A 42,965-nucleotide genomic window follows, 5' to 3' on the forward strand; every position below is an offset into this window, starting at 1 on the left:
CCCGCCGGCTCGGCTCGTCGATCCGCTCCCGGTGGCCCGGGTGGGCCGCGTCGAAGTCGCGCTCGACGATCCGCGCGAGGCTCTCGGCGTAGGCGGCGAGCGGCCCGTCGACCCTGACGTCCGCGCCGCCCACGTTGGGGGTGTATCGCGGGAGGAGCGCGTCGCCGGCGAACAGCTCCTCGGTCGCGTCCGCGCCGGCGACCGGCTCGTGACCCGGCACCTCGCGCGGGTCGAACGCGAACCCGGTGAGCCCGGCGGTGTGGCCCGGGAGGTGCATCGCCTCGAGGGCGACGCCCCCGGCCTCGATCGCCTCGCCGGCGCCGAACGTCGTCACGTCGGCGGGGCGACCGCTGAGGTCGGCGCTCACCGCGTCGAAGAAGCCGGTCAGTCGCTCCCGGTCGGCCGCCGGCATCCCCCACCGATCGAACGTCTCGCGCTGGAGGTCGCGGTCGGCGAACAGCGGCGTCTCGCTGCCGTCGACGAGCGGCGCGTCCGCCTCGTGGACGTACACGTCGGCGCCGCCGTCGGCCTGTATCTCGCCGGCCAGCCCCGCGTGGTCGGGGTGCCAGTGGGTCAGAACGACCGCGTCGACGTCGGCGAACCCGACCCCGTGCTCGGCGAGGCCGACCTCCAACTCCTCGCGCACGGCCGGGAGCGCGACGCCGGTGTCGACGAGCGCGGTCGCCTCGCCGTCGAGCAGGTACACGTCGTTCTCGCCCTCGAAGACGGTGTTGCCGAGCTGGATCCGTTTCACACGGAAGGGTCGTCGGGAACCCTTTTTAGGATTGCCACCGCGGAAAGCGGGGAGACGATTCGGTTCGGGCGACGATCCGGGGCCGCTCAGTCGCGAACGTCGACGCCGGTGAACTCGAACCGAGCGCCGCCGTCCGCGGCGTCGGTGACTCGCACGGTCCAGTCGTGCGCCGCCGCGACGGCCTGGACGATCTCGAGGCCGAACCCGGTCCCGCCCTCGCTCGTCGAGTACCCCGTCTCGAACACCGCTTCGCGGTCGCTCTCGGGGATCCCCGGGCCGTCGTCGGCGAGGTAAAAGCCGCCGTCGACCGCGCCGACCGTCACCGTGACGGCCCCGTCCGCCCGCTCGGTGGGTCCGTTGTCTCCCGACCGACCGTGTTCCACGCTGTTCCGCATGAGGTTCTCGAAGATCTGCTTGAGTCGGCTCCGGTCCGCGCGGATCGCGCGGTCGGTCTCAATCCGGAGCGAGCACGACGCGGTCTCGACGCCCTCCCAGCACGCCTCGGCGACCTCGTGCAGGGGGACCCACTCCGTCTCCTCGACGGCCTCGCCGTCCCGGGCGAGCGTCAGGAGGTCGTCGATGAGCGTCTCCATCCGCTCGTGGGAGCGCGCGACCGCCTCGAGGTGTTCGGAGTCGTGCTCCTCGCGGGCGAGGCCCAGCCGCCCCTGGGCGACGTTGAGGGGGTTCCGGAGGTCGTGCGAGACGATGCTCGCGAACTCCTCGAGCCGTTCGTTTTTGCGGCGGAGCGCCTCCTCGCGCCGCTTCCGCTCGCGGACGTCGCGGATGACGCCGACGCGGTCCAGCTCGTCGCCCTTCTCGCCGGTCAGCCGGGTGAAGCGCATCTCCACCGGAAACCGCTCCCCGTCCGCCGTGAGGAACTCGTACTCGACCGTGCCGGCCTCGCGGTCGTCCGACGCCAGCTCGCGGCGGGCCCGCTTGGCCTCCGCCGCGGTCTCTTCCGTGACCCAGTCGTAGATGTCCGTTCCCAGCAGCTCCTCCCGACTCACCCCCTTCATCTCCGCGTAGCGCCCGTTGACGTACGCGATGGTCCCGTCGGGACGCACGGCGTAGACGGCGTCGTCGAGCGAGTCGAGGACCGTCTCGTACCGTCGTACCTCCCTGTCCCGAGGTGAACCGTCCGTCATGACTCCTCTTGCACGTTCGCTTCAGCCGTTCAGTAATAAATGGGCCGTCGTGGCGGCCGGCCGCGTGTCCCGCTTTCGACGGGCCGTCCCGTCGGACGGAGGATGACGTCCGCGGGGATCCGGTGTGTTTTCGTCGCCGCACGCCATCGTTGACGTATGGAGTATCAACCGGGCGTGTGCAACATCGGACCGGCTCAACAGCGGCGGCGGCTCCTCCTCGGGGTCGGATCGCTGTCGGTCGCGGCGGTCACCGTCGCCCTGATCCTCGCGATGGGGTGGCCGCGGTGGACCCTCATCCTGTCGCTGTTCCCGCTGTACGGCGCCGCGATGGGCTACTTCCAGTACCGCGAGCGGTTCTGCGTCGGGTTCGCCGGGATCGGCATCTTCGACGTCGGCGAGGGGACCGCGCAGGTGCAAGACCAGGAGGCGCTCGCGGCGGACCGCCGGCGCGCCGTGCGGATGAACACGAAGTCGCTGGCCGTCGGCGCGGTCGGATCGCTGGTCGTCTACGGCGTTTCGCTCGTCCTGTTTTAGCCGTCCGTCCGAGCGCGGATGGGCGACGGCGACGCCGCCGGCGACGCCACCGCACGCCACCGCACGCCACCGCACGCCACCGCACGGCACCGCGAGACGCGTCGGCGTCGATGTCGCACGAGACCACCACGAACGTGCACATAGAAAAGCATTAGAACCGGCTCGATAACCACGTAAGTGAATGAGTCTGTCCGAGCCGGACCACGAGCTCGTCGTCGCGGAGCTCGGCCGGGAGCCGACGGCGGCCGAGGCCGCGCTGTTCGAGAACCTCTGGAGCGAGCACTGCGCGTACCGCTCCTCGCGCCCCCTGCTGTCGGCCTTCGAGAGCGAGGGCGACCAGGTCGTCGTCGGCCCCGGCGACGACGCGGCGGTCCTCGCGCTGCCCGAGCCGGACGCCGCAGACGTTCCGGCCGCCGACCGCGACGCCGACGACTACAGCGATCAGTACGTCACCTTCGGCGTCGAGAGCCACAACCACCCCTCCTTCGTCGACCCGTTCGACGGCGCGGCCACCGGCGTCGGCGGCATCGTCCGCGACACCATGTCGATGGGCGCGTACCCCATCGCGCTGCTCGACTCGCTGTACTTCGGCGGCTTCGACCGCGAGCGCTCGCGGTACCTCTTCGAGGGCGTCGTCGAGGGCATCTCCCACTACGGCAACTGCATCGGGGTCCCCACCGTCGGCGGCAGCGTCGCCTTCCACGGCGGCTACGAGGGGAACCCGCTCGTCAACGTCGCCTGCGTCGGCCTCACGAACGAGGACCGGCTCGTGACCGCGACCGCCCAGGAGCCCGGGAACAAGCTCGTGCTCGTCGGGAACGGCACCGGCCGGGACGGGCTCGGCGGCGCCTCCTTCGCGAGCGAGGACCTCGCCGAGGACGCCGAGACCGAGGACCGCCCCGCGGTACAGGTGGGCGACCCCTACGCCGAGAAGCGGCTGATCGAGTGCAACGAGGCGCTCGTCGACGAGGACCTCGTCCGCTCCGCCCGCGACCTCGGCGCGGCCGGCCTCGGCGGTGCCTCCTCCGAGCTGGTCGCGAAGGGCGGGCTCGGCGCCCGGCTCGACCTCGACAGCGTCCACCAGCGCGAGCCGAACATGAACGCGATGGAGATCCTGCTCGCCGAGAGCCAGGAGCGGATGTGCTACGAGGTCGCCCCCGAGGACGTCGACCGCGTCGCGGCGCTCGCCGAGCGGTTCGACCTCGGCTGCTCCGTCATCGGCGAGGTGACCGACGGGAACTACGTCTGCGAGTTCGCGGGCGGCGACGAGGAGTCCGAGGTCGTCGTCGACGTCGACGCCGAGTACCTCGCCGACGGCGCCCCGATGAACGACCTCCCGAGCGAGACCCCCGCCCGGCCTGACCGGGCCCTCCCGGATCCCGAGCCGTCCCTCGAGGAGGCGGTCGAGTCGGTCGTCGCCGCCCCCTCGACCGCGAGCAAGCGCTGGGTGTACCGCCAGTACGACCACGAGGTCGGTGTCCGGACGGCGATGAAACCCGGCGACGACGCCGCGGTCATGGCGATCCGAGAGACGGCGGGAGACGGTGACGCGGACGGCGGCGATCCCGAGGGCGTCGGCCTCGCGCTCTCCTCCGGCGCGAACCCGAACTGGACCGAGGCCGCGCCCTACGAGGGCGCCCGCGCCGTCGCCCTCGAGAACGCGACCAACCTCGCCGCGAAGGGCGCGGTCCCGCTGGCCGCGGTCGACTGCCTCAACGGCGGCAACCCGGAGAAGCCCGCCGTGTACGGCGGCTTCAAGGGAATCGTCGACGGGCTCGCCGACGCCTGCGCCGACCTCGACACGCCGGTGGTCGGCGGCAACGTCTCGCTGTACAACGACAGCGTCGAGGGCCCGATCCCGCCGACGCCGACGCTCGCGCTGATCGGCACCCGGAAGGGGTACGACGCGCCGCCCGCCGCCCTCGACGCCGACCGCGCGAGCGACTCCGAACTCCTCCTCGTCGGCGCCGGCGACGCCGACGGCGGCGCGCTCGGCGGCTCCGAGTACCTCGCGCAGGCCGGCGGAAGCGACCGGTTCCCGACGCTCCCGGACGCGGAGACCGACGGGCTCGCTGACCTCGTCGCGTCGCTCGCGGCGGTCGCCCGCCTCGAGTCGACGCTCGCGACGCACGACGTGAGCGACGGCGGGCTCGCGGTCGCGCTCGCGGAGCTCGTGACCGACGACGCCGGCGCCGACGTGACCCTCCCCGACCGTGTCGCCGCCTTCGAGGAGACGCCCGGGCGCCTCGTCGTCCAGACGACCGACCCCGAGGCGGTCGCCGAGCGCGCCGGCGACGCGCCCGTGCTCCGGCTCGGCGACGTGACGACCGACGGGACGCTCTCCCTCTCGGTCGGCGACGACGGTGTCGCGCTCGACGCCGACGCGCTCCGGGAGCTCCGCGGCGTCATCGAGCGCGAACTCGCCTAAATCGGGCTGCCAGCGACCGGCCGGGCCGCCCCTCGATCACCGTTACCGCGACGAGAGAGCGAGCGATACGCTTTTAGGTTTTCCTAAAATACGTAGTCCCAGTTACGGGACGCCGGCCGGTCCGGCGCCCGACACACCGATGGCTCACACGCAACCAGTCAAACGAACGCAGTCGGCCCGGGACGCGAGCGAGTCGCTCGCGGAAGCGAACGAATCGCGCGCCGACGCGAGCACGTCGACCGCCGACACGTCGGCGGCCCCGGTGTTATCGCTGTCGGACGTGACGAAGGAGTTCGGCCCGGAGACCGCCCTCGACGGCGTCTCCCTCGACGTCGAGCCGGGCGAGCTGCTCACCTTCCTCGGCCCGTCCGGCTGCGGGAAGACGACGACGCTCCGGACCATCGCCGGGCTGGAGGAGCCCACCGAGGGCCGGATCACGCTCGGGGGCGAGACCGTCTCCGGCGACGGCGCGTTCGTCCCCCCGGAGCGGCGCGACGTCGGGATCGTCTTCCAGAACTTCGCGCTGTTCCCCCACCTCACCGTCCGCGAGAACATCGCCTTCGGGCTCTCCGACGCCGACGAGGCGGCGACCGCGGCCCGCGTCGACGAGCTGCTTGACCTCGTCGACCTCCCCGAACACGGCGAGAAGACGCCGGACCAGCTCTCCGGCGGGCAGAAGCAGCGCGTCGCGCTCGCGCGGTCGCTCGCGCCGGAGCCCGACGTGCTCCTCCTCGACGAGCCGTTCTCGAACCTCGACGTGCGGCTCCGCGTCGAGATGCGCGAAGAGGTCCGCCAGATCCTGAAGGAGGCCGGCGTCACCGCCGTCTCCGTCACCCACGACCAGGAGGAGGCGCTCTCTATCTCCGACCGCGTCGCCGTGATGAACGACGGGCAGATCGAGCAGGTCGGGCGCCCCGAATCGGTGTTCGAGCGCCCCGAGTCGAAGTTCGTCGCCTCCTTCCTCGGGCGGGCGTCGTTCCTCGAAGGGAAGCTCCGCGACGGGAAGGTCGAGACCGGGATCGGCCGGTTCGACGCCGTCACGCTGGAGGGGTACGACACCGTCTACGACGGCGCGCCCGTCGACGTCCTCGTGCGCCCGGACGACCTCCGGGCGACGCCCGCGAGCCCCGAGCTGGCCGACGGCGTCATCGTCTCGCGGCAGTACGTCGGCCCGTCGTTCGTCTACCGGGTGGAGCTGGAGTCCGGCGACACGGTCCACTGCCTGCACAACCACGTGGAGGAGTTCGGGCTCGACGAGTCGGTCACCTTAGAGCTCACCGCCGACCACCCGCTGGCCTGGTACCCGCGGTAGGCGCGTCGCTGTCGGCCCTTCTCTGTCGTTTTTAAAAGGCGAGCGCCGGCGCCGCTCAGAACGTGAACAGGAACGGGATGACGTACGCGACGAGCAGGCCGACGAGGGTGACGGCCGCGCCGATGCCGACCTCGCGGCTGCCGAATCCCTGCATGGGGGCGGTCACGCGCTCGTCCGGGTCGGGCTCGTGTGAGTGGTCGTCCATGTCCGACGGTCAGTGCGGGGGACATATAAGCGCATCTGAACAGCGCGCGGCCGAGCGCAAGCCGCGGTGCGGACCCGGAAGCGCTTTCGCGCGACCGACTCGAAACGCGGGTCGAACGACTCGACGTCGAGGAGCGCTATGAGTGACTCACGAACGCCTGAAGAGGGGTCGGCCGAAGCCGACGACGGCCCCGAGCGACCGCCCCGCTACGAGCAAGTGATCCGGTGAGCCGAGTACATAAAAGAACAGCCGACCGAGGTGTGGGGACCACAGCAGAACGCGGTCGTGAACGGCCAGATCGAGAGCGCGCGGGCGGTCGACGTGAGCGCCGAGGACAGAGAGCGAATTCGGGAGTTCGCGGACGAGATCTTGCGGGCGGAAGGTGAGGACAACGAGAACGAAAAAACGGAGTGTAGATCGGTCCACGCCTCGTTCCATAGTACCATCAGGGAACCTCGACAGTCTCTTACACTACAACGCCGGTCGGAGGAGAGCGCTCAATCACTTCCAACAAAATCATCGCCAAATGCCTCTTCTGCGCTCGAAGCTGCGATCTCCGACGCAACTCCATCTTCACCTGCTTGGTCGCGCGTGAACACGCCAACCCCGTCGACTCCGATCCCGACGATTTCGACCCCGTTCTTTCCCCATCCGAAATCTTTCGGACGCAGTTCCTCGCCAGTGGGCCTCTCATCCGATTCAGTCGACTCAATAGATCCCTTCCCACTCTTGCCGGGTCCACGAATATAGGCTCTCGCATCGATGCCGTCCCCGCTTTCTGTCTCTATCTTCACCTTCCCATTATTCAGAAAGATCACCTGAGTTCCCACATCGTCTTCCTCTGCGGCCGTACACCTGAACTCGAACGTGCGTGTTTTGTTGACAGTAGCACCACCGGCGTCCCCTACGAATATGAGTGTAACCGAGGTCGACTTCGTCTTCTCCGTTTCACATGTGACGGCGACGAATGCCTTCTCACCTGGTATGAGATCGATTCGCTTCTCGTCACCGGTTTCGAGTGAGTCACCGATCGCTATTCGCTCAATTACCTCCCCTCTGTCTTCGAGCGTTATCGTCAGGGAGAGTCTGTTAGCAAACTTGTTCGTGATTCGTACGAGTTCCGTTTCCGTGCCACCCTCCACGATCTCGTCGTCTTCCCCTTCGTTTGCTGTGAGATCTTTCAGTCCCAGATACGCGTGCTCGTCCTCGACGACGTTCACCTCCACGCCGCGATCGGCCTCGACGCTGCTGAACGCACCGGTGCCGACGCTCATCGCACCGGAGCTCGCGCCGCCGAGCAGCAGGATCGCGTGTCGTCGTTTCATGTCCACTGGGGTTCGCTCGTCGCTCACTCGCCACAACGCGTTCCGACCCTAAGGTTATGCGGCGCCGGAAACTCGGTACGCGGCGCTTGAAACCCGTTGCCTTACGTCAGTTCCGGTGGCTCTTCCGGTTCGCCGACCTTCATCTCCGCGGTGTAGTACTTGTGCGTGATCGCGGAGAACGAGAACGCCACGACGATCGCGACCATCCACGCCATGTCGGGCAGCAGGACGAACGGCCACGCGTCCAGCGCCACCGCGCCGGTGAGCGCGACGGCGACGCCCGAGAGCCCGAGATAGTACGTGCTCCACGGGATCTCCCTCCCCTCGACGACGTCCATGTACACGTCGATGTCGGTCAGGGCCGGCGTCGGCTCGACCATGCCGCGGTCCTTGTTGAAGTCGATGACGCCCGCCTTGTCCATCTTCGGCAGGTGCGACTGCTGGAGCGCGGTGTACACGCGCTTGCGCTCGTTGCCCGTGATCTCCGCCGTGTCGATCCCGTTCTCCCACGCCGCGATCTGTTCGGCCATGTCGCCGATCGCGACCGCGTCGTCCTCCTCCCGCTTCAGCAGGTGGACCGCGAACCGCCGCCGCTGGTTCGCTAACACGTCGAAGAGCTCGTCCTCGGAGATGTCTGTCGCCGGTTCTGCACCTCCCCCGTCTACCTGTTGCACCGACGCCATTTCTGTCAGACACATATGAGCACGCCAACATAAATCCCGTGGTTATGATACCCAGCTAAACTTTCTCGACGTTCAAACAATGGCTGTCGAAGTCGCGCTAGCTCCCGTTATAAGCCGTCTAAAACCGACAATACGGGGTTCTCGGTGGGTAGCGACGCCGGGATCTCGCTCCCCGTTTCTCAGGTTGTATCAGTTTGACTATCATTGAAACCGCAACGATTGCCGGTTCAGGACGGGCCTGAACGTGTCCCGAGTGGGTCTCAGACCGAGCCTGAAGCGATCGGATCGGGATTCAGGCAGAGGCGGAACCCGCCGGTCGGATCTTCAGCCTCGCCCGGAACTGTTTCTGGAAATTCATAACGATATTGGATAGGCCCCATGGGTGTAGTAGAGCGACCCCGGGTGACGCGGGATGTCCCGCGTCGGCGGCCCGCGGGTCGTGTGCGGACACTGAGACACCTATGACAAACCGACGCAAGTTCATGGCCGGATTGGGTGCATTGGCATCAGGAAGCGCAGCAGCAATAGGTACTGGCGCGTTCTCGAGTGTTGAGGCCGAGCGTGATGTCACCGTTGAGGTTGGCGGAGACAACAGCGCGTACCTCGGACTAGAGGCAGAGCGCGACGACATCATTAGCGACGACGGTGGCGACGGGCAGCTTAGCCTTGATCTCGGTTCACAGACGACAAAGGAAGGTGGTGACGGGTTCAATCAGGACGCCGAGACGGAAATTGATGGTGTGTTCAAGATCATCAACCAGGGAACTGAAACCGTCTTCGCTGGATTCTCCGGAAATCCCGACGACTATCTCCCGTTCGCAGGTATCGAGCCTACTGCGGAACCGATTGCCGGCGTCGAACTTGAGGTTCAGAATTCAACAAACGTTGAGGGAGATATCATCGATGGCGCCGAGCTTGAACCAGGTGACAGCACGCTCGTTGATGTGACAGTCGACACCCTGAACGAAGATCCAGAAGAGGAGAGCGGAGAAGTGGTTATCGGAGCACTCGTGGAGGACTACTAACAATGAACCGACGTAAGTTCATCATCGGTGCGAGTACGGTGGCAACAGGTAGTGCTGCGGCAGTTGGTACGGGAGCATTCTCAAGCGCATCGGCAGATCGAAGCGTTAGTGTCGAAGTCGCTGACGACGCCAGCGCGTACCTCGCGATAGAGTCGGATAGCCAGTACGCTGACGAGAGTGGTGACGCGCTCGAGCTGGACTTCGGTGCGCTGGTTGAGGATGAAGATGGAAACGAACTCGGTTCCAACGTCGGTGAAAATTCAACCATCGTCTTTGGAAGCGGTGCTGCAGATAGAAACGTATTCACCGTTCAGAACCAGGGTACCAAAAATGTCGAACTGACGCCTGGACAGCAAGTGAAATATTTCGATAGTGGTGGGAATGAAGTCGGAGAGGAAAGCGATGATATTGAATTGTTGATTAATATTGTGATTGGTTCCGCAGCTGCCACCCCTAAGTTGGAACCTGGTGACACGGCAGGTTACTTCGTACAAGTTTCTACTGGGGATAGCCCCCCGAGTCAGCTTGAGACCGCGTTCGAAATCAACGCGAACAAAGTCTGAAACTTGTATAAAGCCCCACACCTAAATTATGAAACGACGCACGTTCGTACTCGGTCTGGGCACGACGGCTACTGGTGCCGGTACGCTGATCGGTAGTGGGGCGTTCTCGAGCGCCGAAGCAGAGCGAACGGTTAGCGTCGAGACCGCTGACGATGATGACGCGTACTTAGCGTTGATCAAAGGCGAAGGCGCTACTGATGATAGGGCCTACAGAGACGATGGACAACTGAACTTCACCTTCCCCGGCCTACGGGAGAGAACTGATGGGCCAATCGACACTAATCCAGAGAATCCCGAAGGACTCGGAGAAGACTCAGTTTACCGATTCGGGAGTGAAACTGACGGGGATCCGTTGTTCTTCTCGAGAAACCAGGGAACTCGGACGATCGAACTGTACAGTCGGCAGAATGATACAGAAGGTCTCCCACACGTTCAAATATTCAACGTGAACACGGGGGACCTCCTCACCGGAGACGGTACTAGAGCAGTCCTTGAAACTGGTGACTCGGTGCCACTCGGCCTTCAGATCGATACGACGGGGGTTGACGCACAAGAGAGTGCGTATAGCATATCGCTGACAATTGTTGGCAAAGCAACGGAACAATAGCCAATATAACTCCCCGGGTTGACGAAACGGAAGAACGCGATTCCGTCTTCGCCTTCTCTGTCGACTCTTGAACTATTGATAGCTTCACACCGATCCGACTCCGCTGGTAGGAATTCAGCGAGAGACACTGAAGTGGCGATTCTAATTATTGGAACGTATTCTGAGGGGAATCATGCCGTTCGCCTGGCTGACATCTCGTTACAGGAAATCCCTTCAGTCGTTTCAAGCACCGCGTTATCAAGACCCTACAGGTACAAAGAGGGGTAGACGCAGCCTATGCCCACCGCCCGCCGCACCCTGACCCTCGCCCTACTCCTCGTAGCCGCAGGGTCGCTCGCGTTCGCCACGGGTGCGGCGGTGATCGACGGTCCGGCCGATACCGTCGCAGATGGCGACCTCGCGGTCCAGCCGGCCGACGGCCCGAACGGGAAGTACGCCTACCTGAACGACGACGACGAGATCGCGATCGACGTCTCGGCGTCGAATCCGAACATCAAGGACCCCTCCTTCGAGGGCGTCAACGTCGGAACGACCGGGACGATAGACGACGTGTTCACCGTCACGTACACGGCCGACGAATACGCGCACGTGTGGATCGAGTACGCGAGCGAGAACGTCACCTTCGTCGCCGACGGCGGCTCGATCGAGGGCGAGGCGAACAACGTCACGCTCGCGCCGAACGAGACGGTCACGGTCGGCCTCGCGCTCGACACGCGCGGCGCGACCGCCGGGACGCAGCTGGGCGCCGACGAGTTCTCGATCGAGGCGAAGATCGCTGAGCCCGACGAGATGGAGGGAACGGGCGCGTCGACACAGCAGACCGCCGACGGCGGCCCGACCACGACGGTCACTTCGCCGAGCGCGGACCGCCGTGAGTTCGTCGCGAGCGGCGTTGAGCGCGGCGAGGGGGTCCGGTTCCTCGCCGAGGGGATGGAGATCGCCGGCGACGACGTCACGCTCGAAGGGATCGACCTGGAGGGCGTCCGGAACGAGCGCGTCGAACTGAACGCCGCAGGGAGTCCGGACCCCTTCGCGAACGGGAGCGCGCTGACCGCGCCGACTGAACCCCGGCCGGTCGGGTACCTCTCGCTCGACTACGACTTCGCGCCCGACGCGGTCGACGCGATGACGATCCGGTTCAGCGCGGACCCGGCCTACCTCAACGCGACCGGGACCGACCCCGAGGACGTGACGCTCTACCGGCAGACCGACGCGGGCGACTGGGAGGAGGAGCCCGTCGAGGTCGTCGACGAGGAAGTCGTCCGGATCCTGGGACTTCCCGAGGACCGCATCCACTTCCGCGCAACGACCGAGACGTCGTCGACGTTCGCGGTCGCGGCGCGCGAGCCCCGGTTCGATGTGACCGAAACGACACTCGAGACCCCGGCGATCGACCCCGGCGAGGCGGCGACCGTCCGAGCGACCCTGCGGAACGGCGGCGGCGCGGCCGGCGAGCGGACGGTGACGCTGACCGCCGACGGCGACCCGGTCGCGAACGAGACGGTCGTGCTGGCGCCGAACGAGACCGCCACGGTCGTGCTCTCGAGCGCGTTCGAGACCCCGGGCGAGTACGGTCTCGCGGTCGACGGAACGGACGCCGGGACCCTGCTGGTCGGTGACCCCGCGGACGGCGGCGGCTCCGGGGATGACGCGGGGATCGGAACGGGGTCGGGAACCGCCGGCGACGCGGGGGACGGCGGCGCGCAGGACGGTGACGGCGACGGAGACGACGGAGCGACAGGAGAATCGGGGACCGGACCGACCGAGGAGCCGAGCGCCATTGACCTCCTCGAGCTCGGCGGCCTGCTCGCGCTCGTGGCGATCTCCGCCGCTGGGATCGCGCTCGTCCGCCGACTGCCTCGCTCGTGAGCCCCCCTCATCGACAGGTCTTACTCGCCGCTCCGCGAGGGTCGGAGCGTGACGGTCTCCTCGAAGGCGCGGGGCGACAAGCCCGCGGCGGAATCGGACGCCGACGGCTCCGGGTTCGGTCGCGAACTGGCCGCGCGGGTCCGGCTCGTCGACCTGCTCGCGCTGGCGGCGGTCCCCGCGGTCCTCGCCGCCGTCTTCGCGCTCCCCGAGTCGACCCGCCGGTCGCTCGCGTTCGCGTACGCCGACCCGACGGTACGCACCGCGTTCACGGCCCACTACGTCCACCTCGACACGGGGCACCTCGCCGGCAATGTCGCCGGGTACGGCCTCCTCGCCGGCGTCGGGTACGCGCTCGCGGTGCTGGCGGGGTATCGGCGGTTCTTCGTGGTCGCGTTCGCGACGTTCCTGCTGGCGTTCCCGTTCGCGCTCTCGGCGCTGAACCTCGCCGTCCCCCGGAACGCGATCGGCTTCGGCTTCTCCGGGATCAACATGGCGTTCGCCGGCCTCCTTCCGCTCCTGCTCGGCGTGTACGCCCGCGAGCGGTTCTTCCCGGGGGGCTCGCTCAGCGCGCTCCCCGCGGCGTTCTTCCCGCTCGTCGGCTGGATGGCGCTCTTGGCGCTGCCCGTCTCGCCGGGGTCCCTCGACGGCTCGGGGCTGGCCGGGCTCGCGACGGCCGTCGCCGGGGTCCTTCTCGGACTGCTGTACGCGTCGAGCACCGGGATCCGGGTCCGGAGGGCGCTCCGGGCGTCGAGCCGCGCCGCGGTCTCGAACCCGGGCTACGGCGACCTGTTCGCGGTCGGCGTCGTCGTGGTCGTCGGCTACCCGGTCGTCGGGTTCCCCGGCGATCCGGCGGGACCGGGCAGCGTGGTGAACCTCTACGTTCACCTGCTCGGCTTCTGTCTCGCGTTCATCGGCCCCTTCGGGCTACTCGCCGCCGGGGTGTTCGAGGAGTGACCGCGTCGCGTCCTGCTGCGCCGCGTTGCGTCCCACCGCACCGCGCGTCCCTGGCTGTGTCCCGCCGGCGCGCTGTGCCGAACCACGAATTTATAACGTATCAATGACATTCTCCAGACGCTACTGGTAGGCGACGGATCGACGAACAAGCGACGATCGGGCGACGACTGGCGGCCGAGCGACGACCGACGGCTGGGCGACGACTGGCGGCCGAGCGACGACCGACGGCTGGGCGACGACTGGCGGCCGAGCGACGACCGGCGACCGGGCGACCGCGAACCGCCTCGCTAACCACCGAGACACGACCCATGTCCCTCAAACGCACTCTCTCAGTAACGTTGCAGGTCGCGGCCGTGCTCGTCGTCGCCTCGCTGATCGTGGGGCAGTACCTCGGACAGCCGGTGCTTCTGAGCTACGTCGAGACGGGGAGCATGCAGCCCGTGCTCAATCCGGGCGACGGGTTCATCGCGATCCCGGCGCCGATCGCGGGCGGGATCGGCGTCGGCGACGTGGTGACCTTCGACGCCCAGGAGATCGAGGGCGGCGGGCTGACGACCCACCGCGTCGTCGAGGAGACGGAGCGCGGGTACGTCACGCGCGGGGACAACAACCCCTTCACGGATCAGGACGGCGGAGAGCCGGTCGTGCAGGACGCCGACGTCGTCGCGAAGGCGCTCACGGTCGGGGGGAGCGTGGTCGTCATCCCGCACCTCGGCACCGTCGCGATGGGGTTCCAGTCGGCGCTCGACTCCGCCCAGACGTGGCTGGCGGTCACGTTCGGCGTCCGGTCGTTACAGGGGACGCAGGGGCTCGCGTACATCCTCTTCGGGCTCTCGGCGGTCGCGTACGCGGTCGACTGGTACCTCGACAGCGGGCGCCGCGAGACCCGGACGCGCGACCGTTCCCGCGACGACGGCACCTCGGTGTTCGCGATCGTCGGCGTGCTCGCGCTGGTGCTGATGGCGACCGCGACCGCGGCGATGGTCGTTCCGGCCGGGACGCAGGAGTACGGCGTCGTGAGCGCCGAGTTCGAGTCCGAGAACCCGACCGTCATCGAGCGGGGCACGAGCCAGGAGCTGGAGTACGTCGTCCCCAACGCCGGGCTGGTCCCGGTGTACGCGTACGTCACCCCGCAGAGCCCGGGGGTCGACGTCGACCCGCAGCGCGTCGCCGTCGGCGGGCGGGGCGAGGCGTCGACGACGGTGACGCTCACGGCGCCCGACGAGACGGGGTACTACCGCCTGTTCGTCGCCGAACACCGATACCTCGCGGTGTTGCCGGCTTCGGTAATCGACGAGCTGTACGGGGTCCACCCGTGGGCTCCGCTCGTCGCGATCAACGGGCTTCTCGGCGGCGCGATCGTCGGGCTCGGGGCCCTGTTGCTCCGGGGGGAGCCCGCTCGGATCCGGTCCCGGGAATCGCGCGCCAAACCCCCGCTGTACCGCCGCGTCCTCCGCGAGATCTACAGGTGACCGAATGAGCGAGACACCCCCTAGCGAAACCCGCCTCCGCCTTCGGGCGGTACTGAACGCACAGTTCACCCTGATCCTCGCGATCTGTCTCGTCGCCGCGGCGGTCGGCGGCGGGCTCGTCTACGCGACCCACGTCGACCCGGGAACGACGACCGAGACCCGGACCGTCTCGTCGCTGACCGTCGAGTCGGAGTACGTCCACTCCGCCGAGGTGACCGAGCCGAACTCGCTGTTCGACACCGGAACGGTGCTCGACGATCGGAGCACGTACTTCACGCGGGTCGCGCCCGTGCTCGACGTCGCCGTGGAGACGAGCTACGCGGCCGACGCCGCGAGCGACGTCGACGTCATCTACGAGTCGGTGCTCGTCATCCGCAACGTCGAGAGCGAAGGGGACACCGTCTACTGGGACGAGCGGGAGACGCTGACGACCGAGACGGTCTCCGGGGTCGAGCCCGGCGAGACGGCGGCCGTGTCGTTCGCGCTCAACAGCACCGAGATCGACGCGACGGCGAGCGAGATAGAGTCGGACCTCGGCGCTTCGCCCGGCGAGACGGAGACGTTCGTCGCGACGGACGTGACCGTCGAGGGCGCGATCAACGGCGAGTCGACCTCGAACGCGCGGACGATCGAGATGACGATCGATCACGGCGGCGACACGTACAGCGTCTCGGAGCCGGGGGTCCAGTCGGACACGACTGAACAGACCGAGCAGGTCGCCGTCGAGCGGAGCTACGGACCGCTCCGCTCCGCGGGCGGACCGCTACTGCTCCTCCTCGGGCTCGCCGGGACGGGAGGGCTGGCGTACGCCCGCCGGGAGGCCGGGCTCGCGCTCACGCCGGCCGAGCGCGAGTACCTCTCGTACCGCGACGACCGCGCCGAGTTCGCCGAGTGGATCACGGCGATCCGGCTCCCCGAGTCGGTTCACGAGCGCCCAGAGGCCGAGGCGTCGACCCTCGCTGACCTCGTCGACTTCGCGATCGACAACGACACCGGCGTCGTCGAGGACCCGGCGACGGACGCGTACCACGCCGTGACCGACGAGTTCGTGTACACCTACACCCCGCCGGCGCTCGCCGTCGGACGCGGTGCCGGAGACGAGACGACCGAGGGAGAAGCGGCGGCAGGCGCGGTCGCCCCCGACGACGGGGCGGAGCCGGCCGACGTCGGCGAGGCGGGAACCGGCTCGACGGGGATCGACGACGACGTGACCCTCGCCGGCGCGTGGACGCGGGCCGGACACGACCCGGGGACCGTCCCCAGGGATCGGTTGTCGACTCCGGGGCGGAGGGAGTCGGGGTCGCCGCCGAGAGGCGAGGAAAAGTAACCTACTTGAGTGCGCGCGGGCAATCGACGAGTGCAGTCCCGTGGTGTAGTGGCCAATCATAATGGCCTTTGGAGCCATTGACGGCGGTTCGAATCCGCCCGGGACTACTGTGCGCCGAACACGCCCGTGAGGCGCACATATCCTCAGCGGTTCGAACCCAGAGGACGAGAGGATTCGAGTCCTCGCGGTTCGAATCCGCCCGGGACTACTCTCACCGACGCCGCCGCGAGAAACGCCCGTACGGACGCGTTTAGCCCGCTCCCGTCGATCGGCGGAGTCGGTCGAACGCGGCTCGCGACGCCGATCGAAACGGGGGTGGCACCAGTCGCCGGCATATGTGTTATTTTAATCGTCCGGCTCGTGTGGTTGTGTATGGATCACACGCAGTACCGCGACGCGGTCGCAGAGAACAGACGAAAACACGGCTTCAACACGGTCGAGGGACAGCCGAACGGGTTCGATCCGGTGTGGGAGGCCCGCGACGAGGACGACTCGATCGGAGCGGTCACCGTTCTGGCCACCGTGGTCGACGACGATCCGGATCCCGACCCGGACGAGCTCGTCGCCGCCGCGGACGCGTTTCGAGAGGTGCTCATCGACCGCGTCGACGACCGACGCGAGTCTGTGACGCCCCTCGGCTACATCCTCTTCCCGGTACCGGACCCGGACCCTTCGTTCGTCGACGCGGCGCGGTCGTACACCGTCGCCCGCCGTCGGACCAACGTCTTCCCGATCGTGTACGACTGCGAGGCGGAGACGCTGCACCGACACGAGGTCCCGCGGCTGAAGGGCAGGGGTATCTACCGCCGCCAGGCCGAGGACGCCGAGCGGCTGTTCGACGTTTAAATACGCGTCGAAAAACGGGTCGCCCGATCAGATCAGGCGCTCGGCGATTCGACCGGCGCCCTCCGCGGCGGCGGTCGCGGGGTCGTCGGGGGAGACAACCTCGACGTCGCGGTCGAGCTCGGCCGAGAGCCGCTTCTCGAACTCCTCGGTGAGCCCGGGGATGCAGGCCATCCCGCCGGTCGCCGCGACGGGGCGACCCAGCGCGAGCTGGTACGGCTTCATGTGGTCGTTCGCGAGCTCCGGGAGGAACTCGTTGGCGACGACGTCGACCGCCTCGTCGATGTACCGGTCGACCGGCTCGCGGACGCCGCGGTCGACGGTGAACTCGTGGCTCCCGCCGCCGGGTTGCTGGATCACGTCCGTGAACGGCTCGAAGTCGTACACGTCGGCGTGCTCCTCCTTGTACTCCCGGGCGGTCGTCCGGTCGATGTGGACGCGGCCCTGGCTCTCCTCCTCGACGGCGGCGACGATCCGGCGGTCGACCTCGTTGCCCGTCACCGAGCCGGTCGAGAAGGGCGAGAGCTGCTCACCGCGCCGGTAGGCGCACGCCTCCAGCGTCGTCGACCCCATGTTGATGGAGACGAACACCTCGTCGATGGCGTCGAGGTCGTCGCCGTAGGCGGGGATCGCCCCGCACAGCGACTCGGGGTAGCTCCGCGTCTCGACCTGTCCGATTGAGGAGCCCTCGATCACCGACTTGAGGTTGTTCACGCCCGCCTCGTTGTCGATCGTGGGAACGGCGTAAACGACGGCGCTGTCCTCTGGCACGTCGTGGGCGTCCACGAGCGCCTCGAAGAACCGCTCGGCGTCGGCGACGCTCTCGTCGTCCTCCGGCAGTCCGGAGCGAAGCATGAAGCGCACCGTGTCGGGGTACTCGATCGCGGCCTCGTGGCCGAACAACACCTTCTCGTCGCCCGTGATGGCGTCCTCGTAGGTCGCCAGACACGTCAGCGTCGAGTGTCGTTCGCGGCCGCCCCGCCCGTCGGGGAGGTCGAGCACCGTCCGGGTGCTGCCGAGTTTCACGCCGACCGCTTCGGGGCCGTCTGTACTGTTGATGTTCGTGGAGTCGTCGTCGTCGCTCATGATGTACTCGCACACGAAGCGATCCGGACGATGGAGACGAGGCTGATCCGATGGTCCGCCGGGGTGAAGGGCCGGTCGTACCGGGGGGCGTCGAACCCCTCAAATCGGCGCCGAAGCGCCTCGACCACGCCGTCGTCGACCCAGCCGAGTTCGGCGTAGTACGACAGCACGTCCCGGCTCCGCACGTGGCCGCCGACGTCGACGAGGTAGCCGAGCCACTCGCCGATCTCGCGTTCCGCTTCCGGGGAGGCCGGGATCACCGTCAGGTACGGGCGGTCGCCGGCGTCGGATCGGTCTCCGTCGCCGGACAGCCGCGCCCCCCGCTGACGCTGGAGCAGCTCGGTGAACGCGGCCGAGCGGGCGGCTTGCTCCGCTCGGTTCCGGTTCGGCTGACGAAGCGACCGCTCCCGAGGCGCTTCGTCGGCGCCGTTCCGCGGTGCGTCCGCGATCCGGCGCAGCTCCCGTACGTCGTATCTCCGTGGATTCAGACTCATATTCCGTCCGTCGTTCGCGTCCGTATCGGAACGCTCGCCGGCCGCCTATATGATAGTTGCCACGCAGTTATCAGGTGTGAGAAACTACTCGCCAACCCCCCGACGGCTTCGGCGCGACCGATCGACCTCCGGGGCGGTCCGGCCGGCTCAGGCCATCGACCGTCCGGGGTCGGTCGACCCGTAGTACTGCCCGTGGAACGCGTACGGGAGGCGGTGCGGGAGCGGGGCGCGCGCCCGCTCGGCGAGCGTCGCCGCGTCGAGACAGAGGAGGACGGACCGCTCGGCGCGGGCGTCGAGCGCGAGCGAGAGCAGCACGCCGTCGTCCTCGCCGCTCGGCGCCGGGCCCGGGACGAACAGGGGTTCGCCCGGGTAGAGGTCCGGCTCGGACCACGTCCGGGTCGTCGGCCCGTCGAGGTCGACCTTCGCGACCGCGGTCGGCAGGCTCCCGCGGTCGGTCGCGGCCAGGTAGGCGTACCGATACGGCCGGCCGTTGCGTCGCCCGTAGTTGATCGTCGGGAACTCGACGGGCCCGCGGAGCAGGCGTTCGCGGGACGCGCTCCCGCCGTCGAGCGGGAGCCGGAACCGGACGAAGTCGCCGCGCGGCAGGTCGGGGTCGGCGCTCCGGAGGTTCGACAGCGTCAGGCCGGTGACCGCGGACTCGTCGGCGAACGCCACCGCGTCGACGACGAGCTCGTCGCCGTCCTCGTACGCGTTCGCGAAGTGGTAGACGAAGAACGGGTCCGCCGGGACGGCGGCGACGTGCTCGCCGGTGGCCCTGTCGAGGACGTGGAACGCCGGCTCGGCGTCGCGGGGGCGCATCGCGTCGAGGAACGTCGCCCCCCGAGCAAGCCCCCGGGCGAGCCGACCGAAGTCAACGCCGACGGTCGACGCCGGGACGACGGCGTACCGCTCCGTCAGCGCGAACGCGTGCACGTACGGCGGGTGCGAGCCGAAGACGAGTCGGCTCACCGGCGTCGGCGAACCGCCGGCGTCTCGACGGAACAGAGTGTACGCGCTCCGCCGGCCGAAGTCGGCGGCCAACCCCCACTGCGTCCCGTCGTCGACGTGCGTGTGACCGAGCGTGACGTCGGCGTCAACTCCGGCGGTCAGGTCGCGCCGACCGAGCGTCTCGAGCGTCTCGGGGTCGATCTCGATCCCGACCGGGCTCTCGGTGACGGCATAGAGGCTCCCGTCGAGCCGCACCACGCCGATCGAGGGGTTGTCCTGAAACGCACCGGTCAGCGCCCGGTACGTCCGGGCTATCACCCCGGCGTCGGCGGGGGTCCCGGGGAGCGAGCGTCGGATCCGCCCGCGCTCGCGAGCGACGCGGAAGTCCTCGCTCCGGACGAAGCGGTTCGTGTAGCGGACGGCCCCGTCGTCGAACCGGAACCCGCGGAGCATCGCCAGGGGGTCGAACCAGTGGGTGAGCGCCGTGTCGCCGACCTCGAACTCTCCCGGCCCGTTGCAGACGAGCGTCCCGTCGAGCCACTCCGGAAACGGTGCCGTCGCGTCGAGGTCGACGTTCCGGACCTCCTCTCGCTGCGTCTCGAAGCCGAGCCGCCATCCGGGCTGCATGCGCCTCGTTGGGCATCCACACGGATACGTCCACGGGGGGTCCCGCGAGAGCGACGCGGGTCGGCGACCACACGCGGTCCGGGGCGACACGGATCCGCGACCGAACGCGATCTGTGGCCGTCCTCGAACGGTACATGCTAACTCTTGGCAGGATTTATGTCACAGTGCGTGTATACGGGGCGTATGGACTCGGAGCTCCGACCGTTGTTGGGCATAGAGATGGAGGAGTCCGCGATCGACGACGTGCTGACCGACATGGGCGTCGGCGTCCTGTCGATGAGCGCCGACGGGGTGCCGTACGGCGTTCCACTGTCGTTCGGGTACGACGGCGACGCCAGGCTGTACTTCGTGTTTCTCGGTGCGACCGCCGATCTGCGGAAAGAGACGTACGCCGACCAGTCGGACGTGGCGAGCTTCACCACGTTCGCCGTCGATCCTGATGGATCGTGGCGGAGCGTGGTCGTCTCCGGGTCGCTCGACCGGATTTCCCCCGGTGACTGGGACGCCGCCCGCGAGGCGATGCTCGATAACGCCTACCGATCGAAGCTCCTCGCCGAGCGCGAACTCCGAGAGAACCCGAACGTCTGGGTGCTCGACGTCGCGGAGCGCTCCGGGCGCGCGGTCGGTCAGTGAGTCTCCGGCTCTCGCCGCCGCGCGCACTCGAACCGCGCTGCCTCCGTCAGAGCGCCTCGGAGGGACCCGCGACCGCGACGTTCGGCGCTTCCGTGCCGCCTGCGTGTGGAGCGCGACTTATTCGACTGTCTCCCTCCCAGTGACGCGCTCCATCTCCAGCTCGTACAAGGTGAACCCGACGTTCTCGATCGCTTCGTCGAACAGTCGAAACGGGGGGAACCACTCGTTGAGCGTCTGCTCGTCCGCGTCCCCCTGCCACTCGCGGAGCGGGCCGCGAACGTGGACGCTCCACGACTCCGTCGCCGACGCCTCGTAGCACACGAACGTGGCGGTCTCGGTCGCCTCGATGAACCGCCCCTTCTCGCTGTCGTCGTCGTGTTCGCTCACCCGGAGCAGGAGCCGTTCGCCGTCGTAGTGATAGCTCAGCGGGACGGTGTACGCGTCGTCGCCGTCCGCCAGTCCGAGGACGCCGTGCTCGCCCGCCCGCAGGTGCTCGTCGACGTCCGACTCGGACATTCCGCTGGTGTACACGTACTCTGCGTGTTCCATACGGTCCACACGTGACGGAGGAGCAAATAGACTCGTCTCCTGTCAGACAGTACTCACGACCGAACGCGCGGACCCGCCGGTGCTGTTCCCCCTACTCGGTCTCGCTCCACGGGAGCGGCTCGGTACACCAGTGGCAGAAGTCGAGGTCGGCGTCGGTCTCCTTGCCGCAGTGCGGGCACTCGATCTCCGCCGGCCCCGCGTCGCTCTCGGCGGCGGCCGAGGGCGCTGAGTTCGCGCCGGTGAGGCCGTCAGAACGGTCGGCCGCGCCGTCGTCGCCGCTCGCGGCACGGCGGCGGACCGCCTCGGCGGTCGCGTCGGCCTGCCGCCGCTCGGCCACGTCCGCCCGCCCGACGAGGTAGGCGTCGACAGCGGAGAGGACGTACAGGATCGCGATCGGGAGCGTCACGTCCGTCGGGAGCGCCGCGGCCGTCTCCGCGGCCTCCGCCGGTGAAACCGTCGAGCCGACGGGCACGTCGTAGAGGGCGAACAGCGCCACGCCGCCGCCCACGATCGTCAGGTGCCACAGCAACGCCCGCCCCCACCGGCGTAGCGTGAGGTGGCCGAGGCCCGGCAGCGCCATCGCCAGCAGCGCGGCGAGCAGGGGACGGAACTGGTCTCGCATGTCTCGCCGGTTCGACCGGCCGGTATTTATGCCTGCGGTGTCGACCTCGCCGACCGGCGCCGGGTCGCGCCCTTTCCCGCGTCGCGGCCGCCGCCCGCCGCCGCGGATAACAACCGTTAATCGACGCCCGCTCCTCCGCCTCGCCATGAGCAGGCAGCGGGCGACCGCGTTCGTTCCCGGTCACGTCACCGCCTTCTTCAGCGCGCACCCGGCCGAGCGCCCCGCGGCCGCCGGCTCGCGCGGCGCCGGGGTGACGCTCACGGACGGGGTCACGGTCCGGGTGGCGGCGGACGAAGCGGCCCCGGGAACCGCGCCCGCCGGGTCCCGCACCATCGACGGCGAGTCGGGGACCGTCGGCGCGGTCGAGGACGTGCTCGCGGCGCTCGGGCTGGGCCGGGACGCCGGCGACCGCCCGGCGGTCGACGTCGCGGTCGAGACGGACCTCCCGATCGGCGCCGGCTTCGGCGTCTCGGGGGCGGCCGCGCTCGGCGCGGCGCTCGCCGCGAACGACGCCTTCGACCGCGGCCGCTCCGAGAACGAGCTGGTCCGGATCGCCCACGAGGCGGAGGTAGGCCGCGGCACCGGCCTCGGCGACGTGGTCGCGCAGGCGCGCGGCGGCGTCCCGATCCGGCTGGAGCCCGGCGCGCCGGGGGTCGGGGAACTCGACGGGATCCCCGCGGACGCGCGCGTCGAGTACGTCACGTTCGGCGAGCTGTCGACCGAGCGGGTGTTGGGCGGCGACACCGCCGCGCTCTCGGCCGCGGGGGAGGACGCGCTCGCCCGCCTCCGCGCCGACCCGCGGCTCCAGACCCTGATGGACGCGGCCCGGGCGTTCGCCCGCGAGGCGGACCTCCTCGTTCCCGAGGTCGCCGAGGCGATCGCGGCGGTCGAGGAGTCGGAAGGTGATTCACCCGAGAACTCCGACGACTGCGGCGCCGCCATGGCGATGCTCGGCCGCACCGTCTTCGCGCTCGGCACCGGCCTCTCCGACGCGGGCTACGACCCCGAGGTCTGCCGGGTCGACGCCGCGGGCGCGCGGCTCGTCGAGCAGCAGTGAGGTTCTTGTGCGGTGGCGTGTGCCTCCGAGTGGCCGATAAGCCACGAGGAGCACAGCGAGCGTGCGCGCTCCTCACGGCTGGGGCTTTGGAAGTGTTCGCAGGCGACCTCCCGTCGATCACTTATAAAAACCTGCCGAGCCGACGCGTGTAATCGCGACCGCTCCGCCGTCCGCGACGTATCCCTCGGCGACGCCGACGAACAAAGCTTTACCGCGTCGACCGCCTATCTCCGGCAAATGGTACTCGACGACCTCGGCACGTCCCTCCGGAGCAGCCTCGACAAGCTCCAGGGGAAGTCCCGACTCTCCGAGAGCGACGTCGAGGAGATCGTCAAGGAGATCCAGCGCTCGCTCCTCTCCGCCGACGTCGACGTCTCCCTCGTCATGGAGCTGTCGGACTCGATCAAGTCCCGCGCCCTCGACGAGGAGCCGCCGGGCGGCACGACCGCGAAGGACCACGTCCTCAAGATCGTCTACGAGGAGATGGTCGAGCTGGTCGGGGACTCCACCGAGCTCCCCTTAGAGAACCAGACGATCCTCCTCGCCGGCCTCCAGGGGTCGGGGAAGACCACCTCCGCCGCCAAGATGGCGTGGTGGTTCTCGAAGAAGGGGCTCCGCCCCGCCGTCATTCAGACGGACACCTTCCGGCCCGGCGCGTACGACCAGGCCAAGCAGATGTGCGAGCGCGCGGAGGTCGAGTTCTACGGCGACCCCGACAACGACGACCCCGTCGACATCGCGCGGACGGGACTCGAGGAGACCGAGGACGCCGACGTGCACATCGTGGACACGGCCGGGCGCCACGCGCTCGAAGACGACCTCATCGCAGAGATCGAGGAGATCGAGGGCGCCGTCGACCCCGACCGCTCCCTCCTCGTCCTCGACGCCGCGATCGGGCAGGGCGCCAAGGAGCAGGCCCGCCAGTTCGAGGAGTCGATCGGCATCGAGGGCGTGATGATCACCAAGCTCGACGGGACCGCGAAGGGCGGGGGCGCGCTGACGGCCGTCAACGAGACGGACTCCTCCATCGCCTTCCTCGGGACCGGCGAGACGGTCCAGGACATCGAGCGGTTCGAGCCCTCCGGGTTCATCTCGCGGCTGCTCGGGATGGGCGACCTCAAGCAGCTCTCCGAGCGCGTCGAGCGCGCCATGCAGGAGACCCAGGAGGAGGACGAGGACTGGGACCCCGAGGACATGCTGAAAGGGGAGTTCACCCTGAAGGACATGAAAAAGCAGATGGACGCGATGAACCGGATGGGGCCCCTCGATCAGGTGATGGACATGATCCCCGGGCTCGGCGGCGGGATGATGGACCAGCTCCCGGACGACGCGATGGACGTCACCCAAGACCGGATGCGCAAGTTCGAGCGGATCATGGACTCGATGACCGACGAGGAGCTGACGAACCCCCGCGTCGTCGGCCAGTCGCGCACGGAGCGGATCGCGCGCGGCTCCGGCACCGACGAGGAGACGGTACAGCAGCTGTTAGAGCAGCACTCGATGATGGAACAGACGATCAGCCAGTTCCAGGGGATGGGCGAGGGCGACATGCAGCGCATGATGAAGAAGATGGGCGGCGGCGAGGGCGGCGGTCTCGGCGACATGATGGGCGGCGGCAAAGGGCCGTTTTAAACGGGTGAGCGAGAGTAGCGTTTGACCGTGGCCGGTCGATATACTATTCGGGACGCAAGGCTCGACACGGTCGCCGTCGACGCTTCAGCCGATCACTTATAAATAGATGCCGCCGTCAGCGGATCGACGACGAACACCGCCAAAGCCCCAGCCGCGAGGCGGGCGCACACTCGTTGCGCTCCTCGCTCGTTCGCTCCGCTCACTCGCTGCGGTGCTTACGTCGTCTGCGCCCGACTCGCGGCTGCCCCTTTGAGTCCCGCCCCGCACAGCAACCGCACCTCACGCCTCCCCAGCCTCGCGGCTCCCGCCGCTTCGCTTCGGTCGCCGCGTCCCTCGCGCGTGCTGCTCGGCCGCGAGGCGGCCTCACAGGCACGCGCCACCGCACACGTTTTATAACTTCGTGTCCGTCTCCATGTCCTCGGTCGCCGCTTCGAGGCCGTCGTTGCGCGCGGTCTCGGCGTGCGAGCCCTCGATCTCCGCGTCGGTGAGGAGGTCGCGGAGCTCGTCGCGGAACCGGTCGTTCGTGCGGGTGGAAGTCAGGTCCACGCGGGCGATCCGGGCGTACTTCGCGACGACGTCGGGGTCGACGTCGAGGGCGTCCGCGCACTCGACGATCGAGCGCCCCTCGGCCGTCAGCTGCTTCAGGTCGTCGTAGTCGAACGCGGCGTCGTCGACCTCCCTGTCGGCCTCGCGGACGAGGTGGAGGTCGAGCCGCGCGTCGCGGACCGTGGCTGGCTCGACGACGGGCGCCCCCGCCGACTCGGTCCCCGCTTCGGAACGCTCGCCGTCCTCGTCCGCCTCCCGCTCCTCGACGAGCGCGGCCGCGACCGCCTCGTCGTCGTCCGCCTCGAAGCGCCCGCGAGCGATCCGTGCGTAAGTCGCGTCGTCGAGGTCGGTCGAGAAGTCGTACCGCTCGCGCATCGCGGCGACCACCTCCCGGACCCGCTCGTCGACCGCCGCCTCGTCGCGGTCGGTGAGCGTCCCGCGGGACTCCGCCTGCCGCTCGGTGACCGTCTCCGACCCGGTGGTCTCGACGAAGATGTCGCGGAGCTCGGAGGTCTTCTCGTCCATGGACGGTGGCGTACGCCCCGGCGATAAATAAGCCTCGCGTCCGGTCCGAGCCGCCTCCGGCGGTCTCTGCTCTCGCCGTCGGCGCCCTCCCCACCGTCAACCAACATCTTCAAGTCGGTTTACGAGGGTGTCGGAGACATGGCAACCAGCACGGAGTCCGTGGATCTCGTCGGCGACGAGGCCGCGACGAACCTCGCCCGCGCGGCGCTGTTCGCCGCGCTCGTCGGCGCGTTCGCGTACGTGACGTTCCCGAATCCCGTCTCGCCCGTCTCGGTGACGCTCCAGGTCCTCGGCGTGTTCCTCGCCGGGGTCTACCTCGGCCCGGTGTGGGGGGCCGCGTCGCTCGTCCTCTACCTCGCCGCCGGCGCGGTCGGCGCGCCGGTGTTCGAGGGGGGCTCCGCCGGCGTCGGCGCGCTCGTCGGACAGTCGGCGGGCTACCTCTGGTCGTACCCGCTCGCCGCCGGCGCGGTCGGCGCGGTCGTCCACCGGGGCGCGGCGCTCCGCGACCTCGATACCGTCGGGCTCCCGACGCTCGTTGGCGCGATGGCCCTCGGTACCGTCATTATCTACGCGCTCGGCGTCGCCGGGCTCGCGTACGTGCTCTCGCTCGGTCCCGTCGAGGCGGTGACCGTCGGCGCCGTCGCGTTCCTCCCCGCGGAGGCGCTGAAGATCGCCGCGGCGGTCGGCATCGTGCGCTCCGACGCGGTCGCGGCCGCGTGAGTCGCCACGTGACTTGCCCCGCGGCCCCCGAGGTGGCGCCGTGATCGGCGTCGAGGGCGTCACCCGTCGGTTCGACGGCGGGGCCACCGGGAACGCGGGCGGCGTCGTCGCGGTCGACGACGTGACCCTCTCGATCCCGGACGGCGAGTTCCTGATCGTCGCCGGCGCGAACGGCTCCGGGAAGACGACGCTCGTCCGGACGTTCAACGGGCTCGTGACCCCGGACTCGGGGACGGTCACCGTCAACGGGACGCCCGTGCGCGACGACCTCGTCGCCGCGCGGTCGGCGGTCGGAATGGTGTTTCAGGACCCCCGCGACCAGCTCGTCGCCGCCACCGTCGGCGCGGACGTGGCGTTCGGGCCGGAGAACCTCGGCTGCTCGCACGCCGAGATCGACCGGCGGGTCGACGACGCGCTCGCGGCGGTAAACATGGCCGACCGCGAGGACGAGCGGATCGCGAGCCTTTCCGGCGGCGAGCGCGAGCGCGTCGCGATCGCCGGCGCGCTCGCGATGGAACCCGACCACCTCGTCCTGGACGAGCCGTTCACCGGGCTGGACGAACCGGCTCGGCGGTCGGTGCTCGACCGCCTGCGCGACCTCCGCGCCGCCGGTACGAGCGTGATCGTCGTGACTCACGACCTCCGCGACGTGCTCGGACTCGCCGATCGGGTGGTGGGACTGTCCGCGGGTCGGGTCGCGGTCGACGACGCGCCGCGGGGGGCGGCCGCGGAACTGCCGGGGCTGGACGTGCGGGTCCCCGCGGGATTCGACGGTCGGTCCGCGGACGCCGCCGATACCTCGTCCAGTCCGTGACCCTCTCGTACGTCCCCGACGACTCGCTCGCTCACCGGCTCGACCCCCGGTCGAAGCTCCTCGTGCAGGCCGGGTTCGCGGCGGCCGCGTACGCGTACACGACGCCCCGCGGGCTCGGGGCGCTCACCCTCTTCGCGGTCGCCTGGCTCGCCCTCTCGGGAGGGGGTCCCCGCGATCTGTGGGCTTACCGGTTCGCGCTTCCGGTGCTCGCCCTCGCGCCGCTCGTCGCCGGCGCGACCCTCGGCGCGCCGTGGTTCCGCGTCGAGCGCGCCGCGACCACGGGGCTCGCGAGCTACCGCGTCCTGCTGATCCTCGTCGTCGCGGCCGGCTACGTCAGGTCGACGCCGGTCCGGGAGTCGCGAGCGGCGATCCAGCGGTCGGTGCCGGGGAAGCCCGGACAGTTCCTCGGCGTCGGCGTCGCGCTCGTCTTCCGATTCCTTCCACTTTTGAAGCGGGACCTGCTGACGGCGCGGGAGGCGATCCGCGCCCGCGGCGGCGACGCGCTTCCGGTCCGCGACCGCATGCGGCTCGTCGCCGTCGCGGGGATCAACCGGGCGTTCGGGCGGGCCGACCGGCTGGGGACCGCGCTGAACGCCCGGTGTTTCGCGTGGAACCCGACGCTCCCGCGGCTGGCGCTCGGCCCCGCGGACTACCCGGCGCTCGCGGTCGGCGCGGGGCTGCTGGCGGCGGCCGTCGTTCCCCTCGTGTAGCCGGCCGGGAAACGCCGGAGGACGTGCCCCGCGTTGTGGCAAGTTTTAACCCCGCCGTATCCGCCTGATCGATCATGACTCCCCTGCAGGCGGCCACCCGGGAGACGTTCTGGACGATCGGTCCGGTCGGGAAGGTCGCGTTCTACTGGCTCGCTGCTGTCGCGATCCTCGTATTCCTGTACGGGGTGTACGCCCGGTTCGCGGCGTACGCCCGCGGGAGCGAGGACCCCCGCGACCGGCTGTCGGACCTCCCCGCCCGGACCGTCGCGGCGACGAAGACGGTCATGTCGAACGAGAACCAGTTCGACAGAGACCTGTACGCCGGCGTGATGCACACGTTCGTGCTGTGGGGCTTCCTCACCCTGCTCGTCGCGACGACCATCCTCGGCTTCGACATCGACGTGTACCGCCCGCTCGCGGGCGAGTCGTTCTGGGTGGGCGACTTCTACTTAGCCTACCAGTTCACCGTCGACGCCTTCGGGCTGCTGTTCGTCGTCGGCGTCGGCATGGCGATGTACCGCCGGTACCGGAACCGCGAGGGGCGGCTGTGGGGCAAACACACCTCGCTCGAGGACGACGCGTTCGTCTGGACCCTCTTCGCGCTCGGGGTCGGCGGGTTCGTCGTGCAGGCGCTCGGCATCGTCGGCCAACCGGCGCGGGCGGACGAGACGGTGAGCTTCATCGGCATGGCGATGGCGGCCGGCTTCCGGTGGCTGGGACTGACGGCCGGCGGCGCCGAGGCGATCTACGGTGTCGTCTGGTGGAGCCACTCGCTGCTGGCGTTCGCCTTCATCGCGTGGATCCCGTACGCGAAGCCGTTCCACATGATCTCCTCGTTCGCGAACGTCGTCGCCCGCGACGAGAAGGCGGGCGCGCGGCTCCCGAACGTCCCGGCCGACCTCGACCACACCAACGCCGAGTCGATCGAGGACTTCACCTGGAAGGAGCTGATGGACGGCGACGCCTGCACGAAGTGCGGGCGGTGTACCGACGCCTGCCCCGCTGACACGGTCGGTCGGAACCTCGACCCGCGGGACGTAATCTTAGATCTGAAGGCGTACCGCGAGTCCGTGAGCGACGACCCGGTGGCGGGCGGCGGGAGCGCGGTCGCGACCGACGGCGGCGTGGCCAGCTCCGCCGCCGCCTCCGACGGCGGCACCGTCCCCATCGTCGCCGACGAGGGCGGGGTCATCGCCAGCGAGTCGATGGAGTCGTGCATGTCGTGTATGGCCTGCATGGACGCCTGCCCCGTCGACATCGAGCACCTCACCTCCTTCACCAAGCTGAACCGCCAGCTCGTCGACGAGGGGGCGGTCGACTCCAACCTCCAGGGCGTGTTCCAGGACGTGATGCAGAAGGGGAACACCTTCGGCGAGTCGCAGTCGGCCCGCGGCGACTGGGCGGACGAGCTGGACGACGTCGAGGTCCCGGACGCCCGCGAGCGCGAGGTGGAGTACCTCTGGTACGTCGGCGACTACCCGAGCTTCGACGACCGGAACAAGAAGGTCGCCCGCGCGCTCGCTCGCCTGTTCGACGAGGCGGGCGTCGAGTTCGGGATCCTCTTCGACGACGAGAAGACCGACGGCAACGACATCCGGCGGATCGGCGAGGAGTTCCTCTACCTCGAGCTCGCGGGCCACCACGTCGAGACGTTCGCGGACTGCGAGTTCGACACGATCGTCTGTACGGACCCACACTCGTACAACACCATCAAAAACGAGTACCCCGAGGTGGACTTCGCGGAGTTCGCGGACGACCCGATGATGCCGTTCGACCGCGAGGAGCCGTGGAACGCCGACGGGGAGATCGACGTGTTGCACTGGACGCAAGTGGTCGAGCGGCTGGTCGACGAGGGGCGGCTGAGCCTCGCGGGCGACGAGCTCGACTACACCGTCACCTACCACGACCCCTGTCACCTCGGGCGGTACAACGACGAGTACGAGGCGCCCCGCGAGCTGATCCGGGCGACCGGCGCCGACCTCTACGAGATGCCGCGCTCGCGGAACGACTCGTTCTGCTGCGGCGGCGGCGGCGGCGGGCTCTGGACCGAGCACGAGGAGGACGTCAAGCCGAGCGAAGAGCGCCTCCGCGAGGCGGTGGAGGACACCGACGCCGGCGACGCTATCGAGAAGTTCGTCGTCGCCTGCCCGATGTGCACGACGATGTTCGAGGACGGGCGGAAGACGGGGGACTTCGAGGACGACGTGGAGGTCGTCGACGTCGCGGAGCTGCTGATCGAGGCGGTGGAGGCGGGGTCATAGCCGGAGCGAATCGGAGCGCCGGTCCGGCTCAGGCGTTCGAGTCGGCGGGCGACGCCGACCGATCGGCGTCGACCGCGTCGTCGATCCGCCGCAGCAGCGCCCGTCCCGGCGCCCGGTCGCGCACGGGCGCGTCGCCGAGGTAGTCGATCAGCGCGTCGCGGAGGAGCGCGGCGCCGTCCGGCGTGAGCGCGCGGTCGCGCTCGATGCGCCGGATCGGTCGGCACTGCGGGGGCGCGTCGTCGCCGTCGTCGACGGCGGCCGCGCCCGCGTCGAGGAGCGCCGCGTGGGCGACCCACGCCTCCTCGCGGGACAGCGAGAGCGGGATCGGGTTCCCGGTCGTCGGTGGGACCATGGTCCGGGTCTTCGCACGGAGGGTCTTAAAAATACGGTCGAATCGGACGTCGGTGGCCACACCGCAGGAGACGGTCGCCGAGCGATCTATATAGAGTATATATCACCGGGGAGCGGTACTGCGTCGGTCGTACCCCTCATAGCATACTACTTATATAGAAAACGCTCTCATTCAGGTGATGGCATCAAGCCACGACGCGGATACCGAGGGGATCACGCGGCGGAAATCGCTCGCGGCGCTCGGCGGTGTGGGGGCGCTGGCGCTCGCGGGATGTACGGAGACCGAGGGGAGCGACGGGTCCGACGGCTCTGACGGGTCCGACGGCTCTGACGGGTCCGACGGCTCCGACTCGCTGTCGGGTGCGATCAACATCGCCGGTTCCTCGACCGTCTTCCCGCTGATGAGCGCGGTCATGGAGGACTTCGCCGAGCAGCACCCCGACGTCGATCCCGACATCAGTTCGACGGGCTCCGGCGGCGGGTTCTCGAACTTCTTCTGCGTCGGCGAGACCGACTTCAACAACGCGAGCCGGCCGATCCAGCCGGAAGAGGAGGAGCTGTGCGCGGACAACGGCGTCGAGTACGTCGAGCTGATCGCCGCGACGGACGCGCTCACGGTCGTGATCAACAACGACAACGACTTCGCGACGGAGATGACCGTCGACGAGCTCTCGCAGATCTGGCAGTCCGACGCCGCGGAGCTGTGGAGCGACGTGCGCGACGAGTGGCCCGACGAGGAGATCGAGCGGTTCGGCGCCGCCGACACCTCGGGGACGTACGACTACTTCATCGAGAACGTCATGGGCGAGGACGGCCACACCGACGACTACCAGGCGACCGAGCAGGACAACACCATCGCCTCGGGCGTCGAGGGCAGCGAGTACGCGATCGGCTACTTCGGGTTCGCGTACTGGTTCCAGAACCAGGACCAGGTTACGCCGGTCGCCATCGACAACGGCAACGGTCCGGTCGAGCCCAGCCTCGAAACCGCGTCCTCCGGCGAGTACGCCCCGCTCTCGCGGCCGCTGTTCACCTACCCGTCGATCGAGTCGCTCGGCGAGGAACACATCGCGGAGTTCGCCCGGTACTTCGTCGAGCAGACCACCAACGAGGACCTCGTCGCCGGCGACGTCGGGTACGTCCCCGCGACCGAGGAGACGCAGGAAGAGCAGATGCAGACCCTCGAAGACGCAATCGAGCAGGCGCAGGGCTGAGCCTCGCGCCATGAACCGGTGTATTGATTTACGACAGCGTTCGATCTCCGACCGTCCGTGACAGATAGCACCGAGAGTCCCGATCTCCAGCGACGGAGCGGGCTCACACGACTGAAAGAGGGAACATACGGAGGCTTCTTCGCCGTGTGTGCGGCGATCACCCTGCTCACGACGGTCGCCATTATCGCGACCCTGCTGTCGGACGCAGTGGTGTTTTTCTCCCAGGTACCGATCACCGAGTTCCTGACAAGCACCAGTTGGAGCCCGAACCCGCGCGGAGGCGGACAGACGTTCGGCATCGTCGCGTTGGTCATCGGAACGCTCACCGTGACGATCACGGCGGGATTCGTCGCGCTTCCGGTCGGGACGTTGACCGCGATATATCTCAGCGAGTACGCGACACCGAACGCGCGCTCGATACTGAAACCCATGTTGGAGATCCTCGCGGGCATCCCGACGGTCGTCTACGGGTACTTCGCGCTGGTGTACATCACCCCGGCGCTGAAGGCGACGCTGTTCCCGGGGATGAGCACGTTCAACGCACTGTCGGCGTCGCTGATGGTGGGGATCATGACGATCCCGATGGTGTCGTCGATCTCCGAGGACGCGATGAGCTCCGTGCCGGACGACCTGCGCCAGGCCGGCTACGGGCTCGGTGCGACCAAGTTCGAGGTGTCGACGGGGATCGTCGTCCCCGCGTCGATCTCGGGGATCGCCTCGTCGTACATCCTCGCGGTCTCGCGGGCCATCGGTGAGACGATGATCGTCGTCGTCGCGATGGGCGCGCAGGCGCGGATGCCCGCGGTCCGAGACGGTCTCCTCGGGATCCCGTACATCAACCCCGCCGACACCCTCCTCGAGTCCGGGATGACGATCACCGTCGCGATGGTACAGATCGCCGGCGGCGACCTGACGGGCGGGACGATCCCGTACGACGCGATGTTCGCGCTCGGCCTCACGCTGTTCGTGGTGACCCTCGTAATGAACGTTCTCAGTGACATTATCGCGGAACGCTACCGGGAGGAGTACTGATGGCGACCGACACCGACACCGCCCGCGGCGAGGGGTTCGGGGAGGTGAGCCGCGTCCGCGGCATCGTCTTCGAGTACCTCTCGCTCGGGGCGAGCGTCCTGGGGATCTTCGCGCTCGCGGTGCTGCTCATCTACGTCACGATCGACGCCTTCGATCTGGCGAACGCGGACCCCCTGTGGCTGTTGACGTACTTCCTCACGCTCGTCGTTCCGTTCCTCGGATTCTGCCTGTACAGCGCCCGCGACCCGGCGTTGACGCGCCGCGCGGTCGCCGTGGCCGGTGGCGGACTCGTCGCGGTCGCCGCGGTTTTCACCGCAATCGAGGCGTTCGTCGGCGAGGTCCCGAGGCTCAACTGGCAGCTCACGTATCTCTTCGTCGCCGTCATTCCGCTCACCGGATACCTCACGTACATGGGAGCCCGCGGCCGACCCGGGTCGGTCGGATTCGGGCTCATCGGACGGTTGATCGGCGGGACCGCCATCGGGCTGGCGTTCACCGTCCTCTTTCTGGTGTTCGACGAGCGACTGTGGTTCCTCGCGTACACGCTCGGGATCGTCCCGGCGCTGCTCGCGTACGCGTACGGTCAACTCCGAGACACGCCGGCCGCCGTGACGGCCGCCCTCCCAGTGAGTATCCTCGGGGTGTTGCTCGCCGTGTTCGCCCGGGAAGCCCTCCGGACGTACCCGACGACGGCGTTCATCTACCTCTGGACGCTGGCGATCCCCATCGCGGCGGCCGGCGCCGTCGTGGTGAACGGTCGAGGGAGCCGGACTGCGGCGCTGACCGCGGGGGGCGTTCCGCTCGCGCTCGCGGCCGCGGTCGGACTGTTCGGACGGGCCGCGGGGCTCGGCGTCGGCGGCCCGAACGCGCTGGTAGTCATCGCCGTGACGGGCGTGCCGGTCGCCGTGTACCTCCATCGCGTGTTCGACGCCGGCGACGGGTTGACGGGACTGGGACTCCCGGTCCTGCTCGCCGCCGGCGCGCTCGCCGGCGCGCTCGTCGTCGAGACGTTTGGGATCCCGACGCCGAGCCCCTGGGTCAGCGAGACGTTCCTCACTGAGGCGCCGTCCAGAACCGCCTCCGAGGCGGGGCTCTACCCGGCGATCGTCGGCTCGGTGATCATCATCGCGATGGTCGCCGTGCTGTCGTTCGTCTTGGGTGTCGCGACGTCGGTGTTCTTAGAGGAGTACACCGCGGACAGCGGCGTCGTCGGCGGGTTAACGCGGCTGCTCCAGATCAACATCGCGAACCTGGCGGCGATCCCGTCCGTCGTCTACGGGCTGCTCGGACTGGGGCTGTTCGCGAACTTCCTCGGACTCGGGTTCGGGACCGCAGTGACGGTGTCGCTGACGCTGTCGCTGCTCATCCTCCCCATCACGATCATCTCCGCACAGGAGGCGATCCGGTCGGTGCCGGACGACCTGCGCCGGGGGTCGGACGCGATGGGTGCGACCCGCTGGCAGACGACAAAGAACGTCGTCCTCCCGGAGGCGTTCCCCGGAATCCTCACCGGGACGATCCTCGCGCTCGGCCGGGCCATCGGCGAGACCGCGCCGCTCATCATGGTCGGTGCGGCGACGACGGTGTTCAGCCCGCCGAGTAGCCTGTTCAGCAAGTTCAGCGCGATGCCGATGCAGATCTACGCGTGGGCGAACTTCCCGCAGGCGGAGTTCCGGTACGGCGTCGTCGCCGCAGGCGTTATCACGCTGTTGATCATCCTCATCGGTATGAACGGGACGGCGATACTGCTGCGGAACCGTGCGGAGGAGGGACACTGACATGAGCAACACCGAAACCAAGACCGAATCGAGCGACTCGCTCATCACGACGGACGTAGAGACCGGATCGAACGACCGAACGGCGCCCTCGAATCGGACCGCGGTCGCCGCGCGCGACCTGAACGTCTACTACGGGGACGAACAGGCGATCGACGACGTGTCGATGGAGATCCCCGAAAAACGAGTGACCGCGCTGATCGGTCCCTCGGGCTGCGGGAAGTCGACGTTCCTCCGGTGTATCAACCGGATGAACGACATGATCGACGTCTGTCGCGTCGAGGGCGACGTGGAGTTCGGCGGCAAGAACGTGTACGACGGCGACGTCGACCCGGTCGCCCTGCGCCGGAAGATCGGGATGGTGTTCCAGAAGCCGAACCCGTTCCCGAAGTCGATCCGCGACAACGTCGCGTACGGCCTGAAGATCCAGGGGTTCGACGGCGACGTCGACGAGCGCGTCGAGGAGTCGCTGAAGGGCGCCGCGCTGTGGGACGAGGTCAAAGACCAGCTCGACTCCTCCGGGCTCGAACTGTCGGGCGGCCAGCAGCAGCGGCTCTGTATCGCTCGGGCGATCGCGCCGGACCCGGAGGTGGTCCTGATGGACGAGCCGACCTCCGCGCTCGACCCCGTCGCGGCCTCGAAGATCGAGGACCTCATCGACGATCTGGCGGAGCAGTACACCGTCATCATCGTCACGCACAACATGCAGCAGGCGGCCCGCATCTCCGACCGGACCGCCGTGTTCCTCACCGGCGGGCGGCTCGTCGAGTACGACGACACGACGAAGATCTTCGAGGACCCGGAGGAGCAGCGCGTCGAGGACTACATCACGGGGAAGTTCGGATAGATGCCCCGAGAGAACTACCAGGAGAAGCTCGACCAGCTCCGGGACGACGTCGTCGCGATGGGCGAGCTGGTGGGCGAGCGGTACGACGCGGCGATCGAGGCGGCGGCGACCGGCGACGACGAGCTCGCGCGGGAGGTGATCGAGGGCGACCACGAGGTGAACGAGACGTACCTCGGCCTCGAGGACGACTGCACCGAGCTGCTCGCGCTCCAACAGCCCGTCGCGGGCGACCTCCGGTTGGTGACCGCCTCGTTCAAGGTGATCACCGACCTCGAGCGCGTCGCCGACCTCGCGACCAACCTCGCGGGGTACGGCGGTCCGGACGGGGGCGTCCACCCCGCCGTGGAGTTCCGCGAGCTTGGCGAGGAGGCCGCCGAGATGGTCGCCGACGCGGTCGCGGCCTACGAGGCGGGTGACGCCGACGCCTGCCGCGAGATCGCGGCCCGCGACGACGAGTTCGACGAGCGGTGCCGGCGGGCGAGCGAGGCGGTCGTCCGCGAGCTGCTGGAGGCCGACCGCGCCCGCAACGAGGCGGCCGCGGAGGGCGGGGCCGACGCCGACGCGGAGGCGCTGGAGGCCTCGCTCGACGAGGTGTCCCGCGCGCTGCTCGCGGTGCGCGACCTCGAACGCGTCGCCGACCACGCGGTCAACGTGGCGGCGCGCACCCTCTACATGGTCGAGAACGACGACGAGCTGATCTACTGATGCGGACCACCCTCACCTTCATGTGCGTCCGCAACGCCGGCCGGAGCCAGATGGCGACCGCCTTCGCGGAGCGCGAGCGCGACCGGCGCGGCCTCGGCGACGCGGTCGAGATCGTGACGGGCGGTACGATGCCCGCCGACAGCGTCCACGACGTGGTCGTCGAGGCGCTCGCGGAGGTCGGCCTCGACGTGAACGGCCGCGAGCCGCGACACGTCTCCGACGAGACGCTCGCCGCGTCCGACTTCGTCGCGACGATGGGCTGTTCGACGCTCGAACTGGACGGCGTCGACACCGACGACTGGGACCTCGACGACCCGGGCGAGCGCCCGATCGAGGAGGTCCGCCCGATCCGCGACGAGATCGAGCGCCGCGTGGTCGCCCTCTTCGACGAGCGGTTCGGCGAGCACGACGGCGAGTAGGCTGTTCGCCTCCGGAACCCATAATCGCGTCCGGGCTCATGGTCCGGACGTGACCGTACTGCAGGAGCTCATCGGAGACCAGTCGCTCGCCGTTTGGATCGTGTTCGGCGCGATCGGGTTCCTGCTGACCTGGAAGGGCGCGAACGTCATCGAGTCGACGACCTCGAAGATCAGCGACCACTTCGGCGTCTCACAGGCTATCCAAGGCGGACTCATCGTCGCGGCCGCGACGTCGTTCCCCGAACTCGCCATCATCCTCATCTCGGTGGTCTTCCTCGGCGACTTCGGCGTCGGCGCCGGCGCGCTCATCGGGACGGCTGTGTTCAACATACTCGTCATCCCGGCAGCCGTCTCCATCACGAGCGGCGACACGACGACGACGCAGGGGATCGTCTACCGCGACGCCATCTTCTACATGGTCGCCGTCCTCGCACTCTTCGGCGTGATCGCGCTCGGCGTCCTCGGGACCGACGGGCGGGAGCTGGCGCGGATCTCCCCGCAGATGGGCGTCGGCCTGCTGGTGTTGTACGGCGTGTACGTCATCTTACTCGCCGGCGGGAAGAGCGGCGCGTCGGACCTGAAGCGGGCCGAGTCGACGAACGTCCCCAAACAGGCCGGGCTGTTCGCGGCCGGGCTGGTCGTCGTGCTCGTCGGCGTCGAGTCGATGGTCACCATGACGGTACAGATCTCGGAGGCGCTCGACGCGCCGTCGTTCCTCGTCTCCGTGACGGTGTTGTCGGCGCTGAGCTCCTTCCCCGATCTGCTCGTCGGCGTGAAGATGGGCAAGGCCGGCGACAAGCGGGCGGCGATCGCGAACGTCTTCGGGACGAACACGTTCAACCTCGTCGCGGCGCTGCCGATCGGCGTCATCCTCGCCGGCGGCGTTTCCATCGGCTTCCTCACCTCTGTGCCGCTCCTGCTGTTCCTGTTTTACACAACTCTCGTCGTGGTGGTGATGGCCGCGACGGACTTCGAGATCACCACCGAGGAGGGGTACGTCTTCCTCGCGATGTACGTCGCCTTCCTCGGCTGGATGACGACCGAGGCGCTCGGGGTCACCACGCTCCTGACGGAGTCGACGCTCCGGACGATCGTCGGGTAAGCGGGCCGTGAGGCGACTCGGGTCACGATCGCATGCGGGCCGCTCGGCTACGGCGTCCGGACCCGGACCTCATTCCCGTCGGCGTCGGTGACGGCGACCCCGTCCGCTCGCTCTTCGACCGCGAACTCGACGTCGCCGTCGGCCGCGACCGCCTCGAGCCGGTCTCGCACCGCTCTGACGGCGGCCGCGCCCGGGACCACGACCTCGAACCACGCCAGCCCGCGCCCCGCCGCGGGGGTCGTCCGCCCCCGCCACGTGTTCGCGCCGAGGTGGTGGTGGTAGCCGCCGGCCGCGACGAACCGGATGTCCGGGCCGGTCATCCCGACCTCGAAGCCGAGGCCGTCGACGTAGACGGTCTCAAACGCCGACAGCGAAGTGACTTCGAGATGCACGTGACCCACGTCGGTGCCGGACGGCGCGCGGTCGACGACGTGGCCTTCGGAGGCCCCCTCGCCCGCCGCCGCGGCGACGCCCTGCGCGTCGAGCGGATCGGTCGTCATCCGCACCGTCCCGTCGTCGGCGACCGGCCACTCTTCGCGGGGGCGGTCGCGGTAGATCTCCACGCCGTTCCCCTCGGGGTCCTCGAGGTACAGCGCCTCGCTGACGAGGTGGTCGGAGGCGCCGTCGAGCCGCCACCGGTCCCGCACGCGGGCCAGCGCCTCGCCGAGCGCGGCGCGAGAGGGGACCCGGAACGCTGTGTGGAAGAGGCCGGCGTCGGTCCGGCCACGCTCCGGGCGGTCGGGGTCGCGTTCCAAGACGAGCAGGGGCGCCCCGTCGACGCCGAGGGTCGTCCGCTCGTCGCCGGGGTCGAGGACGGCGAGACCGACGGCGTCGCGGTAGAACGCGGTCGTTTCGTCGAGGTCGGCGACCCGAAGCGCAGCGCGGCCGACCCGCGTCTCCGGGGGGAGCCGGTCGGCGGGGGCGTCGCCCGCGGCGTCGGTGTCCATGCCGGTCGGTAGCGGCGCCGGTGCGTTCAACGCGTCGGTCGCGGAGGGGCGGGCGGCGCCGGAACCGAACTCTCCTGAACTTCCGTTAGAATCAAACGGTCACGCGACGGAGAGTCGGGTATGAGCGCCGAACAGGAGACGCGAGCCGTCCGCTGTCTGGTCGCGAAGGTCGGACTCGACGGCCACGATCGGGGTGCACACGTGATCGCGCGGGCGTTCCGGGACGCCGGGTTCGAGGTCGTCTACTCAGGGCTCCACCGCGCGCCCGAGGAGATCGTGCAGGCGGCGGTCCAGGAGGACGTGGACGTGCTCGGCATCTCCATCCTCTCGGGGGCGCACAACACCCTCGTCCCGAAGGTGATCGAGGGGCTCAAAGAGTACGACGCGTTCGAGGACACCCTCGTGTTGGTCGGCGGGATCATCCCCGACGACGACGAGACCGAGCTCAAGGAGCTCGGCGTCGCCGAGGTGTTCGGCCCCGGGACCCCGATGGAGGAGACGATCGAGTTCATCCGGAACAACCTCCCGGAGCGAGCGTAGATGGGCCGGTCGGACGCAACCGCGCTCGGCGACGGCGACGCCGAGCTCGTCGAGGACCTCCTCGCCGGGAGCCACCGGGCGCTCGCGCGCGTCATCACGCGGATCGAGAACCGCGCGGCCGGCTACCGCGGGATCGTCGCCGCGCTCCACGAGCACACCGGCGGCGCGGACGTGATCGGCGTCACCGGAGCGCCCGGCGCCGGGAAGTCGACGCTGGTCGACAAGCTCGCGGCCGCCTACCGCGACCGCGGCGACACCGTCGGCGTGGTCGCGGTCGACCCCTCCTCGCCGTACACCGGCGGCGCGGTGCTCGGCGACCGGATCCGGATGGCGTCGAACGTCGGCGACATGGACGTGTTCTTCCGGTCGATGAGCGCGCGCGGCCAGCTCGGCGGGCTGTCGATGGCGACCGCGGACGCCGTGAAGGCGCTCGACGCCTTCGGGAAGGACGCCGTCATCATCGAGACGGTCGGGGCCGGTCAGAACGAGGTCGACGTGGTCCGCACGGCGGACACGGTCGCGGTGCTGGTCCAGCCCGGGTCTGGCGACGACGTACAGACGCTGAAGGCCGGCATTCTGGAGATCGGCGACGTGTTCGTCGTCAACAAGGCGGACATGGACGGCGCGGAGCGAACCCTCGCCGAGTTGGAGGAGATGGTCCACCGGCGCGAGAGCCCGACGAAGGGGCTCGACGGGGGGCACCACGGCTTCGAGGTCCCCGATCACCCGGACGACGGAGACGGGACCGACGGGGACGACGGAGGCGGGGAACCGGAGTGGACTCCCGAAGTGCTCCGCACCGTCGCGAACACCGGGGAGGGAGTACCGGAGCTGATCGAGGCGTTCGACGCCCACGCGACCCACCTCCGCGAGTCGGGCGCGATCGAGTCGACGAAGCGGCGCCGCTACGCCGAGGAGATCCGCACGCTGGTCCGCTCGGACGTCGGCGCCCTCGCGAGCGCGGAGATCGAGCGCCGAGGCGGGATCGACGCGCTCGCCGACTCGGTCCGGCGGCGAGAGACGGACCCGTACAGCCTCGCCGCGGAGATCGTCGCGCCGATCGCGGACTGTGTCGAATCCGACGCGGAGGGCGTCGGCGACGTCGGAGGCGCCGAGCCCGTCGACGGCGACGCAACGTGAGCGCGACGCGAGCGCAACGCGGATCGCGGACCGCGAACGGCTCGCGAGCCCACGTGATATAAGTCGCCCGCGGACCAACAGGTTTCTATGAAGCTCAGGAACCTCGCGGGGACGGCCCTCCTCGGCGTCGGCGCGATCGCCGCCCTCAACACCGGTCTCCGGTACGAAGGGGAGTTGGAGTCGCCGCTCGACGGCGACGACGGCACGTTCCGCTGGCGCGGCATGAACGTGGCGTACACCGAGGCCGGCGACCCCGACGACCCGGACCTCGTGCTCCTCCACGGCGTCAACGCCGCGGGCTCGTCGGGCGAGTGGCGCGAAGTGTTCGGCGACTTGGCCGCGGAACACCACGTCGTCGCGCCCGACCTGCCGGGCTTCGGTCGCTCGGACCGACCGCCGCTGCGCTACTCCGCGGCGCTGTACGAGGACTTCGTCCGCGACTTCCTCGCCGACTTCGACGAGCCGGCCGTCGTCGCCTCGTCGCTGTCGGCGGCGTACGCGGCCGCGGCGGTCGACCTCGACGGCTCGGCGGCGGACGGCGTGGCGGTCCGCGGGTTCGTCGGCGTCTGCCCTACGACGGTCGCCGGGCCGAGCCCGCCGAAGTCGTGGCTGCGGGAGCTGATCCGGGCGCCGCTGCTCGGCGACGCGCTGTTCAACGTCATCGCCTCGAAGCCCTCGATCCGCTATTTCAACGCGGACCACGGCTACGACGACCCGACGAACCCGAGCGACGAGTGGCTCGACTACGAGTGGCGGACGAGCCACGTCGAGAACGCGCGGTTCGCGCCCGCGTCGTTCATCTCCGGGTACCTCAACAGCGACCTCGACCTCGCGGGCGCGTTCGCGTCGATGGACGCGGCGCCGACGATCGTGTGGGGCCGCGAGGCGGAGGTGAGCCCGCTGGCCGACGGGCGCGACCTCGCCGACGCGTCCGGCGCCCGCCTCGTCGTCTTCGACCGCGCCAAGCTGCTGCCCCACGTCGAACACCCGGTCCGGTTCGTCGAGACCGTCGAGGAGACCCTCGTCGCGGGCGCGACCGCGTGACCGGTCGGTATCAGTTCTGAGTATCGGGCGATAAACTGTTTAGCCGGACCCCGCCGACTGTCGGGTATGACGGAAGCACCGCTTCGAGTGCTCTGCGTCGACGACGAGCCGGGTCTCGCCGAGCTGGTCGCGGCGTACCTCGAACGCGACGACGAGATCGACTGCGAGACGGCCGTCGAGACGGACCCGAAGGAGGCGCTCGACCGGCTCGAACGGGAGGCGTTCGACTGCGTGGTCAGCGACTACGACATGCCCGGCCGGACGGGCGTCGAGCTGCTCTCCGCGGCCAGAGAGTACGACCCGGACCTCCCGTTCCTCCTGTTCTCAGCGACTGAGCCGGACGCCATCGCGGCGGAGATGGTCCGCGCGGGCGTCAGCGACTACGTCACGAAGCGGGGCGGCGCCGACGGCTACACCGCGCTGTTGCGCCGGGTCGAACACGCGGTCGAGGGCGAGGGCGGCCGGTTCGAGGCCGCCTCCGACGGCGAGCGGGGGCGCGACAGCGGTCCGAAGCCGACGGCTGACCCGCCGCGCGACCCGTCTCGCGACGTGGCGCTCGACGGGGTCTGTACCGTGGCGCCCGACGGCACGTTCGAGTTCGTCGGTGAGGAGTACGGCGAGCTGTACGGCTACGACCCGGACGAGCTCGTCGGCGAGCGCTGGCAGCGGCTCCATCCGACCGAGGAGGTCGAGCACATCCGCACGCACATCATCCCGGCGGTCATGGGGGGCGAGCGGTGGACGGGGACGAGCACCGGGCTCCGCGCGGACGGGTCCACCTTCGCGGAGTCGAAGATGGTGACGACGACGAGCGACGACCGCCTCGTCATCTCCGTCTCTGAGTTCGAGGAGGTCGCGTCGGGAGCGCGCGCGGACGACTGAGCCGGTCGTCGCCCTCGCGGACCGACCGCCGCACTCACTCGTCCCGACGGACGTACACCGTCTTCTCGCAGGCCGCGTGCACCGTCCCCGACTCGTCGACCAGCGAGACGAGGTAGTCGCGATCGGTCGACTCGCCCGGATCCAGCTCCTCGCGGAGCGTCTCGACCTCGTCGTCCGTGAGCTCGAACTCCGCGTACAGCGCGTCGCGGCCGGGTTCGAGGAACTCGATCGCGGCGGACTTGTCCCAGACGGTGAACCCGTCACCGAGGGTCCGTCTGAGCATCGTCATGTACACCGGGTCGATCGCGCCGTAGAGGCTCCCGCCGAAGATCGACCCGACCGCGTTCCGCGTCCGCCAGTTGAACGGGACCCGGATCCGGACGTACCGCCAGTCCCCGCCGATGTGCTCGACTCGGGCGCCGGTGCCGCGGTACGAGGGCAGCAGGTTGAATCCGTGGCGCCACAGCCGGGTGCGGAGGCTCTCCGCCGGCGGGTCCTCGCGGAGGGGACTCGGGTCGGGGTCGCGGTCGACGCCGGTCGGAGAGTCGGTCACGTCAACGGGTGACGGCGCCCCGGTCAAACCCGTGTCGGAACCGGCGACAACGCGCGGGCGGTTGTCGGCGTCGGACGGTTATTTATACCGATCGCGGTGGCGCGCCTGCGAGCGGCCGCCACCGGCGGCCGCGAGCCAGCCCGC

The 42,965-nt window shown here is 69.2% G+C and carries 43 protein-coding genes and 1 tRNA gene; 30 read left to right on the plus strand and 14 right to left on the minus strand.

Features of this window, described 5'->3' with window-relative positions:
- Together C468_RS11395 and C468_RS11400 are read right to left on the minus strand one after the other, a co-directional pair.
- Positions 1 to 754: MBL fold metallo-hydrolase (locus C468_RS11395; RefSeq protein WP_008849042.1), on the minus strand; the 754-nt coding region annotated here is incomplete at its 3' end.
- An 86-nt stretch (positions 755 to 840) separates the two neighbouring features.
- Positions 841 to 1,899, minus strand: coding sequence for a two-component system sensor histidine kinase NtrB (locus tag C468_RS11400; RefSeq protein ID WP_008849043.1), 1,059 nt, complete (start codon positions 1,897 to 1,899; stop codon positions 841 to 843).
- Between the two features lie 156 nt (positions 1,900 to 2,055).
- On the opposite strand from C468_RS11400, the gene C468_RS11405 reads away from it, so the two are divergent.
- The 3 genes from C468_RS11405 to C468_RS11415 all read left to right on the plus strand — a co-directional run bounded on the left by C468_RS11405 (position 2,056) and on the right by C468_RS11415 (position 6,173).
- Positions 2,056 to 2,433, plus strand: a complete 378-nt coding sequence (locus C468_RS11405; RefSeq protein ID WP_008849044.1) for a hypothetical protein — start codon at positions 2,056 to 2,058, stop codon at positions 2,431 to 2,433.
- A gap of 181 nt (positions 2,434 to 2,614) precedes the next feature.
- Complete coding sequence (gene purL / locus C468_RS11410) at positions 2,615 to 4,861, plus strand: phosphoribosylformylglycinamidine synthase subunit PurL (protein ID WP_008849045.1); 2,247 nt, start codon at positions 2,615 to 2,617, stop codon at positions 4,859 to 4,861.
- A gap of 139 nt (positions 4,862 to 5,000) precedes the next feature.
- Entirely contained in the window at positions 5,001 to 6,173 is a 1,173-nt protein-coding gene (locus C468_RS11415; RefSeq protein ID WP_008849046.1) for an ABC transporter ATP-binding protein, read from the plus strand.
- 55 nt (positions 6,174 to 6,228) lie between these two features.
- Here the strand turns inward: C468_RS11415 and C468_RS18670 are convergent, their stop codons facing one another.
- The 3 genes from C468_RS18670 to C468_RS11425 all read right to left on the minus strand — a co-directional run bounded on the left by C468_RS18670 (position 6,229) and on the right by C468_RS11425 (position 8,386).
- Positions 6,229 to 6,378 (minus strand): DUF7550 family protein, encoded by a 150-nt coding sequence (locus C468_RS18670; RefSeq protein ID WP_008849047.1) that lies wholly within the window; start codon positions 6,376 to 6,378, stop codon positions 6,229 to 6,231.
- A 497-nt stretch (positions 6,379 to 6,875) separates the two neighbouring features.
- Positions 6,876 to 7,730 (minus strand): hypothetical protein, encoded by an 855-nt coding sequence (locus C468_RS18675; RefSeq protein WP_169330911.1) that lies wholly within the window; start codon positions 7,728 to 7,730, stop codon positions 6,876 to 6,878.
- Between the two features lie 74 nt (positions 7,731 to 7,804).
- The gene (locus C468_RS11425; RefSeq protein WP_008849050.1) at positions 7,805 to 8,386 is read right to left on the minus strand and encodes a DUF7344 domain-containing protein; all 582 of its coding nucleotides are present in this window, start codon (positions 8,384 to 8,386) and stop codon (positions 7,805 to 7,807) included.
- Between the two features lie 482 nt (positions 8,387 to 8,868).
- Here C468_RS11425 and C468_RS11430 point away from each other — a divergent pair, with 482 nt between their 5' ends.
- The 9 genes from C468_RS11430 to C468_RS11460 all read left to right on the plus strand — a co-directional run bounded on the left by C468_RS11430 (position 8,869) and on the right by C468_RS11460 (position 17,049).
- Positions 8,869 to 9,411 carry a hypothetical protein gene (locus C468_RS11430; protein WP_008849051.1) on the plus strand — a complete coding sequence of 181 codons (543 nt, stop codon included), beginning with the start codon at positions 8,869 to 8,871 and terminating at the stop codon, positions 9,409 to 9,411.
- A 2-nt stretch (positions 9,412 to 9,413) separates the two neighbouring features.
- Positions 9,414 to 9,974: a hypothetical protein gene (locus tag C468_RS18115; protein ID WP_152422914.1), complete on the plus strand. Its 561-nt coding sequence runs from the start codon at positions 9,414 to 9,416 to the stop codon at positions 9,972 to 9,974.
- 28 nt (positions 9,975 to 10,002) lie between these two features.
- Positions 10,003 to 10,581, plus strand: coding sequence for a hypothetical protein (locus C468_RS18120; protein ID WP_152422915.1), 579 nt, complete (start codon positions 10,003 to 10,005; stop codon positions 10,579 to 10,581).
- A gap of 276 nt (positions 10,582 to 10,857) precedes the next feature.
- Positions 10,858 to 12,450, plus strand: coding sequence for a DUF1102 domain-containing protein (locus tag C468_RS11435; RefSeq protein WP_008849052.1), 1,593 nt, complete (start codon positions 10,858 to 10,860; stop codon positions 12,448 to 12,450).
- Positions 12,451 to 12,498: 48 nt separating this feature from the next.
- The gene (locus C468_RS11440) at positions 12,499 to 13,404 is read left to right on the plus strand and encodes a hypothetical protein (protein ID WP_008849053.1); all 906 of its coding nucleotides are present in this window, start codon (positions 12,499 to 12,501) and stop codon (positions 13,402 to 13,404) included.
- 308 nt (positions 13,405 to 13,712) lie between these two features.
- Positions 13,713 to 14,876, plus strand: a complete 1,164-nt coding sequence (locus C468_RS11445) for a signal peptidase I (protein WP_049912194.1) — start codon at positions 13,713 to 13,715, stop codon at positions 14,874 to 14,876.
- Between the two features lie 4 nt (positions 14,877 to 14,880).
- Entirely contained in the window at positions 14,881 to 16,203 is a 1,323-nt protein-coding gene (locus C468_RS11450; protein ID WP_008849055.1) for a DUF5305 domain-containing protein, read from the plus strand.
- A gap of 34 nt (positions 16,204 to 16,237) precedes the next feature.
- Positions 16,238 to 16,310 (plus strand) — tRNA-Gln (locus C468_RS11455).
- Positions 16,311 to 16,575: 265 nt separating this feature from the next.
- Positions 16,576 to 17,049 (plus strand): hypothetical protein, encoded by a 474-nt coding sequence (locus C468_RS11460; RefSeq protein ID WP_008849056.1) that lies wholly within the window; start codon positions 16,576 to 16,578, stop codon positions 17,047 to 17,049.
- Positions 17,050 to 17,076: 27 nt separating this feature from the next.
- Here the strand turns inward: C468_RS11460 and C468_RS11465 are convergent, their stop codons facing one another.
- From C468_RS11465 to C468_RS11475, 3 genes are all read right to left on the minus strand, one after another.
- On the minus strand, positions 17,077 to 18,132 hold the full coding sequence (locus C468_RS11465) for a hypothetical protein (RefSeq protein ID WP_008849057.1): 1,056 nt from the start codon (positions 18,130 to 18,132) through the stop codon (positions 17,077 to 17,079).
- On the minus strand, positions 18,129 to 18,626 hold the full coding sequence (locus C468_RS11470; RefSeq protein ID WP_008849058.1) for a FlaD/FlaE family flagellar protein: 498 nt from the start codon (positions 18,624 to 18,626) through the stop codon (positions 18,129 to 18,131). The genes C468_RS11465 and C468_RS11470 overlap by 4 nt, the downstream gene beginning before the upstream one ends.
- 147 nt (positions 18,627 to 18,773) lie before the next feature.
- Positions 18,774 to 20,201: a carotenoid oxygenase family protein gene (locus C468_RS11475; RefSeq protein ID WP_008849059.1), complete on the minus strand. Its 1,428-nt coding sequence runs from the start codon at positions 20,199 to 20,201 to the stop codon at positions 18,774 to 18,776.
- Positions 20,202 to 20,384: 183 nt separating this feature from the next.
- On the opposite strand from C468_RS11475, the gene C468_RS11480 reads away from it, so the two are divergent.
- A complete protein-coding gene (locus C468_RS11480) occupies positions 20,385 to 20,834 on the plus strand; it encodes a pyridoxamine 5'-phosphate oxidase family protein (RefSeq protein ID WP_008849060.1) in 450 nt (149 codons plus the stop codon).
- Between the two features lie 117 nt (positions 20,835 to 20,951).
- Here C468_RS11480 and C468_RS11485 read toward each other — a convergent pair whose 3' ends face one another.
- The gene (locus C468_RS11485; protein WP_008849061.1) at positions 20,952 to 21,383 is read right to left on the minus strand and encodes a pyridoxamine 5'-phosphate oxidase family protein; all 432 of its coding nucleotides are present in this window, start codon (positions 21,381 to 21,383) and stop codon (positions 20,952 to 20,954) included.
- 91 nt (positions 21,384 to 21,474) lie between these two features.
- Positions 21,475 to 22,005, minus strand: coding sequence for a zinc ribbon domain-containing protein (locus C468_RS11490; RefSeq protein ID WP_008849062.1), 531 nt, complete (start codon positions 22,003 to 22,005; stop codon positions 21,475 to 21,477).
- Positions 22,006 to 22,150: 145 nt separating this feature from the next.
- Between C468_RS11490 and C468_RS11495 the strand changes: the two genes are divergently transcribed.
- Both C468_RS11495 and C468_RS11500 read left to right on the plus strand, forming a co-directional pair.
- Positions 22,151 to 23,062 (plus strand): pantoate kinase, encoded by a 912-nt coding sequence (locus C468_RS11495; RefSeq protein ID WP_008849063.1) that lies wholly within the window; start codon positions 22,151 to 22,153, stop codon positions 23,060 to 23,062.
- Between the two features lie 237 nt (positions 23,063 to 23,299).
- The gene (locus C468_RS11500; RefSeq protein ID WP_008849064.1) at positions 23,300 to 24,694 is read left to right on the plus strand and encodes a signal recognition particle protein Srp54; all 1,395 of its coding nucleotides are present in this window, start codon (positions 23,300 to 23,302) and stop codon (positions 24,692 to 24,694) included.
- A gap of 390 nt (positions 24,695 to 25,084) precedes the next feature.
- Here C468_RS11500 and C468_RS11505 read toward each other — a convergent pair whose 3' ends face one another.
- Positions 25,085 to 25,765 (minus strand): hypothetical protein, encoded by a 681-nt coding sequence (locus C468_RS11505; RefSeq protein ID WP_008849065.1) that lies wholly within the window; start codon positions 25,763 to 25,765, stop codon positions 25,085 to 25,087.
- Positions 25,766 to 25,903: 138 nt separating this feature from the next.
- Here C468_RS11505 and C468_RS11510 point away from each other — a divergent pair, with 138 nt between their 5' ends.
- The 4 genes from C468_RS11510 to C468_RS11525 all read left to right on the plus strand — a co-directional run bounded on the left by C468_RS11510 (position 25,904) and on the right by C468_RS11525 (position 30,270).
- On the plus strand, positions 25,904 to 26,485 hold the full coding sequence (locus C468_RS11510) for a biotin transporter BioY (RefSeq protein WP_008849066.1): 582 nt from the start codon (positions 25,904 to 25,906) through the stop codon (positions 26,483 to 26,485).
- 40 nt (positions 26,486 to 26,525) lie between these two features.
- A complete protein-coding gene (locus C468_RS11515; RefSeq protein WP_008849067.1) occupies positions 26,526 to 27,299 on the plus strand; it encodes an energy-coupling factor ABC transporter ATP-binding protein in 774 nt (257 codons plus the stop codon).
- Positions 27,296 to 28,009, plus strand: coding sequence for an energy-coupling factor transporter transmembrane component T family protein (locus C468_RS11520; protein ID WP_008849068.1), 714 nt, complete (start codon positions 27,296 to 27,298; stop codon positions 28,007 to 28,009). The genes C468_RS11515 and C468_RS11520 overlap by 4 nt, the downstream gene beginning before the upstream one ends.
- A gap of 74 nt (positions 28,010 to 28,083) precedes the next feature.
- Positions 28,084 to 30,270, plus strand: a complete 2,187-nt coding sequence (locus C468_RS11525; protein WP_008849069.1) for a (Fe-S)-binding protein — start codon at positions 28,084 to 28,086, stop codon at positions 30,268 to 30,270.
- Between the two features lie 28 nt (positions 30,271 to 30,298).
- On the opposite strand, the gene C468_RS11530 is transcribed toward C468_RS11525, so the two are convergent.
- Positions 30,299 to 30,622 carry a DUF7853 family protein gene (locus C468_RS11530; RefSeq protein WP_008849070.1) on the minus strand — a complete coding sequence of 108 codons (324 nt, stop codon included), beginning with the start codon at positions 30,620 to 30,622 and terminating at the stop codon, positions 30,299 to 30,301.
- A 178-nt stretch (positions 30,623 to 30,800) separates the two neighbouring features.
- Between C468_RS11530 and C468_RS11535 the strand changes: the two genes are divergently transcribed.
- The 7 genes from C468_RS11535 to C468_RS11565 are packed head-to-tail and all read left to right on the plus strand — an operon-like array spanning position 30,801 to position 37,715.
- A complete protein-coding gene (locus tag C468_RS11535) occupies positions 30,801 to 31,835 on the plus strand; it encodes a PstS family phosphate ABC transporter substrate-binding protein (RefSeq protein ID WP_008849071.1) in 1,035 nt (344 codons plus the stop codon).
- Between the two features lie 57 nt (positions 31,836 to 31,892).
- A complete protein-coding gene (gene pstC, locus C468_RS11540; RefSeq protein WP_049912195.1) occupies positions 31,893 to 32,867 on the plus strand; it encodes a phosphate ABC transporter permease subunit PstC in 975 nt (324 codons plus the stop codon).
- Positions 32,867 to 34,645 carry a phosphate ABC transporter permease PstA gene (gene pstA, locus C468_RS11545; RefSeq protein ID WP_008849073.1) on the plus strand — a complete coding sequence of 593 codons (1,779 nt, stop codon included), beginning with the start codon at positions 32,867 to 32,869 and terminating at the stop codon, positions 34,643 to 34,645. The genes pstC and pstA overlap by 1 nt, the downstream gene beginning before the upstream one ends.
- A 1-nt stretch (position 34,646) precedes the next feature.
- A complete protein-coding gene (gene pstB / locus C468_RS11550; RefSeq protein ID WP_008849074.1) occupies positions 34,647 to 35,489 on the plus strand; it encodes a phosphate ABC transporter ATP-binding protein PstB in 843 nt (280 codons plus the stop codon).
- On the plus strand, positions 35,490 to 36,194 hold the full coding sequence (gene phoU, locus C468_RS11555; protein WP_008849075.1) for a phosphate signaling complex protein PhoU: 705 nt from the start codon (positions 35,490 to 35,492) through the stop codon (positions 36,192 to 36,194).
- Positions 36,194 to 36,613 (plus strand): arsenate-mycothiol transferase ArsC, encoded by a 420-nt coding sequence (locus tag C468_RS11560; protein WP_008849076.1) that lies wholly within the window; start codon positions 36,194 to 36,196, stop codon positions 36,611 to 36,613. Before phoU ends, C468_RS11560 begins: the two co-directional genes overlap by 1 nt.
- 49 nt (positions 36,614 to 36,662) lie before the next feature.
- Positions 36,663 to 37,715: a sodium:calcium antiporter gene (locus C468_RS11565; RefSeq protein ID WP_008849077.1), complete on the plus strand. Its 1,053-nt coding sequence runs from the start codon at positions 36,663 to 36,665 to the stop codon at positions 37,713 to 37,715.
- Positions 37,716 to 37,762: 47 nt separating this feature from the next.
- Here C468_RS11565 and C468_RS11570 read toward each other — a convergent pair whose 3' ends face one another.
- Entirely contained in the window at positions 37,763 to 38,662 is a 900-nt protein-coding gene (locus C468_RS11570; RefSeq protein WP_008849078.1) for a VOC family protein, read from the minus strand.
- A gap of 120 nt (positions 38,663 to 38,782) precedes the next feature.
- Between C468_RS11570 and C468_RS11575 the strand changes: the two genes are divergently transcribed.
- The 4 genes from C468_RS11575 to C468_RS11590 all read left to right on the plus strand — a co-directional run bounded on the left by C468_RS11575 (position 38,783) and on the right by C468_RS11590 (position 42,268).
- Positions 38,783 to 39,202 carry a cobalamin B12-binding domain-containing protein gene (locus C468_RS11575; protein ID WP_008849079.1) on the plus strand — a complete coding sequence of 140 codons (420 nt, stop codon included), beginning with the start codon at positions 38,783 to 38,785 and terminating at the stop codon, positions 39,200 to 39,202.
- Entirely contained in the window at positions 39,203 to 40,342 is a 1,140-nt protein-coding gene (meaB, locus tag C468_RS11580; protein WP_008849080.1) for a methylmalonyl Co-A mutase-associated GTPase MeaB, read from the plus strand.
- Positions 40,343 to 40,429: 87 nt separating this feature from the next.
- Entirely contained in the window at positions 40,430 to 41,386 is a 957-nt protein-coding gene (locus tag C468_RS11585) for an alpha/beta fold hydrolase (protein ID WP_008849081.1), read from the plus strand.
- A 66-nt stretch (positions 41,387 to 41,452) separates the two neighbouring features.
- On the plus strand, positions 41,453 to 42,268 hold the full coding sequence (locus C468_RS11590) for a response regulator (protein WP_008849082.1): 816 nt from the start codon (positions 41,453 to 41,455) through the stop codon (positions 42,266 to 42,268).
- 34 nt (positions 42,269 to 42,302) lie between these two features.
- On the opposite strand, the gene C468_RS11595 is transcribed toward C468_RS11590, so the two are convergent.
- On the minus strand, positions 42,303 to 42,821 hold the full coding sequence (locus C468_RS11595) for a DUF4442 domain-containing protein (protein ID WP_008849083.1): 519 nt from the start codon (positions 42,819 to 42,821) through the stop codon (positions 42,303 to 42,305).
- Positions 42,822 to 42,965: the final 144 nt, after the last annotated feature.

Origin of the sequence: Halorubrum kocurii JCM 14978 (assembly GCF_000337355.1) — an archaeon.
Taxonomy (GTDB): domain Archaea; phylum Halobacteriota; class Halobacteria; order Halobacteriales; family Haloferacaceae; genus Halorubrum; species Halorubrum kocurii.

Bases quoted from the DNA above. Each gene is read 5' to 3' on its own strand.
- C468_RS11500 (WP_008849064.1), top strand. From the start codon at position 23,300: ATGGTACTCGACGACCTCGGCACGTCCCTCCGGAGCAGCCTCGACAAG.
- C468_RS11570 (WP_008849078.1), bottom strand. From the start codon at position 38,662: ATGGACACCGACGCCGCGGGCGACGCCCCCGCCGACCGGCTCCCCCCG.
- phoU (WP_008849075.1), top strand. From the start codon at position 35,490: ATGCCCCGAGAGAACTACCAGGAGAAGCTCGACCAGCTCCGGGACGAC.
- meaB (WP_008849080.1), top strand. From the start codon at position 39,203: ATGGGCCGGTCGGACGCAACCGCGCTCGGCGACGGCGACGCCGAGCTC.
- C468_RS11485 (WP_008849061.1), bottom strand. From the start codon at position 21,383: ATGGAACACGCAGAGTACGTGTACACCAGCGGAATGTCCGAGTCGGAC.
- C468_RS11585 (WP_008849081.1), top strand. From the start codon at position 40,430: ATGAAGCTCAGGAACCTCGCGGGGACGGCCCTCCTCGGCGTCGGCGCG.
- C468_RS11495 (WP_008849063.1), top strand. From the start codon at position 22,151: ATGAGCAGGCAGCGGGCGACCGCGTTCGTTCCCGGTCACGTCACCGCC.
- C468_RS11560 (WP_008849076.1), top strand. From the start codon at position 36,194: ATGCGGACCACCCTCACCTTCATGTGCGTCCGCAACGCCGGCCGGAGC.
- C468_RS11430 (WP_008849051.1), top strand. From the start codon at position 8,869: ATGGCCGGATTGGGTGCATTGGCATCAGGAAGCGCAGCAGCAATAGGT.
- pstA (WP_008849073.1), top strand. From the start codon at position 32,867: ATGGCGACCGACACCGACACCGCCCGCGGCGAGGGGTTCGGGGAGGTG.
- C468_RS11415 (WP_008849046.1), top strand. From the start codon at position 5,001: ATGGCTCACACGCAACCAGTCAAACGAACGCAGTCGGCCCGGGACGCG.
- C468_RS11445 (WP_049912194.1), top strand. From the start codon at position 13,713: ATGTCCCTCAAACGCACTCTCTCAGTAACGTTGCAGGTCGCGGCCGTG.
- C468_RS11400 (WP_008849043.1), bottom strand. From the start codon at position 1,899: ATGACGGACGGTTCACCTCGGGACAGGGAGGTACGACGGTACGAGACG.
- C468_RS11575 (WP_008849079.1), top strand. From the start codon at position 38,783: ATGAGCGCCGAACAGGAGACGCGAGCCGTCCGCTGTCTGGTCGCGAAG.
- C468_RS11475 (WP_008849059.1), bottom strand. From the start codon at position 20,201: ATGCAGCCCGGATGGCGGCTCGGCTTCGAGACGCAGCGAGAGGAGGTC.
- C468_RS11510 (WP_008849066.1), top strand. From the start codon at position 25,904: ATGGCAACCAGCACGGAGTCCGTGGATCTCGTCGGCGACGAGGCCGCG.
- pstB (WP_008849074.1), top strand. From the start codon at position 34,647: ATGAGCAACACCGAAACCAAGACCGAATCGAGCGACTCGCTCATCACG.
- C468_RS18115 (WP_152422914.1), top strand. From the start codon at position 9,414: ATGAACCGACGTAAGTTCATCATCGGTGCGAGTACGGTGGCAACAGGT.
- C468_RS11450 (WP_008849055.1), top strand. From the start codon at position 14,881: ATGAGCGAGACACCCCCTAGCGAAACCCGCCTCCGCCTTCGGGCGGTA.
- C468_RS11505 (WP_008849065.1), bottom strand. From the start codon at position 25,765: ATGGACGAGAAGACCTCCGAGCTCCGCGACATCTTCGTCGAGACCACC.
- C468_RS11530 (WP_008849070.1), bottom strand. From the start codon at position 30,622: ATGGTCCCACCGACGACCGGGAACCCGATCCCGCTCTCGCTGTCCCGC.
- C468_RS11465 (WP_008849057.1), bottom strand. From the start codon at position 18,132: ATGAGCGACGACGACGACTCCACGAACATCAACAGTACAGACGGCCCC.
- C468_RS11525 (WP_008849069.1), top strand. From the start codon at position 28,084: ATGACTCCCCTGCAGGCGGCCACCCGGGAGACGTTCTGGACGATCGGT.
- C468_RS11435 (WP_008849052.1), top strand. From the start codon at position 10,858: ATGCCCACCGCCCGCCGCACCCTGACCCTCGCCCTACTCCTCGTAGCC.
- purL (WP_008849045.1), top strand. From the start codon at position 2,615: ATGAGTCTGTCCGAGCCGGACCACGAGCTCGTCGTCGCGGAGCTCGGC.
- C468_RS11425 (WP_008849050.1), bottom strand. From the start codon at position 8,386: ATGGCGTCGGTGCAACAGGTAGACGGGGGAGGTGCAGAACCGGCGACA.
- C468_RS11470 (WP_008849058.1), bottom strand. From the start codon at position 18,626: ATGAGTCTGAATCCACGGAGATACGACGTACGGGAGCTGCGCCGGATC.
- C468_RS11460 (WP_008849056.1), top strand. From the start codon at position 16,576: ATGGATCACACGCAGTACCGCGACGCGGTCGCAGAGAACAGACGAAAA.
- C468_RS11490 (WP_008849062.1), bottom strand. From the start codon at position 22,005: ATGCGAGACCAGTTCCGTCCCCTGCTCGCCGCGCTGCTGGCGATGGCG.
- C468_RS18120 (WP_152422915.1), top strand. From the start codon at position 10,003: ATGAAACGACGCACGTTCGTACTCGGTCTGGGCACGACGGCTACTGGT.
- C468_RS11590 (WP_008849082.1), top strand. From the start codon at position 41,453: ATGACGGAAGCACCGCTTCGAGTGCTCTGCGTCGACGACGAGCCGGGT.
- C468_RS11535 (WP_008849071.1), top strand. From the start codon at position 30,801: ATGGCATCAAGCCACGACGCGGATACCGAGGGGATCACGCGGCGGAAA.
- C468_RS11405 (WP_008849044.1), top strand. From the start codon at position 2,056: ATGGAGTATCAACCGGGCGTGTGCAACATCGGACCGGCTCAACAGCGG.
- C468_RS18670 (WP_008849047.1), bottom strand. From the start codon at position 6,378: ATGGACGACCACTCACACGAGCCCGACCCGGACGAGCGCGTGACCGCC.
- C468_RS11480 (WP_008849060.1), top strand. From the start codon at position 20,385: ATGGACTCGGAGCTCCGACCGTTGTTGGGCATAGAGATGGAGGAGTCC.